At 71.6% G+C, this 57,671-nt stretch carries 32 protein-coding genes and 1 pseudogene (2 of these 33 cut by a window edge); 17 read left to right on the top strand and 16 right to left on the bottom strand.

Features of this window, described 5'->3' with window-relative positions; translation table 11 throughout:
* Window positions 1–500: the final stretch of a pyridoxal phosphate-dependent aminotransferase gene (locus ABZ318_RS00395; RefSeq protein ID WP_356900250.1), read on the top strand. Its footprint begins 646 nt before the window's first position; only the last 500 of its 1,146 coding nucleotides appear in the window; its start codon lies off the left edge, out of view; the stop codon is at window positions 498–500.
* 34 nt (window positions 501–534) lie between these two features.
* Here the strand turns inward: ABZ318_RS00395 and ABZ318_RS00390 are convergent, their stop codons facing one another.
* The 8 genes from ABZ318_RS00390 to ABZ318_RS00355 all read right to left on the bottom strand — a co-directional run bounded on the left by ABZ318_RS00390 (window position 535) and on the right by ABZ318_RS00355 (window position 8,677).
* Complete coding sequence (locus ABZ318_RS00390) at window positions 535–1,281, bottom strand: ABC transporter ATP-binding protein (protein ID WP_356900282.1); 747 nt, start codon at window positions 1,279–1,281, stop codon at window positions 535–537.
* Between the two features lie 64 nt (window positions 1,282–1,345).
* Window positions 1,346–2,464, bottom strand: coding sequence for a glycosyltransferase family 4 protein (locus ABZ318_RS00385; RefSeq protein WP_356900249.1), 1,119 nt, complete (start codon window positions 2,462–2,464; stop codon window positions 1,346–1,348).
* A gap of 26 nt (window positions 2,465–2,490) precedes the next feature.
* Complete coding sequence (locus ABZ318_RS00380) at window positions 2,491–3,261, bottom strand: FkbM family methyltransferase (RefSeq protein ID WP_356900248.1); 771 nt, start codon at window positions 3,259–3,261, stop codon at window positions 2,491–2,493.
* A complete protein-coding gene (locus ABZ318_RS00375; RefSeq protein WP_356900247.1) occupies window positions 3,258–4,508 on the bottom strand; it encodes a glycosyltransferase 87 family protein in 1,251 nt (416 codons plus the stop codon). Before ABZ318_RS00375 ends, ABZ318_RS00380 begins: the two co-directional genes overlap by 4 nt.
* 114 nt (window positions 4,509–4,622) lie before the next feature.
* Window positions 4,623–5,639, bottom strand: coding sequence for a TauD/TfdA family dioxygenase (locus tag ABZ318_RS00370; protein ID WP_356900246.1), 1,017 nt, complete (start codon window positions 5,637–5,639; stop codon window positions 4,623–4,625).
* On the bottom strand, window positions 5,636–6,649 hold the full coding sequence (locus tag ABZ318_RS00365) for a TauD/TfdA family dioxygenase (protein ID WP_356900245.1): 1,014 nt from the start codon (window positions 6,647–6,649) through the stop codon (window positions 5,636–5,638). The genes ABZ318_RS00370 and ABZ318_RS00365 overlap by 4 nt, the downstream gene beginning before the upstream one ends.
* A gap of 130 nt (window positions 6,650–6,779) precedes the next feature.
* Window positions 6,780–7,451: a response regulator transcription factor gene (locus ABZ318_RS00360; protein ID WP_356900244.1), complete on the bottom strand. Its 672-nt coding sequence runs from the start codon at window positions 7,449–7,451 to the stop codon at window positions 6,780–6,782.
* Complete coding sequence (locus ABZ318_RS00355; RefSeq protein ID WP_356900281.1) at window positions 7,439–8,677, bottom strand: sensor domain-containing protein; 1,239 nt, start codon at window positions 8,675–8,677, stop codon at window positions 7,439–7,441. The genes ABZ318_RS00360 and ABZ318_RS00355 overlap by 13 nt, the downstream gene beginning before the upstream one ends.
* Window positions 8,678–8,955: 278 nt before the next feature.
* On the opposite strand from ABZ318_RS00355, the gene ABZ318_RS00350 reads away from it, so the two are divergent.
* From ABZ318_RS00350 to ABZ318_RS00320, 7 genes are all read left to right on the top strand, one after another.
* Window positions 8,956–10,932: an ABC transporter permease gene (locus tag ABZ318_RS00350; protein WP_356900243.1), complete on the top strand. Its 1,977-nt coding sequence runs from the start codon at window positions 8,956–8,958 to the stop codon at window positions 10,930–10,932.
* A complete protein-coding gene (locus ABZ318_RS00345) occupies window positions 10,920–11,585 on the top strand; it encodes a response regulator transcription factor (protein ID WP_356900242.1) in 666 nt (221 codons plus the stop codon). Before ABZ318_RS00350 ends, ABZ318_RS00345 begins: the two co-directional genes overlap by 13 nt.
* A 242-nt stretch (window positions 11,586–11,827) precedes the next feature.
* A complete protein-coding gene (locus ABZ318_RS00340; protein ID WP_356900241.1) occupies window positions 11,828–13,168 on the top strand; it encodes a serine hydrolase domain-containing protein in 1,341 nt (446 codons plus the stop codon).
* Between the two features lie 89 nt (window positions 13,169–13,257).
* On the top strand, window positions 13,258–23,520 hold the full coding sequence (locus ABZ318_RS00335; RefSeq protein WP_356900240.1) for an amino acid adenylation domain-containing protein: 10,263 nt from the start codon (window positions 13,258–13,260) through the stop codon (window positions 23,518–23,520).
* A gap of 134 nt (window positions 23,521–23,654) precedes the next feature.
* Window positions 23,655–36,008 carry an amino acid adenylation domain-containing protein gene (locus ABZ318_RS00330; RefSeq protein WP_356900239.1) on the top strand — a complete coding sequence of 4,118 codons (12,354 nt, stop codon included), beginning with the start codon at window positions 23,655–23,657 and terminating at the stop codon, window positions 36,006–36,008.
* A gap of 16 nt (window positions 36,009–36,024) precedes the next feature.
* Window positions 36,025–37,005 carry a TauD/TfdA family dioxygenase gene (locus ABZ318_RS00325; protein WP_356900238.1) on the top strand — a complete coding sequence of 327 codons (981 nt, stop codon included), beginning with the start codon at window positions 36,025–36,027 and terminating at the stop codon, window positions 37,003–37,005.
* A 97-nt stretch (window positions 37,006–37,102) separates the two neighbouring features.
* Complete coding sequence (locus ABZ318_RS00320; protein WP_356900237.1) at window positions 37,103–38,317, top strand: MFS transporter; 1,215 nt, start codon at window positions 37,103–37,105, stop codon at window positions 38,315–38,317.
* Window positions 38,318–38,355: 38 nt separating this feature from the next.
* On the opposite strand, the gene ABZ318_RS00315 is transcribed toward ABZ318_RS00320, so the two are convergent.
* The 3 genes from ABZ318_RS00315 to ABZ318_RS00305 form a co-directional block, all read right to left on the bottom strand.
* On the bottom strand, window positions 38,356–39,528 hold the full coding sequence (locus tag ABZ318_RS00315; protein ID WP_356900236.1) for an MAB_1171c family putative transporter: 1,173 nt from the start codon (window positions 39,526–39,528) through the stop codon (window positions 38,356–38,358).
* Window positions 39,529–40,020, bottom strand: coding sequence for a toxin (locus ABZ318_RS00310; protein WP_356900235.1), 492 nt, complete (start codon window positions 40,018–40,020; stop codon window positions 39,529–39,531).
* A 164-nt stretch (window positions 40,021–40,184) separates the two neighbouring features.
* A complete protein-coding gene (locus ABZ318_RS00305) occupies window positions 40,185–40,646 on the bottom strand; it encodes an XRE family transcriptional regulator (RefSeq protein ID WP_356900234.1) in 462 nt (153 codons plus the stop codon).
* Between the two features lie 284 nt (window positions 40,647–40,930).
* Between ABZ318_RS00305 and ABZ318_RS00300 the strand changes: the two genes are divergently transcribed.
* The 3 genes and pseudogenes from ABZ318_RS00300 to ABZ318_RS00290 all read left to right on the top strand — a co-directional run.
* Window positions 40,931–41,731, top strand: coding sequence for a winged helix-turn-helix domain-containing protein (locus tag ABZ318_RS00300; RefSeq protein ID WP_356900233.1), 801 nt, complete (start codon window positions 40,931–40,933; stop codon window positions 41,729–41,731).
* Window positions 41,732–41,750: 19 nt separating this feature from the next.
* Entirely contained in the window at window positions 41,751–42,527 is a 777-nt protein-coding gene (locus ABZ318_RS00295; RefSeq protein ID WP_356900232.1) for an alpha/beta fold hydrolase, read from the top strand.
* A 174-nt stretch (window positions 42,528–42,701) separates the two neighbouring features.
* Window positions 42,702–43,225 (top strand): annotated as a pseudogene (locus ABZ318_RS00290) (short-chain fatty acyl-CoA regulator family protein); the annotation flags it as partial.
* Between the two features lie 94 nt (window positions 43,226–43,319).
* Here the strand turns inward: ABZ318_RS00290 and ABZ318_RS00285 are convergent.
* From ABZ318_RS00285 to ABZ318_RS00275, 3 genes are all read right to left on the bottom strand, one after another.
* Window positions 43,320–43,616: an antibiotic biosynthesis monooxygenase family protein gene (locus ABZ318_RS00285; protein WP_356900231.1), complete on the bottom strand. Its 297-nt coding sequence runs from the start codon at window positions 43,614–43,616 to the stop codon at window positions 43,320–43,322.
* A 104-nt stretch (window positions 43,617–43,720) separates the two neighbouring features.
* Window positions 43,721–46,279 carry a GH32 C-terminal domain-containing protein gene (locus tag ABZ318_RS00280; protein WP_356900230.1) on the bottom strand — a complete coding sequence of 853 codons (2,559 nt, stop codon included), beginning with the start codon at window positions 46,277–46,279 and terminating at the stop codon, window positions 43,721–43,723.
* A 213-nt stretch (window positions 46,280–46,492) separates the two neighbouring features.
* On the bottom strand, window positions 46,493–47,464 hold the full coding sequence (locus ABZ318_RS00275; protein WP_356900229.1) for a carbohydrate kinase: 972 nt from the start codon (window positions 47,462–47,464) through the stop codon (window positions 46,493–46,495).
* Window positions 47,465–47,758: 294 nt separating this feature from the next.
* On the opposite strand from ABZ318_RS00275, the gene ABZ318_RS00270 reads away from it, so the two are divergent.
* The 5 genes from ABZ318_RS00270 to ABZ318_RS00250 all read left to right on the top strand — a co-directional run bounded on the left by ABZ318_RS00270 (window position 47,759) and on the right by ABZ318_RS00250 (window position 54,620).
* Complete coding sequence (locus ABZ318_RS00270; RefSeq protein ID WP_356900228.1) at window positions 47,759–48,772, top strand: sugar ABC transporter substrate-binding protein; 1,014 nt, start codon at window positions 47,759–47,761, stop codon at window positions 48,770–48,772.
* A gap of 253 nt (window positions 48,773–49,025) precedes the next feature.
* Entirely contained in the window at window positions 49,026–50,021 is a 996-nt protein-coding gene (locus ABZ318_RS00265) for an ABC transporter permease (protein WP_356900227.1), read from the top strand.
* Entirely contained in the window at window positions 50,018–50,851 is an 834-nt protein-coding gene (locus tag ABZ318_RS00260) for an ATP-binding cassette domain-containing protein (protein ID WP_356900226.1), read from the top strand. The genes ABZ318_RS00265 and ABZ318_RS00260 overlap by 4 nt, the downstream gene beginning before the upstream one ends.
* A gap of 110 nt (window positions 50,852–50,961) precedes the next feature.
* Window positions 50,962–52,002: a LacI family DNA-binding transcriptional regulator gene (locus ABZ318_RS00255; RefSeq protein WP_356900225.1), complete on the top strand. Its 1,041-nt coding sequence runs from the start codon at window positions 50,962–50,964 to the stop codon at window positions 52,000–52,002.
* A gap of 479 nt (window positions 52,003–52,481) precedes the next feature.
* The gene (locus ABZ318_RS00250; protein ID WP_356900224.1) at window positions 52,482–54,620 is read left to right on the top strand and encodes an ATP-binding protein; all 2,139 of its coding nucleotides are present in this window, start codon (window positions 52,482–52,484) and stop codon (window positions 54,618–54,620) included.
* A gap of 1 nt (window position 54,621) precedes the next feature.
* Here ABZ318_RS00250 and ABZ318_RS00245 read toward each other — a convergent pair whose 3' ends face one another.
* The gene (locus ABZ318_RS00245) at window positions 54,622–55,899 is read right to left on the bottom strand and encodes a hypothetical protein (RefSeq protein WP_356900223.1); all 1,278 of its coding nucleotides are present in this window, start codon (window positions 55,897–55,899) and stop codon (window positions 54,622–54,624) included.
* Window positions 55,900–56,553: 654 nt separating this feature from the next.
* Here ABZ318_RS00245 and ABZ318_RS00240 point away from each other — a divergent pair.
* Window positions 56,554–57,213 carry a phosphatase PAP2 family protein gene (locus tag ABZ318_RS00240; RefSeq protein WP_356900222.1) on the top strand — a complete coding sequence of 220 codons (660 nt, stop codon included), beginning with the start codon at window positions 56,554–56,556 and terminating at the stop codon, window positions 57,211–57,213.
* A gap of 7 nt (window positions 57,214–57,220) precedes the next feature.
* Here the strand turns inward: ABZ318_RS00240 and ABZ318_RS00235 are convergent, their stop codons facing one another.
* Window positions 57,221–57,671, bottom strand: the final stretch of a protein-coding gene (locus ABZ318_RS00235) for a glutamate-1-semialdehyde 2,1-aminomutase (protein ID WP_356900221.1). 869 nt of this gene lie beyond the right edge of the window; the window shows 451 of its 1,320 coding nt (coding positions 870–1,320); the start codon falls outside the window, past its right edge — the gene reads right to left on this strand; its stop codon occupies window positions 57,221–57,223.

The raw sequence follows: 57,671 nt of genomic DNA, 5'->3' as shown, positions 1-57,671 counted from the left end.
AGCTCGCCGAGCGGACCGTGGTGATCCGCAGCCTCTCCAAGAGCCATGCCGTCAGCGGATGGCGCCTGGGGTACCTGAAGGCCCCCGCGCGGCTGACCTCCGCCCTGCGGGAGATGCACGTGGCCGTCGCGGGAATGGCGGCCACGCCCCTCCAGCAGGCCGTGGCGACCGCGGCTGCCGCGCCGGGGTTCTGGGCACCGCGCGACGACCTCTCCGTCCAGCGCCGCCTCGCCGTGTCCGCCCTCCAGGAGATGGGGGCCCACTGCCAGGCCCCCGAGGGCGGTTGTTACGTCCTGGCCGACATCGGCCCGCTGACCCCGGAGGACGGTGAGCGGTTCGCCTTCCGGACGGCCCGGGAGGCGGGCGTCCTCCTCACTCCCGGGCAGTACTTCTTCTCCGGGGCGGGGGAGAAGGGCGATCACCTCGTCCGCCTGGCCTTCAACCGGCCCGTGTCGACCATGGAAGAAGCCCGCAGGCGCCTCGCCGCGTACACACCATGACGGGCGGCGAGGGGCCCGACGGAGGACGCCCGCCTCATGCCTCCCAGGTGCTGAGGCGGGCGGCGACCTTCTCGGGGGTGGGCTCCTCGACCATGCCGCGGATGCCCCCGTCGACGAGGAAGACGACCCGGTCCGCGACCGCGGCCGCCACCGGATCGTGAGTGACGACGACGACGGTCCGGCCCTCCACGTCCACGAGATCCCGCAACAGCCGCATCACCTGCCGGCCGCTCGCACGGTCGAGGGAACCGGTGGGCTCGTCCGCGTAGACGATCTCGGGCTCCCCCATGAGCGTCCTGGCGATGGCGACGCGCTGCTGCTGCCCGCCGGAGAGCTGCGCGGGCAGATGGTCGGCGCGGTCCTCCAGGCCGACGCGGCGCAGCGCCTCCCGGACGGCGGATCCGCCGACCCGGAGGCCCCGCAGCCGCAGCGGCAGCGCGACGTTCTCGTACGCGGTGAGCATGGGGAGCAGGTTGAACTGCTGGAAGACGAATCCGATCCGGCCGCGTCGGAGCTGCGTCATCGCGTCCTCGTCGCATTCCGTCAGATCGGTGTCTCCCAGGTACACCCGCCCGCTGTCGGGCCGGTCGAGGCCGGCGGCGCAGTGCAGCAGGGTCGTCTTGCCGGACCCGGAGGGGCCCATCACCGCGGTCATGGCGCGCTCGGGAAAGCCCAGGGTCACGTCGTTCAGGACCGGGGCGTCGGCGGGTGCTCCGGGGTAGCCCTTCGTGACGGAGACGAGCTGGACCGCGGGCAGGTGGATGTCGGTGAGCAGGGACATGTCGGTCACTGGGTCCTTCCTGGGGGAGAGGGGGGGCGGGAACCTCGCGCGCGGGAGTCGCGGTTCAGGCGGAGTCGAGCAGACTCACCAGATGGGCGGCCGAGGCGTCCCAGGTCCATTGCTTCTCGGCCCACCGGCGGCCGGCCGTGCCCATCGTGGAGCGGTCGGGGGACCGCAGGAGCGTCGTTATGGTCCGCGCCACCTCCCGGAGGCTCCGGCCGTCGACCACGTGCCCGGTCTCGCCGTCGAGGACGGTGTCCGGGGCGCCGCCCGAGTCCCCCACCACGACCGGCAGGCCGCTCGCCGCGGCTTCCAGGAAGACGATCCCGAGTCCTTCGGCCTCCAGGCCCGCCTTCCGCGTGCGGCACGGCATGGCGAAGACGTCGGCGGCCGCGTAATAGGGAACGGTCTGGGCGTGCTCCTTGCCGCCGGCGAAGACCACCGAGCCGTCCGGGCAGCTCCGCGCGAGCCGGCGCAGCCGCTGTTCGTCCGGGCCGGCACCGACCAGGAGGAGGGCCGCCTCGGGCACGGCCTGCTGGATGAGGGGCAGTGCCCGGATGAGCGTGTCCTGTCCCTTGCGGGCCACCAGACGGGACACGCACAGAATGACCTTGCGGCCGCTGAGGCCGTACCGGGCGCGTGCCGCCTCAGGGTCGGTGGACGGCCGGAACACGTCCGTGTCGACACCGGGAACGAGGCGGCTCAGCCGGGCCCGGGGACCCAGCGCGGGGGCTATCCGCGAGCGCGTGTACGCACCGAGATAGGTCACCACGTCGACGTTGTCGCCGATGCGCCGCATGACCTGTCGGGCGCCGGGACTACGGGCCCACCAGATCTCGTGCCCGTGGGTGGTGGCCACGAGTCGGCGGATGCCCCCGCGGCGCAGCGTCGGCGCCATCGCGGCGAGGGGGGCGGCCGCGCCGAACCACACGCGGTCGCAGCCGTGCTCGCGGGCGATCTGCAGGGCTCGCGCCGTGACGCGCCGGGTCGGCAGCAGCATGTGGCTGGTGTCACGGATGACGGGGAACGGCAGGGTGGCGTCGTACTCCGCGGCTCCCGGTTCGGAGGAGGTGTACACGACCACGTCATGGTCCGGGACGCGCACGGCCATGGCGTGGACGAAGGTCTCGATGCCGCCCTGCCGGGGCGGGAAGTCGTTGGTGATGATCAGCGTGGTGCCCATGGGACGTGTCGCTGCTTTCGTCGGGGTCAGTCGGTCACGGTGAACAGGTAGTTCCGGCAGTCGGGGGTGACCTCCGCGGCGGCGGCCCAGTGGTCCCGCCGCCAGCGCCGCATGCGGTAGCCGCGCTCCCGGAGGTGGCGGACGACATCGGAGGGGTCGGCTCCGTACTTGGCGAGGTGCCGGTCCTCGATCTCCAGCAGCAACGTCGGACGGAAGCGGTCCAGGGTCTCCCCGGCTCCGTGGAGGAGCGCCAGCTCGGCCCCTTCGACGTCGGCCTTCACGAAGGAGACGCGGCGCATGCCCGCGGTGCGCACGAGCTGGTCCAGGGTGTGGACGCGGGTCCGCACCGGCCTCGACGTGCGGAACTCGGAGTTCGGGCCCGCCCCGCGGGCGCCCACGTCCAGATAGGCGCGTCCGTGCACGGGCAGTCCGTGGCGTCGCGGCAGGCTGAGGTGCCCGCGACCCGGCCGGGCGCCCAGGGCCGTGCGGTGCACGGAGACGTTGCCGCAGCCCAGTGCGCCGGCGGCGAAGGCGAGCCAGCGGGCAGGACCGGGAAGGGGCTCCACGCTGTGCACCCGCCCCGTACGGCCCACCAGGGGCGCCAGGGCCCATGTGTAAAGCCCGTACTCGGCCCCGACGTCGACGCAGACGTCCCCCGGCCGGACGAAGGCGCGCAGCCCCGCGATCTCGTCCTCGACGAACGGCATCCGGGCCGCGGCCCAGCCCAGGGCCGCGGCCAGGCCGGCCGCGCGCCGACCGGCGGGTGTCCGCAGGACCGCACGGTGGTGGAGGGTCACCGGCGGCCTCCCGCCGTCGCCGAGGCGGCCGCGGTGACGCGCTCCGGGGAACGGGCGGCGAGCACGGTCCGTGCGGGCCGGGAGGCGCCGAACGCTACGGTGAGCCGGGGCCACACGAACAGCACGACCGGCAGGGCGAGGTAGCCGAAGCGGCCCGCCGGAGCGAAGAGGAAGGCCACGCACAGGCCGAGCGCCAGACGGTCGGCGGCGGACACCAGACCGGTGGGCGGTCGCAGCAGGAGCGACGCCGCGACAGCGGCCCCTCCGCAGAGCAACAGGCCGACCGCGGCGTACCAGCCGAGCGGCCCCAGCTCGGCGAGGAGGTGGCCCGGCAGCGGGCTCTCGGCCGGGGTCGCCACGGCGCCCGCCCCGGTGGGGAAGGCCAGGACCTGCTGGACCATGGGACCGGGGGACAGCAGCGCGCTCGGGAGGACCACGGCGAGGGTGCCGAGGACCGCGACCCCGGCACAGGTGCGGGCGGCTCGCCGGCCCGCCACGGAGACCAGCAGCGCCACGACGACCGCGACGGCCGGCCAGGCGGTCCACTTGAGGGAGCACGCGGCGGCGAGCACCAGGCCGGCCGCGGCGGGCCGGCGGCGCGCGGCCAGAGCGACGGCGAGGACGCACAGGCCGGTGAGCGGCAGGTCCACACCGCTGGTACAGAGGGGGAGCGCCATCACCGGCGAGGCGATCAGCGCGGCGACGGCGGTCCGGTACCGGGCATGGTGAACGCGTCCGGCGTCGGCCCGGCGGAGCACCGTCCGGGCCGCCCACAGGCAGACCAGCAGCGCCACCGCGCACCACAGGCGGGCGTCACCGAACAGGCGGGGAACCCACCCGTCGTCGCCCAGGAGAGCCCGCGGGAAGCCGAGGACGGCCATTCCCGGCAGGTAGGGGGTGTACTCGGTGACCGACCGCGGGTCTGCCAGGTACGGGGTGCCGTGCTGGAGCCACAGCGTGCCGGAACGCTCGATGACGCCCACTTCGCTCTGCGCGGCGCCCGACAGGACCAGATACAGGAAGGGAACCACGACGGCGCCCGTCAGAGCGAGGGCGAGGGAGACCACGCGTCCGCGCGGGCGGGACGTCAGGCCGGCCGCGAGCGCCGCCGTCGCGTATCCGGCGGCGGCGCTGGTCCCCCAGACGCGGTGTGTCTCCAGCGAGGAGAAGAAGGGGAAGGTCGCGGCCCAGGCGGCGGCGGCCGTCCAGCCGCCGGCCCACACCACGCGGCGATCGAGTCGGTGCATCCCGTCGGACGGGAAGCTCTTCAGGGATAACCTCGGTTTGATCGGCACGTCATCCATTGCAGCTCAGCGACGCAGTCGAATCACTGGACGCAGGTGGACACTTGACGGTCGGGTTTACCCCACCCCCCGGGGCAGGTCCGGGCTCACGTACAGGTCGGACATGGCGACGAGGATGCGACGGTCACCGTGGAAGGGCTCGCGGGCGTGGGTGGCGAGGAAGTTGTCGACGATCAGGACGTCGCCGCGCTGCCAAGGCAGTGACACGGCCGCCTCCTGGTAGAGGTTTCCGATCAGCTCGACGGCCTCGTCCTCGATCGGAGTGCCGTCGCCGTAGAAGGCGTTGCGAGGCACCCCCTCGGGGCCGTACGCGGCCAGCAGGTACTCCGCCACCTCCGCGGGGAGTGTGGAGATGTGCCACATGTGGGCGTGGTTGAACCACACCGTCTCGCCGGTGCGTGGATGACGGCTGAGGGCCTGGCGGACGGACCGGGTACGCAGCCCGTCCCGGCCCACCCAGCTGAACTCGGTGTGCGAGTCCCGGCAGTACGCCTCCACCGCCGCCCGGTCGGTCGTCTGGAAGACGGTCTGCCAGGGGATGTCGAGGTCGGGGCTGTAGTTGCGGACGTAGCTCACGCCGTGCCGCTGGAACCTCTCCCTCAGCTCGGCGGGGATCCTCGGCAGGACCGCCCGCTCACTGGCCACGGGGGTGGCGCCGCCCGTGCGTGACGGTCGGTCACCGTAGAAGTAGAGCCTGCTGGGCCAGTTGTGGGAGTACGACATCTCGTGGTGGAAGGCGATCCACCGGTCTTCGCTGAGTTCGGTCGAGGTGAAGACCTTGTCCGCGATCTCGGTGCGGGGCGCGGCCCGCTCCAGGTAGTCGAGCAGTCGGGGCGAGAAGGAGCGGGCCGCGGCACCGAACTCCTCAGGGCTGTCGACGGCGAAGCCGCGGAGCAACACGGCGCCGTGCCGCAGCAGTTCCTCGTCGAGCGCGGCCCGGTTGGCCTGGATCCAGCGGTCCAGGCGGATCCCCCGTTCGGTGGCCTCGACGCGCAGGAGGAAGGGCTCCGGGTGCACGGCCTCGGTCACCACCCGGCCGGCGGTGAAGGCGGACCCGGTCGTCTGCGCGGTCACGCGGCCACCTCCGCCCGGCCGGAACCGACGGGGTCGCACATGGCGGCGAGGATGCGGCGAGGGCCCTCGAAGGGCTCCCGCGCATGGGCGGTGATCATGTTCTCGACCACCATGACGTCACCCTTCTCCCAGTCGAACCCGGTGGTCTCGGCGGCATAGGCGGCGCGGAGCTCGGCGAGGGTCTCGTCCTCGATGGGGGTGCCGTCGCCGTAGTAGGTGTTGTAGGGGACGTTCTCGTCGCCGAAGGCCGCCCGGAGTCCGGCGCTCACCTCCTCGGGCAGGGAGGTGACGTGGAAGAACAGCGCGTGGTTGAACCAGGTGCGCTCACCGGTGACCGGGTGGTGGCGCAGGGCGGGGCGGCTCTGGCGGGTCCGCAGCTGGTCGCCGTCGACCCACTCGACCGTGATGCCGTTGGCCTCGCAGTACGCGGCGACCTCGTCCCGGCTGTCGGTCTGGAAGGTCTCCTGCCAGGACAGGCTGATGCCGGGTATGTAGTTGCGCACGTACTGCACGCCGAGCCGCTCGAACTTCGCGACGGTCTCGGGACGGAGCCGGGCCAGGACGGCCCGGGAGTCGGCGAGCGGGGTCCGGCCGCCGCTGTCGGCGGGGCGCTCGCAGCAGAAGACGATGCGCAGGGGCCAGTTGTCCGTGTAGGACTGCTCGTTGTGCAGCAGGATGTGCTGGTCGGCGGGGTGCTCGGTGGAGGTGTAGATGCCCTCCTCCACCTCCGTGCGGGGGGAGGAACGCTCGCCGTATTCCAGGACCCGGTCGGAGAGGGCGTCCATCACGGAGCGGAAGGTGTCGGAGCCGGTGACGGCGAAGTCCCGGAAGAGGACGGCGCCGGCCCGACGGGCGAGGTCGTCGATCAGCGGCCCGTTCCCGCGGATCCAGGCGGCCAGGTCCGTCCCGGGCGCATCAGCACGGACCAGCGCGGGCAGGGAGTGCCCGCCCCACCGCGGTGTCACGGTCGCGGAGGCAGTCCCGGTCGGTGCCTCGTTCAACTGGGTCATGAAGAAGTCTCCGGATCAACAGGAAGCGTGAGGGCAGCCGGACTCCCTCATCGTTGATCGAATGCCTATTCGGAGACAAGAAATTTCCCTCCATGGAAAGACCGCAGATCAGAGACCTGCCGAAGGGCTGTCAGGTCGATTCGCCCCGCAGATAGGCGAGCACGGCCAGGACGCGTCGATTGCCCTCGACAGGGTCGAGGTCCAACTTCATGAAGATGTTGCTGGCGTGCTTCACGACGGCGGCCTCGGTCACCGACAACCGCTGGGCCATCGACTGGTTGTTGAGCCCCTCCGCCATCAGGGCGAGCACCTCCCGCTCCCGCGGGGTGAGCTTGGCCAGGGGCCGGTCCGCCGTCTGCTGGACGAGGAGCGTGCGGACCACTTCGGGATCGATCACCGTGCCGCCGCCCGCGACCCGCCGGACGGCGTCGAGGAACTCCGAGACCTCTCCCACCCGGTCCTTGAGGAGATAACCGAGCCCCACCGTGCCGGCGCCGTTCTGCCCGCTGCCGCTCAGCAACTGGGTCGCGTAGGCGGTGGCCACGTACTGGGACAGGACCAGGACCGGCAGGCCCGCGTGGCGGGTGCGCAGTTCCAGCGCGGCCTTGAGCCCTTCGTCCCGGAATCCGGGAGGCATCCGGACGTCGGTGATCACGACGTCCGGACGGGCGTCGTCCACGGCGGCCACCAGCGCCGCAGGGTCGCCCACGGCGGCCACCACCTCGTGGCCGCTGCGGGTGAGCAGTTCGACGAGACCCGCTCGGAGCAGGACGGCGTCGTCGGCGAGGACTACCCGGAGCACGGAACCTCCATACGGACCTGCGTCGGTCCACCCAGGGGACTGGAGACGATGAGCCTTCCCTTGAGGAGCGAGACCCGGTCGGCGAGGCCGGACAGGCCGGTTCCCCGCCGGGGGTCGGCCCCTCCCCGGCCGTCGTCGGTGATCAGCAGGATCAGGCGGTCGCCCTCGCGTCGGCCCACGACGGCGAGCTTGGTCGCACCGCTGTGCTTCGTCGCGTTGGTCAGGGCCTCGGTGGTCGTGAAGTAGGCCGTGCTCTCCACCAGGGCCGGGAGCCTGCCCTCGACGTCGATGTCGACCGTGACCGGGATCGGGCTGCGCAGAGCCACCTCGGAGACCGCCGCGGCCAGCCCGTGATCGGTCAGCACCTGCGGATGGATGCCCCGTACCAAGGCCCGTAGCTGGTCGAGGGCCTGTCTGGCCTCTCCCCGGCTGCGCGCCAGGAGTTCCGCGGCCTCCGGATTGTCGGTGCCGAGCTCCATCTCGGCCAGCCCCAGCGTCATGGTGAGGGCCACCAGCTGCTGCTGGGCCCCGTCGTGCAGATCCCGCTCGATCCGGTGGCGCTCGGCCTCGAAGGCGTCCGCCAGCCGGACCCGCGAGCGGGTGAGCTCGATGATGCGCTCCTTGTACTCCTCGTCACGCGGGGACAGCAGCAGTCGGGCGGTCCTCACCTGGGCGCCGGCCACGAGCGCCGCCGCGTACGCCGACAGCGCGAAGCCGACGACGCCCGCGGCGCAGTACGGAAGGGCCGCCAGGGTGTGGGGGACGGGCCGCCCGGGGATGAGGTTCACGGTGCCCGGCTCGTTCAGCCAGACGATGAGGGGGGAGAGCAGCAGGATCACGGACGAGGCGAGGAGCACGGCGACGCCCAGGCCCGCCCCGGAGAAGACGATCGCGAGGAGGGCGGTGTAGGCGAGTTCCCGCCAGGTGGCCCGCTCCGTCAGCCGGCTGCGGAGCCAGATTCCGGTGCCCACTCCCGACAGCGAACCGTGCGGGTCGGCCAGCCGTACCGGATCGACCATGCGCAGTCGACGGCGTTCCGCCCGGGCGACCGGCATTCCCAGGAGCGCGGCCCCGGCCAGGAGGAGAAGGCCCACGCCGATGACGGTGAGCAGCACGCCCACGGAGACCAGGACGATCAGGGCGACCAGGACGCCCAGCCCGAACAGCGCCCCGCTGAGCAGGAAACCCCAACTGCGGAGCGGCCAGCTGGAGAACAGGAACCGCATCGGGCGTCGCCGCACCGCCTCCCAGACGGCGACGGGCTGTTCGTCCGGTAAGGAGGGTTCCGCACGCCGTATGGCGTCGTCCTCCTGCGGATTCCCTGTCATCCGCATGTCCTCCTCGCACGGGCCGTACGCATTCGATCTCCACCACCCTAGTCGGCGCCCCGCACGCCGACGGTAGGGAAAACCCGCCTTTCACGACTCCTTCCAGGTGCACTGCGCGACGCCCGCCCGGGTGGTGGGGTGAGAGAGCCCGCTTTCGCCCCGCCCCTGGAGGCCTGATGTGGCGTCTGTCGCTCAGTTCCGTACGCCATCACGCGCTGCTCTTCGCCGGGACCTTCGTGTCACTGGTGTGCGGAGTGACGCTGATCGCCCTGTCGGCCATCGCGCTGACGGCCACGTGGAACGTGGAACCACCGCCGGGCCCCGGGCTGCCCTCGATCACCGTCGAGGACGGCCGGGGCACCGCGCACGTCTTCACTCCGGGTGAGCTGGACATGGGAGGAGTGCAGACCGTGCTCATCCTGACGGGAGTGATCGCGGTCTTCCTCACCTGCTTCGTCGTGGCCGGGACCTGCGCGCTCAGCACCGCGCTCCGCCGTCAGGAGCTGGGGATGCTGCGGCTGGCCGGCATGGGCCGGCGCCAGATGCGTCGCATGGTGACCCGGGAGTGCCTCGTGGTGGCGGTGCCCGCGACGCTTGCGGGGTGCCTCCTGGCCGTGATCGCCGCTCCATGGGCCATGCGTGCCCTCGGTGCCACCGGCCTGTCCCCGGTCGACCTGCGGGCCGGTCCTGTCGCCGGCCCGTTGACGGTGGCGGCGATCAGTGGATTCGTCCTGGCCGTGCTCGGCTCCCGCGCCTCCTCCCGGCGCGCCGCGCGCGTGCGGCCGGCCGAGGCGCTGAGGGAGGCCCGGCTCGACACACGGGTGATGACGGTCGGACGGTCGGTGACGGGTGCGGTGGCGGCGCTCGCGGGCTGCGCCGCGCTCGCGTCGACCCCCGGGGCCGACCTGGAGGCCGCCATGCCGCTGACCCTGTGCGGGGCACTCGCCCTGACCCTGGCGGCGTCGTCGTTCGCGCCCCTCGTGCTGCCCGCCGTCGTGCGGCTTGCCTCCGTGCCGCTGCGGGGCGCGGCCTCGGCGCCCGCGCGGATCGCCGTGGCGGCCACGGGGACCTCGCGGCTGCGGACGGGGGCCCTCGCGGTGCCCGTCCTCGTCGTGCTCGCGGTCGTCACCGTCTTCAGTTCGGTCCTCGTCGCCACGTCCGCCACGGGCAGGGCTGACGACCGGCAGAGGAGCGCGGGACAGCTGGTCGTCGAACCGGTCGCGGACGGAGGGCTCGACGACGGCGTCCTGGCCGCGCTGCGCGCGGATCCCCGCGTGTCCGTGGTCTCGGCCACGTCCGCTGTCGAGCTCGCCGTGGCGGACGAGACCACCGCGCGGCAGGACAAGGGCGTCGTGGTCGACCTGCCCGCGCTGGCAAGGACCCATCGGATCGACGTGAGGGAGGGGATCGTCACGGCCCTCGCCCCCGGCACCGTCGCGATCTCCCGGGAGTTCTCCGACTGGTACGGATACCGCGTCGGGACCCGGCTGACGTACGGACTTCCGAACGGCGAGCCCGTCACGGCACGGGTCGGCGCGGTCCTCGAGGGCGGCTCGGCCGTGCCGCACCTGCTCCTGCCCGTCGGCACGCCCGGTGCCCCGCCGCCCCAGCGGGCCACGGTGCTGCTGGCCGATCCGGGGAGGGACGCCCCCGGCGACGTGGCACGGGACCTGACCGCCCTCCTCGGCCCCGATCGCCTGCGGGTCCTCACCACCCCCCAATGGTTCGCGGAGTCGTCGGACGAGCAGGACCGGGCGAACCTCGTCCTGCTCGTGGTGCTCGCCGTGCCCTCCGCGGCGTACGCGCTCATCGCCGTCGTGTGCGGGCGTCTGATGGCGTACAGCCGACGCGGTCCCGAGATCGCGGCGATGCGCCTGCTGGGTGCCAGCCGCCGACAGGTGCGGATGACGGCACTCTGGGAAGCCGTCGCCACGACCCTGGTCGCCGTCGCGGTGGCGGCCGTCCCCGCCGTGGCCTCGCTCCTCGTCTACCGGTCGGCGCTGCGAGCCGCCTACGGCACGCCCGTGCTCGACGTGCCGTGGGGAGTGCTCACGGGACTGGCGACCGCCTGTCTGGTGGCCGCCTCGGCAGCCGGGCTGTTCGCCGTACAACGATTCCTCGACAGGGAGCAGGGCCTCACATGCGCGTCCTGATCGCCGACGGATCCGCCCTGATGCGGATGGGGCTGGTCAGGCTCCTGGCGGATGCCGGGGCCGAGGTCGTGGCCTCGCTGGACAGCACGTCGAACGTCGTGGAGGAGGTGCGCAGGACGGAACCCCAGGTGGCGATCGTCGACCTCGGAATGCGTTCTGGTGCGGACGAGTGGATCCGGGGAGTGCGACGAATTCAGAGGTCCTGTCCCGAGACCGGGGTCCTGGCCCTCACCGATTACCTCGACGTCGACCAGGTGAAGGAATTGGTCCAGAACGCCACCGGAGGCATCGGCTATTTATTGAAGCAGCGGGTCGAGGGAATTCAGGAGATTCTCACGGCGCTGGAAAAGGTTTCCCGGGGTCAGGTCTTCCTGGACACCGAGCTGTGCGAAGCGTTCATCAGCGGCCCCTATGGAATCAGTGGCGGTTCCAGGCTGACCGAGAGGGAGCGTGAAATCATCGAGCTCGTTTCGGCAGGTATGACGAACCATGCCATCGGATGCCGGCTCGGCATCTCGGACCGCGCCGTCGAGAAGCACGTGACCTCGGTCCTGACCAAGCTGGGAGTCCCCCAGAGCAGCACAGGGCACCGGAGGGTGCTGGCGGTGCTGACCCATTTACGGAACACCGGACGGATGCCGCCGACGCGGTGACACGCTTCTCACCCGCTCCGCGGCGAACATGTCCCGAGACCCGCCGACCACCTCCGTCGCGCTTCTGACCTGGCAACTTTCCTGCCAGGGAAACTTCTTGCCTGCGACCGTCCCCTCCATCAACGATGAGGGGGTACGGCTGCCCGCACCCCGGTGGTGCAGGAAGCCGTACGGGCAGAGTCGGCCGCACTGTTCACCTCGCATGTGCGGCTCGGCGGAATCGGTCGACGGATGGGTTGGAAATGGACGCGCAGCAGATTGCGGATCAGCTGCGAAAGTTGACGAAGAAAAACGCCGTTCCCGGCGCGCAGCTCGCGTACTCGGGTTCTCGGGGTGACATGTCCGTGGCCGTCGGCGTCCTCCGTCACGGACGCCGCGAACCGGTGGACGAGCGGACCGCGTTTCCGTTCGGTTCGGTGACCAAGGCGTTCACCGCGACTCTGGTGGCCCAGCTCGCCTCGGACGACGAGGTGGACCTGGACCGACCGCTCGAAGAGATCCTGCCCGAATGGCGAGGACCGAAGGACGGGGCGAAGTCCCTCACCGCCAGGCACCTGCTGACCCACACAGGGGGTCTGATAGGCGAGCACCACCCCGCCGACTCCTCCTCCCCGTCCCTGTTCCGGTACGCGACGAGCCTGTCGTCCGTGCCCCCGCTGCACGCCCCGGGGACCCGATTCTCCTACTCCAACGCCGGCTACTGCGTTCTGGGCCGACTCGTCGAGGAGGTCGCGGGCGGGACGTGGCAGGAGGTGCTCCAGGGCTTCCTCCTGAGGCCCCTGGGCATCAGCCCGCACTTCCTCCACGGCGCCGGTCCCGACGACCGGCCCCGTGCCCACGGCCACGCGGTGCGTCCAGGCCGGGGCGTACCCCTGCCGGTGGAGCAGACACTGCCCCCGGCCTGGGCGCCGGCGGGAGGACTCGGCGGAAGCGCCGAGGACCTGATCGCCTTCTGCCGGCTGCACCTGGGACGTCACCCCACGGCCTCGCGCCTCCTGGCCGACGAGGACCGCGCCGCCATGCACGCCCCGTACCCGGCCGCCGAGCCCTTCGGCATGGCCGACGGCTGGGCGCACGGCCTCGCCCTGTACGGCTCTCCGGACGGCGGATGGCTGGGCCACGACGGCACGGTGGACGGCACCGCCTGTCACGTCCGGTTCAACCCCCGGAGCGGAGAGGCCGTCGCGCTGACGGCCAACGCCACCAGCGGCACAGGGCTGTGGTTCGACGTCGTCGCGGAACTCCGCGCATGCGGCGTCGACGTCGGCGACTACCGGCTGCCCGTCCCCTCGGGGGAGTCGACGACGGCCGACCCGGGCCTCCTCGCCTCGCTGGTGGGCGACTACGCCAACGGCGACACCCTCTTCACCGTCCGTCCGCACGGCGACGGCCTGCGCCTCGGCGACCGTACGGGACTGGTGGCGGATGTCGTCCTCCACGACGACCTCGTGTTCACCGCAGAGCGCGTCGACACCGTCGCGCCTCCCTACCCGGGACGTTTCCTTCCCGATCACGACACCGGCGACATCGGTCTCATGCAGCTGACGGGGCGCACCGCGAAGCGCGTGTCCACCGCGGGCTGACCCGCGGCGCCTCTTCTCCGTCCACTTCTCTTCCCGGCGGTCCGACAGCGGACCCGCCGAGGCACATCAGCCCATCTTGGAGGCACAGCTTGACTCGCGCCGCAGCATCGGCTGACCGACCGCTCTCCCCGCACGTGGAGTTCTGGCGGGAGCGACTCGCCGGCATCGGCCCGCTGGACCTGCCGACCGACCGCCGTCGCCCCGTCGTGCGCTCCGCGCAGACCGCCACGTACGCGCTCGCCCTGCCGCGCGATCTCGCCGAGGCGGCCCGCGCGCTCGCCGCAGCGGAGGGCACCGGCCTGTTCGGCGTCTTCACCGCCGCCGCGCTCGCCCTGCTCACCCGCTACTCGGGGCAGGACGACATCGCCGTCGGTACGCTCTCCCCCCGCACCGGGCACACCGTGGTGCTGCGCGGCGACGTCCACGGCGAAACGGCCTTCACACGTCTGGTCAGGCAGGTGAAGGAGCGGACGGACGAGGCGCTGCGCCATGACACGGTGGCACTCGCCGAGCTCGTCGAAGCACTCGCCCCGGAGCAGGACACGAGCATGACGCCGTTCGTGCAGGCGATGATCGTGGTGCGGAACGCGGAGGTCGCCGAGGCGGTGCCGTTCGACCCCCTGGACCTCGCGTTCGAGTTCCAGGTCGAGGGGGACCACGTCACCGTGGTCGTCCACTACTCCACGGCGCTCTTCGACGAAAGCACCGTCGAACGCCTCGGCCGCCACTACCTGGTGCTCCTGGCCGGCGGTCTGGAGGACCCCGCCAGCCCGATCAGCGCGCTGCCCGTCCTGGGGGAGAGCGAGTACCACCAGGTGGTACGGGAGTGGAACGACACCGGCCTGGCCGTTCCCCGGAGCAGTTTTCCCGCGCTGTTCCGCACGTGGGCCGAAGCACGCCCGGACGCCGTCGCGGTCATCGACGAGCACGGGCCGCTCACCTACCGCGAACTGGACCTGCGCTCCAACCGTCTCGCCCACCTGCTGCGCGGGAAGGGCGCGGGCCGGGACGTGCTCGTCGGACTCTGCGTGGAACGCGGAGCGTCCGTGATCGTGGGGATGCTCGGCATCATGAAGGCCGGTGCCGCCTATGTCCCGCTGGACCCCCACTATCCGGCGGACCGGCTGGCGTACATGCTCAAGGACTCCGGCGCCCCGCTCATCGTCACCCAGAAGAGCCTGGAAAACCTGCTGCCCGCGACCGACTCGGTCGTGGTGCACCTGGAGCGGAACCCGGCCTCGCCCGGAACCGAGCCCGACACCCCGCCGGAGAACGGCCCCGTCCCCGAGGACCTGGCCTATGTCATCTACACGTCGGGCTCCACCGGTACCCCCAAGGGTGTGCTCGTCTCGCACGCCGGCATCAGCAGTCTGGTGACCGCGCAGACCGCGCACTTCGACGTCACCCCCGACAGCCGCGTCCTCCAGTTCGCCTCCATCAGCTTCGACGCGGCGTTCTGGGAGATCTGCATGGGCGTCCTCACGGGCGCCACGCTGGTCATGGGATCCGAGACCACGCTGCAGCCCGGTGAGCCGCTGGCGGCCTATGCCGCCGAGCACGGAGTCACCCACGCCACGCTCACCCCGACGACGGTCTCCGTACTGCCCGAGGGACGCGGACTGCCCGCCGGGGCGACCCTGGTCGTGGCCGGCGAGGCGAGTACCGGCGACCTCGTCGCTCGCTGGTCCGCGGGACGGCGGATGATCAACGCGTACGGGCCGACCGAGACCACCGTGTGCGCGACGATGAGCGCCCCGCTGAGCGGCGCCACGGTGCCGCCGATCGGCGCTCCCATCACCAACTCCCAGGTGCACGTGCTCGACGACAGGCTGCGTCCGGTTCCGGTCGGCGTGCGCGGGGAGCTCTACATCGCCGGCGCCGGCCTGGCCCGCGGCTACCACGGCCGCGCCGGACTGACCTCCGAGCGGTTCGTCGCCAACCCCTTCGGCGGCAGGGGCGGCCGGATGTACCGCACCGGCGACATCGTCCGCCGCCTGCCCGACGGCTCGCTCGAGTACCTGGGCCGCGCCGACGACCAAGTCAAGCTCCGGGGCTTCCGCGTCGAACTCGGCGAGATCGAGGAGGCGTTGACCCGCCATCCCGATGTGCGGCAAGCCGTGGCGGTGACGCACAACACCAACCTGGTCGCGTACGTGACGCCGAGCGGCGCGGTCCGCCCGTCGCCGGAGGACCTGCGGGCACGGGTCCGGGACCAGCTTCCCGACTACATGGTCCCCTCGGCCGTGGTGGTTCTCTCCACCCTGCCGCAGACCCCGAACGGCAAGATCGACCGGAAGGCGCTGCCCGTACCGGGAGCGGCCCCGGAAGCGGAGGACGGCTACGTCGCCCCGCGCGACGCCGTCGAGGAGACCATCGCCGCCGTCTGGTCCGAAGTGCTGGACGTCGAACGGGTGGGCGTGCACGACGACTTCTTCGCCCTGGGCGGCAACTCGATCCTCTCGGCCCGGGCCGTCTCCCGGCTCCAAGCGGTCCTGGGGGTCAAGTTCTCGCTCCGTGTCCTCTTCGACACCCCGACCGTGGCCGCGCTCGCCGCTTCGGTGCCCTCCGAGCAGGGCGGGGAGGCCCCGATCCCGTCAGCCGCCCGCGACGCGGCGCTGCCGATGTCCCACGGCCAGCAGCGCCTGTGGTTCCTGGAGGAGTTCGACCCGGGCAGCGCCGAGTACCACACCTCGGTGGCGCTGCGCCTCTCCGGCCCCCTGGACCTCCCCGCGCTGCGAGGAGCCCTCACCGACCTGACGGAGCGGCACGAGTCCCTGCGGACGACCTTCGGCGTGGTGGGCGGTCAGGGCGTCCAGGTCATCCACCCGGCCCTCGAACCGGAGTGGAACAGCACCGACCTCTCCTCCGTCCCCGGGGACCTCCGAGAGGACCGGCTGCGCGAACTGGTGCGAGCGGAGGCCGCACGCCCCTACGACCTCCAGCACGGCCCGCTCGTCCGCGTCCTGCTGGTGAAGACCTCCACCGACCAGCACGTCTGCGTGCTGGGGATTCACCACATCGTGACCGACGGCTGGTCGACCGGGGTGATCACCCGGGAACTCGGCGAGTTCTACGCGGCCCGGCTGGACCGCCGGCCGGCCGAACTGCCCGCTCCCCGTATCCAGTACGCGGACTTCGCCGTGTGGCAGCGCACGCGTCTCACCGACAACGCCCTCGTCAACCGACAGGCGGAGTGGTGGCAGGAGAAGCTGAGCGATCTGGCCCCGCTGGAGCTGCCCACCGACCGTCCCCGACCGTCCGTGCGCTCGTCCGAAGGGGCCGAGGTCCGGTTCGAGATCCCGGTGGGCATCGCCGAGTCGGTGCGGAAACTGGCCGGTGACCGGGGAGCGACGCTGTTCATGGTGCTCACCGCCGCGGTCAAGACCGTCCTCGCCCGGTACTCCGGGCAGGAGGACGTCACCGTCGGCACCGCCTCCTCCGGACGCGCCCACCGGGACCTGGACCAGCTCGTCGGATTCCTCGTCAACACGGTCGTCCTGCGCTCGCGCATCGACCGGGACCTGTCCTTCGCCCAGATCCTGGACCAGGTCAGGGAGACGGTCCTCGAGGCCTTCACCCGCGAGGACCTGCCGTTCGAGCGACTGGTCGAAGCGGTGCAGCCGGAGCGGGACATCAGCCGCACGCCGCTCTTCCAGACCATGGTCGTCCTGCAGAACGCCCCCGCCGGGGACCTCCGGATGCCCCGGATCGAGGCGCGTCCCTACGACGTGGAGCAGGTGGCCGCACCGTTCGACCTGTCCTTCGAGTTCGTCGAGCGCGGTGACGCCGTGGCGGGCCGGATCGTGTACAGCACGGCCCTCTTCGACGGAGCGACGGTGGAACGGCTCGCCCAGCACCTGACGGTGCTGCTCGACGCCGCGGCCCAGGACCCCGACGTCAGGGTCGGCGCGCTTCCGATGCTCACCGACCGCGAGCTGCACCAGGTCGTCCACGCCTGGAACGACACGACCCGACCGCTGCCCGGGCTGACGCTGCCGGAGCTGTTCGCCGAGCAGGCGGCACTGCACCCGGACGCCTGCGCCCTCTCCTACCTCGGTGAGCGGCTGACCTACCGCGAACTCGACGAGCGCGCGAACCAGCTCGCCCACGAACTGGTCGCCGCGGGCGCGGGCCCGGACCGGCTCGTCGGTCTGTGCATGGAACGCGGCACGCAGATCATCGTGGCCATGCTCGCGGTGCTCAAGGCCGGCGCCGCCTACGTGCCCCTGGATCCGGCCTATCCCGCCGAGCGGCTGACGTACATGCGCGAGGACGCCGGCCTGGGCCTCCTGGTCACCCAGGGGCACCTGCGGGACCGGATCGAGGCCCTGGGAGAGGGCCTGCGCGTCGTGGACGTGGACGGTGACGCGGCGTCCGTGGCGGCCCGTCCGACGACGTGCCCCGAGCCCGCCCTCGCCGCCGACCACCTCGCGTACGTCATCTACACCTCGGGGTCCACGGGTGCCCCCAAGGGGGTGATGACCTCGCACCGGGCGGTGGTCCGCCTGGTCCACGAATCCGGGCTCATGGACGTCCGGCACACCGACGTCGTCCCGCAGTTCGCCTCCGTCTCGTTCGACGCCAACACGGTCGAGGTCTGGGGCACGCTGCTGAAGGGCGCGCAGCTGGCCATCCATCCGCCGACGCCGCCGACCGGAGCCGAACTCGGTGCCTTCCTCGAGCGCGAGGGGGTCACCGTGGCCGGTCTGACCACCGGGCTCTTCCACCAGGTCGTCGAGGACGACCTGGCGGCCCTGGGCCGGCTGCGACTGGTGGCGGTCGGCGGCGACAAGATGTCCCCCGAGCACTCCGCCCGTCTGCTGGCCGCCCACCCCCGACTGCGTCTGAGCAACGCCTACGGCCCCACCGAGGCGACCTCCGTCACGACGGCGCACGTGATCGACCCGCAGGCGGAGCTGCACGGCGCGGTCCCCCTCGGCAGGCCGATCGGCAACACCCGGGTGTACGTGCTCACCGAGCACCTGCTGCCCGCACCGATCGGCGTACCGGGCGAGCTGCACATCGCCGGTCCCGGCCTGGCCCGCGGTTACCTGGGACGGCCGGGCCTGACGGCCGGCTCCTTCGTGGCCGATCCCTACGGGAAGCCGGGCGAGCGCATGTACCGCTCCGGTGACCTCGCCCGCTGGCGGGCCGACGGCACCCTGGAGTTCCTCGGCCGGGCCGACGGCCAGGTCAAGATCCGCGGCTTCCGCATCGAGGTGGGCGAGGTGGAGAGCGCCCTGAAGCAGCACCCGGCCGTGGAGAACGCCGTCGTCGTCCCGCACCGGGCCGCCTCCGGCCACCGCCGGCTCGTCGCCTACACGGCGTCCTCCCGCCGGGTGACCGCCGCCGAACTCCGCTCCCACCTGTCGGGGCTGCTGCCGGACCACATGATGCCCTCGGTCTTCGTCGTTCTGGACAAGCTGCCCCTGACCGCCCAGGACAAGGTGGACCTGCGCGCCCTCCCGGAGCCGGAGTTCCACGCCGACCGGTCCACTGTCGAGTACGTGGCTCCGCGCAACAGCGCGGAGGCGACGCTGGCCTCGGTGTGGGCCGATGTCCTCGGCCTGGAACGCGTCGGCGTCCAGGACAACTTCTTCGACCTGGGCGGCGACTCGATCCTGTCCCTCCAGGTCGTGTCCCGCGCACGCCAGGCAGGACTCGAACTCTCCTCGAAGCTGCTCTTCGTCCACCAGACCATCGCGGACCTCGCCCCCTCGGTCGGCGTCCTCGCCGCCGACGGCGGGCGCGGCTCCGACGAGGCCGCGACGGGGAGGGCCGAACTGACGCCCATCCAGCGCATGTTCTTCGAGCAGCACCCGGAGGGGCCCGCGCACTACGCCATGTCGATCCACGTCGAGCTGGCGCACGGCACCGACACCGCCGTGCTGAAGCGCGCGCTACAGGCGGTGGCGACCCACCACGACGCCCTGCGCATGAGGTTCCGGCCGGAAGACGAGGGGTGGATCCAGGAATACGCGGACCCGTCCGAGGCGACCGTGACCCTGACCGAAGTGGATCTCTCCGCGCTCTCCGAGGACGCCGCGGAGGAGGCCCTCCACCACGCCGCGCTGACGGCCCAGAGCACGTTCGACCTCGCGTCCGGCCTGCTTCTCGCGGGGGTCCACGCCCACCTCGGAGGCGGACGGAAGCCGAGCCTGTTCCTGACGGCGCACCACCTCGTCATGGACGGTGTCTCCTGGCGCGTGGTCCTCGACGACCTGGCGAGGGCGTACGCGCTGATCGCCCGCGGCGAGGACGTCGACCTGGGCGCGCGTACGAGCAGCTACCAGGACTGGGCGCGGCGTCTGTCGGAGCACGTCCGGGCCGGCGGCTTCGACAGCGAGGTGCCCTATTGGACGGCCGTCGAGACGGGCGTGGCGCTGCCCCGCGACGGCCGGGCGGCCAACAGCTTCGGCTCTGCCGAGGTGGCCTCGGTCTCCTTGGACCGTGACGAGACCAGGGCGCTGCTCCAGCAACTGCCGCCGGTGTACCGCACCCAGATCAACGACGTGCTGCTCACCGCGCTCGCCAGGGTCCTGAAGCGGTGGGCCTCGTCCCCGGTCACCATCGCCCTGGAGGGGCACGGCCGCGAGGACCTCTTCGAGGACGTCGACCTGGCCCGCACGGTGGGCTGGTTCACCACCGCCTTCCCGGTCTCGCTCGACGTCCCGGACCAGGACTGGGGCACCGCCCTCAAGTCGGTCAAGGAGCTCCTGCGGGCCATCCCCGACCGGGGCATCGGCTACGGCGCGCTGCGTCACCTCTCCGCCGGGGACGGCCCGGGCCGGGTCCTGTCGGAACGGCCCTCCCCGGAGATCAGCTTCAACTACCTCGGCCAGTGGGACGGCTTCACCGAGGCGGACGGGCTGATCCGCGGGCGGCGGCCGGGCCTCGGCCGGGAGCAGGCGGCCGGGCTGCCCCGACCGCACCTGATCGACATCGTGGCCGCCGTCACCGACGGCACGCTGAGGATCGACTGGATCTATTCCCCCGGCAACCACGCTCCCGCGACCGTCGAGCGCCTCGCGGACGAGTTCCGATCGGCCCTGCGGGAGCTGATCGACCACTGCCTGCGGCAGGGGAGCGGCGGCGCCACACCCTCCGACTTCCCGCTCTCCGGTCTCGACCAGGAGGGTGTCGACCGGATCGTGGGGGACGGACGCGAGGTGGAGGACGTCTACCGGCTGACCCCCCTGCAGGCCGGCATGGTGTTCCACTCCCTGGCGGACCCCTCGGCCCCGACGTACTTCGAGCAGATGACCTACGTGTTGGACGGGGTGTCCGACCCGGACCTGCTGGCCCGCGCCTGGCAGCTCGTGGCGGATCGCCTGGAGATCCTGCGCGCCTCCGTCGTCTGGGAGGACGTCGCCCGGCCCCTCATGGTCGTGCACCGCAGGACGGTCCTGCCGGTCGAGCGGCTGGACTGGCGGGACCTGGACGCCGCGGAGCAGGACGAGGCGCTGAGGCTGCATCTGGCCGAGGCCCGGGCCCGGGGTCTGGACCTGGCCCGTGCCCCGCTCGTCCGGATCGCGCTGATCCGGACGTCCGACACGTCCGTGCGGGTCGTCACCGGCTTCCACCACCTCCTGCTGGACGGCTGGAGCGCCTTCAGCGTGCTGACCGAGGTCCACGACGCCTATAGGTCGCTGCGCGCGGGCAGCACGCCCGCACTTCCCGCCCGTGTGCCCTTCCGCGCCTACGTCGAGTGGCTGGAGCGGCAGGACGTGCCTCGGGCGGAGTCGTACTGGCGCGACCTCCTGGACGGCGTCGGCGCATCCACACCCCTGCCCTACGACCGGCACCCCCAGGCGGGGCACGAGTCCCTGTCGACCGCGCGGGTCTCGGCAGCACTCTCCCCGGACTCCTCGGAGCGACTGTTCGCCTTCGCGCGGCGCCACCGGCTGACGGTCAACGCGGTCGTGCAGGGCGCCTGGGCGATGCTCCTCTCCCGGTACTCCGGCGAGCGCGACGTGGTCTTCGGCGCGACGGTCTCCAGCCGGCCGACGGATCTGGCCGGTGTCGACACGATCGCGGGCCTGCTCGTCAACACGCTGCCGGTGCGCGTCGACGTCGACGACACGGCGCCGGCGGCCGAGTGGCTCGGTCGCGTGCAGCGCTCCCAGGTGGAGTCCCGGACGTACGAGTACGCGTCGCTGGCACACATCCAGAACTCCACCGGCGTCGGTCCGGGGACCGATCTCTTCGCCAGCCTCGTCGTCTTCGAGAACTACCCCAGGGACGACCAGCCGGCGGGGGAGGACGGCCTGTGGCTGCGGGAGCTGGAAGGCATGGACATCACCAGTTTCCCGCTCAACCTGTTCGCCTACACCGACGACGGATTCCACTGCTCCCTGGTCTACGACCCGGCCCTGTTCGACCCGGCGACCATCGAGCGGATGGCCGGTCACTTCACGGCGCTGCTGGAGGGGATGGCCGAGGACGGCGACCGCCCCCTGGGCTCGGTCCCCATGTTCAGGGACGGCGAGTTCGAGCGGGTCCTGAACGAATGGAGCGACACGCCGGGCGTCCCGACGCCGGAGGGCTGTGTCCACCAGGCGGTGGCGGCCCAGGCCGCCGTGACCCCGGACGCCACGGCGGTCCATTCCGCCGGGGAGTCGCTGACCTATCGGGAGCTGGACGAGCAGGCCAACGCCCTCGCCCATCATCTGATCGAACTGGGTGCGGGCCCCGGCCGGCCGGTCGGCCTCTCGGTCGAGCGCGGCGCGCGGATGGTGGTCGGGCTGCTCGGCATCATGAAGTCCGGTGCGGCTTACGTCCCCCTGGACCCCGCCTACCCGGCCGACCGCCGTGCGTACATGCTGCGCGACTCGGGGGCCCGGATCATGGTCACCCTGCGGCAGCCGGACGGCCTGTCCGTCGACGGGATGACGGTGGTCGACCTGGACCGGGACCGGTCCGCGATCGAGAAGCGGCCGACGACCGCACCCGACACGGAGGTGTCCGGTGACGATCTCGCCTACATGATCTACACCTCGGGTTCGACCGGCCGCCCCAAGGGCATCGCCACCGAACACCGCTGCGTGCTCAACCAGTTGGTGAACGTCCGTCACGCCTACGGATGCGGCGGGGACGACGTGTGGACGATGTTCCATTCGTACGCCTTCGACGTCTCCGTCTCCGAGATGTGGGGGTGCCTGACCTCGGGAGGGCGCCTGGAGATCGTGGGGCGTGACTGGGTGCAGGACCCCGTCGCGACGTGGGACCTGCTCCGACGCACGGGGACCACGGTGTTGAGCCAGACACCCGCGATGTTCCGGGCCCTGGTGGAGTCCGCGAGCGCCGCCGGCCGGCCGGCACTGCCCGCGCTGCGGCGGGTGTTCCTGTGCGGTGAGGTCCTGGAACCGAAGCACCTGACCACCTGGTTCGACCGGTTCGGTTCCGAGCGGACCGAACTGGTGAACATGTACGGGCCGACCGAGGCCACGGTCTACGTGACCCACCACAGGGTCACCGAGCGGGAGGTGAGGGCGGGCGGGGCCATGCCGATCGGACGGCCGCTGCCCAGCTACCGGGTATTCGTGCTCGACGCCACCGGTGCACCGGTTCCGGTCGGAGTGACCGGCGAGGTGTACATCGCCGGTGCCGGTCTGGCCCGGGGCTACCTCAACCAGCCCGAGCTGACCGCAGAGGCGTTTCTGCCGAACCCGTTCGGCGGGCCCGGAGAACGGCTGTACCGGTCGGGCGACCTCGCCCGGTGGCGGGCGGACGGCACACTCATGTGCCTCGGCCGGGCCGACGGCCAGGTCAAGATCCGAGGCTTCCGCATCGAGACCGGTGAGGTGGAGGCGGCGCTCACCTCACACCCCGAGGTCTCCGACGCCGCGGTCGTGCCGCACACGCAGGACGACCGGACGTTCCTGGTCGGGCACGTCGTCGCCCCCGGCTGGGAGGAGGCCGACCTCGACCGGCTGCGCGCCCACCTGGCCGCGACCCTGCCGGAGTTCATGGTGCCGGCGGCCTTCCTGCTGCGGGACTCCCTGCCCGTCACCCCGAGCGGCAAGATCGACCGGAGAGCGCTGCCGGCCCCCGACCCCCAGCAGTGGGAGAGCCGGACGGGCTATCAGGCACCGGAGTCCGTCACCGAGGAGGCCCTGGTGGCGATCTGGCAGGAGCTGCTGGGCTCCGACCGCGTCGGCATCCGCGACAACTTCTTCACGGTGGGGGGCGATTCCCTCCTCGCGGTGCGCATGGCCTCGCGGATCAACGCGTCCTTCGGGACCAGCCTCTCTCCCAGGGCGCTCTTCGACCGTCCGACCATCGAGGAGACGGCCAGGGAGATCGAGGAACAGATCCTGGCCGAGTTCGAGGCGAGCGCCGGTACGCCCTGACGGCCCCCGCCCCCACCCTCCACACGTCAGCAGCCCCCCGCCGGCCCAGCCTCGCCCGGCGGGGGCCGCCCTTCCCCACGCATCTGCGGGTGCGCCACGGCGCAGCGCCCGCGACATGTCCTCAAGGAGTTCGCATGAACAGGCCCTCTCGGCCGGAGAGCCGGATCGCCGCGCTGCCCGCTTCGATGCGCGAGGCGCTCGCCCAGCGCCTCGCGGGCCGACAGGACGCATCGGACCGCGGGGTGATTCCCGCCCGTCCCCGTGACGAGACGCTGCCCATGTCCTACGGGCAGCGCAGGCTCTGGTTCATGGAGGACTTCGCCCCGGGCGGCGCCGACTTCCACATGGCGCTGCCGCTCAGGCTCTCGGGCGTCGTGGACGCCGAGGCGCTGCGCACGGCCGCCGGGAAGCTGATGGCGCGCCACGAGGCACTGCACACGACGTTCGACATGGTGGACGGTCGGGGCGTCCAGGTGCTGCGTCCGGACCTGACGCCGCAGTGGTCGGCCGTCGACGTGTCGGACCTGCCGTCGGCGGAGCGCGAGGAGCGGGTCCGCGACCTGGTCCGGAGCGAGATGAACCGTCCGTACGACCTCCGGAACGGACCGCTGGTCCGCGTCCTCCTCGTGACCCTGTCGCCCACGGACCACGTGTGCGTCCTCGGGATGCACCACATGGTCTCCGACGGCTGGTCGATGGGCATCGTGGCCCGCGAATGGGGGGAGCTGTACGCCGCCCAGACGGAGGACCGCGAGGCCCGTCTCCCCGACCTCGCCCTGGGGTACCCGGACTTCGCGGCCTGGCAACGGGAACAGGTCGAGCACGACGGACGGCTGGACGGACAGGTCGAGTGGTGGCGTGAGCGCCTGGACGGCCTGGCCTCGCTGGAGCTGCCCACCGACCGGCCGCGCGGCACGGTCCGGTCCTCGGCCGGCGCCGCCCACTTCTTCGAGATCCCCCAGGCCGTCCACGCCGGAATCCAGGAGCTGGGGCGCGCACGCGGCGCCTCCCTGTTCATGGTCCTGACGGCGGCGGTCAAGGCGGTCCTGGCCCGCTGGTCGGGCCAGGAGGACATCGCGCTCGGCACCTCCTCGTCGGGACGGGCACGGAAGGAGCTGGAGCAGCTCGTCGGGTTCTTCGTCAACACGGTCGTCCTCCGGACGCACGTCGACGCGGACATGTCGTTCGACGCGCTCCTCCAGCGGGTCAAGGAGAACGCGCTCGACGCGTTCGCCCACGCGGACGTGCCGTTCGACCGGCTCGTCGAGGCACTGCGCCCGGACCGGGACACCAGCCGTACACCCCTCGTGCAGGCGGGCATCGTGCTGCACAACACCCCGGCCGACGCCGCCGTCCTTCCCGGTGTCGAGATCACGGAGTACCCGCTCGACCGGGAGACGGCGCAGTGGGACATCACCCTGGACTTCGCCGAACGCGACGGTGCCCTGCTCGGCATGGCCGAGTACAGCACCGCCCTCTTCGACGCGGCGACCGTCGCGCGTCTGTGCGGCCACGTCGTCGCCCTCCTGACGGCGGCCGTCGCGGACCCCGCGCGGTCGGTGGCCGAGCTGCCGATGCTCACGGACGGGGAGTACCGGCAGATCGTCGAGGAGTGGAACGCGGCGGGCTCCGCCCCCGGCCCGGCGACGCCGGTGCACGAGCGCGTCGCCGAGCAGGCCGCGCGGACGCCCGACGCGACGGCGGTGGTCCATGAGAACGGGACGCTGACCTACCGCGAGCTCGACGAGCAGGCCAACCGGCTCGCGCACCTCCTGAGGGCCCGGGGCGCCGCACCCGGCACCCTCGTCGGGCTCTGCGTGGAGCGAGGCGTGGGGATGGCCGTCGGACTGCTCGGCATCCTGAAGGCAGGGGCGGCGTACGTCCCCCTCGACCCGGGGTTCCCTTCCGACCGCCTCACCCACATGCTCCAGGACTCCGGCGCGGAGCTCGTCGTCACGCAGGAGAGCGTCCGGTCCCTCCTCCCGGAGGCCGGCATCACGAGCGTCGCGCTGGACACGGACCGGGACCTCCTGGCGCGGCAGCCCGCCACTGCCCCCGGGGTCGCCACCGCCCCGTCGGACCTGGCCTACGTCATCTACACCTCGGGCTCGCTCGGCGTCCCGAAGGGTGTGGCGGTCGAGCACCGCAACGTGCGGCACATCTGCAACGCCTGGGACGCGCGATACGGCCTCTCCGAGCTGAGGCTGCGCTTCCTGTCGGTCTCCAGCCTCTCCGTGGACCTCTTCTTCGCGGACCTCATCCGGTCCCTCCCCTTCGGCGGCACCCTGATCATCGCCTCCCGGGAGGTGACCACGGAGCCGGCGGCCCTGCTGGACCTCATCGAGCGTACGGGTGCCACCGGCATCGAGATCGTGCCGTCTTTGATGACCGCCGTCGTACGGGAAGTGGAGCTGCGCGGGCGGGAGTTCCCGCCGCTGCGGCTGATATCGGTGGGGTCCGAGGGGTGGCGGGTCGAGGACTGCCACGATCTGCTCCGCGTGGCCGGGGACGGCACCACGATCGTCAACGCCTACGGGGGCACCGAGGCGACGGTGGACTCCACCGTCTTCGTCCCCACGCCCGACACGCTGCGCGACGGAGTGTTCGTTCCCGTCGGGCGCCCTCTGCCGGGCACCCGCGTGTACGTGCTCGACAGCGCGCTGCGGCCCGTCCCGGTGGGCGTTCCCGGCGAGATCTACATCGGCGGCGAAGGCGTCGGCCGGGGCTACCACGGTCGTGACGACCTCACTGCCGAGCGGTTCGTCACCAGCCCCTTCGACCCCGCGGACCGCCTCTACCGGACGGGTGACCGGGCCAGGCTCCTGGCCGGCGGCGACCTGGTCTTCCTCGGCCGGGCCGACGACCAGGTCAAGATCCGCGGATTCCGCGTCGAGCTCGGCGAGGTCGAGAAGGCGCTGCTGACGCACCCGGCCGTCGCCGACGCGGTCGTCACCGCCCGGCACGACCACGCCGATCGGCAGCGTCTCGTGGCCCACCTCGTCGCCGACCGTGAGGTGACGGTCGCGGAGCTGCGCCGCCACCTCCAGGGCCTGCTGCCCGACTACATGGTGCCGGCGCTCTTCATGACGCTCGACGCGCTCCCCCTGACGCCCAGCGGAAAGGTCGACAGGCGGGCACTGCCGGAGCCCGAGACCGACGGGGCCCGGCCTGACGGGGAGTACACCGGGCCACGGAACCGGACCGAGCGGATCCTCGCCGAGCTGTGGGAGGAGGTCCTGGGGATCGAACAGGTCGGGATCCACGACAACTTCTTCGACCACGGCGGCGACTCGATCCTCTCCATCCAGGTCGTCTCGAAGGCGCGTCAGGCAGGCATCGACCTCACGTCGAAGATGCTCTTCCTGCACCAGACCGTCGCCGAACTCGCCGCGGCTGCGCAGCCGGTCGCCGACGCCCCGCGGGCGGTCGCCGAAGGCCCGGCCGAGGGGGCCGTCGGACTCACCCCGATCCAGTGGTGGTTCTTCGACGCGCACCCCGAGGAGCCGGATCACTACGCGATGTCGATCCAGCTGGAGCTGGCCCCGGACGCGGACGCGGACGTGTTGGAGGACGCCCTCCGGGCCGTGGTCTCCCACCACGACGCCCTGCGCATGCGGTTCCGGCGGACGGACGACGGATGGACCCAGGAGTACGGCACCACCGTTCCCGCCGGGTTGCTCGACACGCGTGACCTGTCGGCCCTGGACCCCGCCGCACAAGAGCGGGCCCTGCACGAAGCGGCCCTGGACGCGCAGCGCTCGCACGACCTGGAGAGCGGGGCGCTGGTGAAGGGCGTCCTCCTGCGGCTGGGTGCGGACCGGCCGTCGCGTCTCTTCCTCGCGGTGCACCACCTGGTCATGGACGGCGTCTCGTGGCGCATCGCGCTCACCGACCTGGCCACCGTGTACGAGCAGATCGCCGCGGGACGGAACCCCGACCTGGGGACGAGAAGCAGCAGTTTCCAGCTGTGGTCCCGGCGTCTCACCGATCTCGTCCGGTCCGGTGGGCTCGACCACGAGATCGACCACTGGGCAGCCGTACGACCGGGCGACGCGCCGGCCCTGCCCCGGGACCGCGACGGGGAGAACCTGACGGCGCACGAGCGGACCGTGGAGGTGTGGCTGGGCGCGCAGGAGACCGAGGCGCTGCTCCACCGGATCCCGCCCGTCTACCGGACCCGGATCAACGACCTGCTGGTGAGCGCGCTGGGCCGTGTTCTGGCGCAGTGGACCGGCCGGGACCGCATCGTGATCGGGCTGGAGGGCCACGGTCGTGAGGAGCTCTTCGACGACGTCGACCTGACCCGCACAGTCGGCTGGTTCACCTCCCACTTCCCCGTGGCGCTCACCCTGCCGGAGCGCGGCGGCTGGGACGGCACGATCAAGGCGGTCAAGGAACAGCTGCGCGCCGTGCCCCATCGCGGACTCGGCTACGACGCGCTGCGCTTCCTGTCCCTTCCCGGTACCCCGGGTCACGCGTTGCGCTCCGACAGGCTGCCGGAGATCAGCTTCAACTACATGGGCCAGTGGCAGGGCACCACCCGGGCCGACGGCCTGCTGCGCGACCTCCTGCCGGGACTCGGACGCGACCACGCCTCCGCCCAGGCGCGTCCCTACCTGCTGGACGTCGTCAGCCTGGTCGACGACGGCCGGCTGGGCGTCCACTGGACCTTCTCCGACGGGATCTTCGACCCCGCCACCGTCGAGCGGGTGGCCGCGGAGTTCATCACCGCGCTGCGCGAACTGATCGACCACTGCGCGCGGGACGGGGCCGGCGGGGCCACTCCCTCGGACTTCCCGCTCGCGGGACTCGTCCAGGCGGATGTGGACCGGATCGTCGGCTCCGGGCGGACGGTCGAGGACGTCTACCCGATGACGCCGTCCCAGGCCGGGATGCTCTTCCACTCCCTGGCGAACCCCGAGCACCCCGCGTACTTCGAGCAGATGCTGTTCGACTTCGAGGGCGTGCGCGACCCGGAGCTGCTGGCCCGCGCCTGGCAGGTGGTCAACGACCACCTGGAGATCCTGCGCGGCTCGCTCCTCTGGGACCGGGTGCCCCGGCCGCTCATGGTGATCCACCGGGAGGCCCCGCTGCCCGTGTGCCACCTGGACTGGCGGGACATGGAGGAGGAGGAACGGGAGCACGCGCTCCGGCGGTTCCTGGCCGAGGACCGTGCGGAGGGGCTGGACCTCTCGGCGGCACCGCTGACGCGACTGGCGCTGATACGCACGTCCGACAGCGCGGTCCGCGTCGTGCGCACCTCCCATCACGTGCTGCTGGACGGCTGGAGCGCCTCCCAGCTCCTTGCCGCGCTGTTCACGGCCTATGAGTCGCTGGCGGCGGGCGAGGCCCCTGACCTGCCCTCACGACGCCCGTTCCGCGACTACGTCGCATGGCTGGAGGCCCAGGACCTCGCGCAGGCCGAGACGTACTGGAAGGCGCTGCTGGAGGGGTTCTCCGAGCCGACGCCGCTGCCGTACGACCGGCGGCCCTCCTCGTCGCACCGGGCACGCTCCTCCGCCCGCCTGGTCAAGGGCCTGTCCCCGGCGGCCTCGCAGCAGCTGTTCGCCTATGCGCGGCAGCACCGGGTCACGGTGAACTCGGTGGTGCAGGGAGCCTGGGCGCTGCTCCTCTCGCGGTACTCGGGCGATCGCGACGTGGTGTTCGGCGCGACGGTCTCGGGCCGGCCGGCCGATCTGCCGGGCGTGGACTCCATGGTGGGCATGATGCTCAACACCCAGCCCGTGCGGATCAGGATCGACAGCGGGGGCCCGGTCCCGGCGTGGCTGGAACAGGTGCAGCGGGCCCAGGCCGAGGCACGGCAGTACGAGTACGTCCCCCTGTCGGCGATCCGCAACTGGACCGGTGTCGAAGGCAGCCGCGACCTCTTCGACTCCCTGCTCACATTCGAGAACTTCCCGATGGACAAGGGACGGGAGAGCACGGGGGAGCTCCGGCTCGAGGCCCTGGAGGGCCTGGAGGTGACGAACTTCCCGCTGGTCCTCCGGGCTTTCGCGGACGACACCCTCGACTACTCGCTCGCCTACGACCCGGAGCTGTTCGACGAGTCCACCATCGACCGCCTGGCGGTTCACTTCGAGGCACTGATCGCGGGCATCGTCGCGGATCCGCACACCACGGTCGACCGGATCCCGATGCTGACGGACGCCGAGATCGAGCAGGAGGTCCACGGCTGGAACACGGCGGGCCGCGTGCCGGGGGCGGGGGAGTTCGCCCACGTCCGGTTCGCCCGGTGGGCGGAGCGGACCCCGGACGCCGTCGCCGTCGAGTTCGAAGGGCGGTCCCTGACGTACCGGGAGGTGAACGAGCGGGCGAACCAGCTGGCCCATCACCTCGTCTCCCTCGGAGCGGGGCCGGGCCGCCTCGTGGGCCTCGCCGTCGAGCGCGGCTTCGACATGATCATCGGAACGCTGGGCATCCTCAAGTCCGGTGCCGCCTACGTGCCGCTCGACCCCGCCTACCCGACGGAGCGGCTCGCCTACATGCTGAGCCACTCCGAGGCGCAGGTACTGGTCACCCAGCGTGCCCTGCGGGACCGGCTGCCGGTTTCCGCGGCGCGGGAAGTGGAACTGGACGGTGACTGGCCGACGATCGCCGGCCGGCCGACCTGGCAACCCGATGTCGCCCCCGACGGCGACGACCTGGCCTACGTGATCTACACCTCCGGCTCCACCGGGCTGCCCAAGGGCGTCGCGGTGACCCATGCCTGCGTGGCCAACCTGATGCCGTGGCTGGAACAGACCTACCCCGTGGAGCCCAGCGACAAAATCCTTCTGCGGACCTCCATCAGTTTCGACGTGTCCGTGTGGGAACTGATGCTGTCGGTCCTCTCGGGGGCGACGGCCCACGTCGTCTCCTCGGACGCGTCGAAGGACCCGGCCCACCTGGTGGACGTCATGGACCGGCACGGCATCACGATCGCGCAGTTCGTCCCGTCCCTCCTGGGCGCGGTGCCGCTGGAGCGGAGGCCCCACGCGCTCAGGCGGATCTTCGTCGGCGGCGAACCGCTGCCGAAGTCGCTGGCGGACGAGGTCCGGTCGGCGTGGAACGTGCCCCTGGTGAACAAGTACGGTCCGACCGAGGCGACGATCCAGATCACCGTGGCGGACCACGAGGTGGACGCCGGCGGGGACGAGACCGTTCCCATCGGCGGCCCGATCGCCAACGCCTCGCTGTTCGTCCTGGACCCCGAACTGAGGCCGGTGCCCGTGGGCGTGGCCGGCGAGCTGTACGCGGCAGGGCCCGTCCTGGCCCAGGGGTACCTCCGCCGCCCCGGACTGACCGCGGAACGCTTCGTCGCCTGTCCCTTCGGGGCGCCGGGGGAGCGGATGTACCGCACGGGCGATCTGGTGCGGCGGCGGCCGGACGGCCGGCTCGACTTCATCGGCCGTACGGACCGGCAGGTGAAGATCCGCGGTTTCCGGATCGAGCTCGGCGACATCGAGTCCGCTCTGGACCGGTTGCCGGAAGTGCGGCAGGTCGCGGTGGTGGCCCGCGAGGACGTTCCCGGCGAGCGCCGACTGGTCGCGTACTACACCTCCGAGCGCGTTCTGACCAGTGGGGAACTGCGCTCCGCGCTGGCCAGGTCCCTGCCGGAGTACATGCTGCCGGAGGCGTTCGTCCCTCTGGAGCGCATGCCCCTGTCACCGAACAGCAAGATCGACACGAAGGCGCTGCCGCGGCCCGAAGCCGTGGAGGAGCAGCTGAGCTCCTCCTACGTCGCCCCGCGCAGCGAGACCGAGAGGACCCTCGCCGCGATCTGGGCCGAAGCGCTGCGGGTGGAGCGCGTCGGCATCCACGACGACTTCTTCGAACTGGGCGGCAACTCCATCCTGTCCATCCTGGTCGTGTCCCGCACCCACAAGGCGCTGGGTGTTCAGGTGTCGCCCCGGCTGCTCTTCGACGCGCCGACCATTGCGGAGCTGGCCGGACTCCTGGTTCCCGAGACGACGGAGCTCACGATCCCCAAGGCGTCGCGGGACCGTGAACTGCCGATGTCCTTCGGGCAGCAGCGGTTGTGGTTCCTCCAGGACTTCAACGCGGACAGCACGGAGTACCACTCCTCGGCCGCCATCAGGCTGTCGGGTCGGCTCGACCCCGTCGCCCTGCGCGGCGCCGTGGGCGACCTCGTCGCACGGCACGAGTCGTTCCGCACGACCTTCGACGTCGTCGACGGCAGGGGAGTGCAGATCGTCCACCCGCTCCTGGAGCCGCACTGGAAGGACGCCGACCTGTCCGAGGCGCCCGCCGACGAGCGGGAGGAGCGGCTCCGGGAGCTGATCAGGGCGGAGGCCGGTCGACCGTTCGACCTCGAGAACGGGCCGCTGCTCCGGGTGCTGCTCGCGCGGTGTGCCCCCGAGGAGCACGTCCTGGCCCTCGCCACCCACCACATCGTGACGGACGGCTGGTCGACCGGGATCATCACCGAGGAGCTCGGCGCACTGTACGCCGGCCGCGTCCGGGGCACAGCCGCGGAGCTGCCCGAGGTCCCCGTCCAGTACGCGGACTTCGCCGTCTGGCAGCGTGACCGCTTCGAGGACGGCGGCCTCCTGGCCGAACAGCTCGACTGGTGGCGGGAGCAGCTGCGGGACGTCGCTCCGCTGGAACTGCCCCTGGACCGCCCGCGCCCGCCGGTACGGTCCACCGACGGGGCGGCGTACCGCTTCGAGCTGCCCGGATCACTGGTCGCGCGGATCAAGGAGGTGGCCCGCGCGCAGGAGGCGACGCTGTTCATGGCCCTGACCGCGGCGGTCAAGACGGTCTTCGCCGCCTACTCAGGGCAGCAGGACATCGCCGTGGGAACGGCCACCGCGGGTCGCGGCCACGCCGGCCTGGAACGTCTGGTGGGCTTCCTGGTGAACACGGTGGTACTGCGTTCGCACATCGATCCCGACGTGTCGTTCAACGAGCTCCTCGGCCGGATGCGGACGACGGTCCTCGACGCCTTCGCCCATGAGGAGGTGCCGTTCGAGCAGGTGGTGGAGGCGGTCCGGCGCGAGCGTGACACCAGCCGCACCCCGCTGTTCCAGGTCATGGTCGTCATGCAGGACCTGCTCGGCTCCGAACCGGAGCTTCCCGGCCTGCGCGCGTCGGTCGTGGACCTGCCGCGCGAGGCGGCCCTGTACGACCTCACCCTCGAGTTCGAGGAGCACGAGGGCGGAGTACGGGCCCTCGTGGAGTACAGCACCGGTCTGTTCGACGCGGAGACGATCGCCCGGTTCGCCGAGCACCTGCGGACGCTGCTGGAAGTCGCCGTGGTGGATCCGGAACGGGCCGTCTCCAGGCTTCCGCTGCTCCCGGACGACGAGTTCGAGAAGGTCGTCCACCTGTGGAACCGGACGGGCGATGTCCCCGCTCCCGACGGGACCCTCCACGACCTGATCGCCGCTCGGGCCGCCGCGACGCCGGACTCCGTCGCGGTCGTGCACGGCGACGTCACGCTGACATACCGGGAACTGGACGAGCGGGCCAACCAGCTCGCCCACCACCTGATCGCCCTGGGCGCAGGACCCGGCGTCCTCGTCGGGCTCTCCGCCGAGCGGGGGGCGCAGCTCGTGGTCGGTCTCCTCGGCATCCTCAAGTCCGGCTCCGCCTACGTGCCGCTGGACCCGGCCTATCCCGCGGACCGGCTGCGGCACATGGTGCGCGACTCCGGGGTGAAGGTGCTGGTCACCCACCGGGGTGACGAGGGGCGGCTCCCCTCGGCCGAAGCCGTGGTGGTGGACCTGGAGCACGACCGGGCCGCTCTCGCCGGCCTTCCCACCCACGCGCCGGAGGTGACGGTCGACAGCACGGACCTCGCCTACGTGATCTACACCTCCGGGTCCACCGGTCGTCCCAAGGGCGTGGCCGTGGAACACCGCTCCGTGCTCAACCTGCTGGCGAACTGCTCGGATCTGTACCGGTTCGACGAGCGGGACGCGTGGACGGTCTTCCACTCGTACGCGTTCGACTTCTCGGTCTGGGAACTGTGGGGAGCCCTGCTCACCGGGGGCCGTGCGGTCATCGTCCCGCAGGACGTGGCACGCGATCCCGAGGCGATGTGGGCCCTGCTGCGCGACGAGGGCGTCACGATCCTCAGCCAGACCCCCACGGCGTTCCGCGAGCTGGTGTCGTCGGCCGGCGAAGCGCTTCCCGCACTGCGCTGGGTGGTCTTCGGCGGCGAGGCGCTGGAGGCCAAGCACCTCGCTCCCTGGTTCGACCGCTTCGGGTCCACCGGCACCCGGCTGATGAACATGTACGGCATCACCGAGACCACCGTCCACGTGACCTACCAGGAGATCCTTCCCGGGCATCTGGCCGCAGGGCGACGGATCCCGATGGGCCGGCCCCTGCCGAGCTACCGGGTGCTGCTGCTCGACGCGGCGGGCAGGCCGGTGCCCATCGGTGTGCCCGGCGAGATCCACGTGGCGGGTGCCGGGCTCGCCCGCGGCTATCTGAACGAGCCGGAGCTGACCGCCGCACGCTATCCGTCCAACCCCTTCGGCGCGGCGGGCGAGCGCATGTACCGCTCCGGCGACATCGCCCGGTGGCGAGCGGACGGCACCCTGGAATACCTGGGCAGGGTGGACGACCAGGTCAAGATCCGCGGCTTCCGCATTGAGCTGGGCGAGATCGAGGCGGCGCTGTTGCGTCACGTCGACATCCGTGAGGCGGTCGTGGTCGCCCACCAGGAGGACGACGGCCACCGCCGGCTGGTCGCCCACCTCGTGACCGATCGGGAACTGCAGACGGCGGTGGTACGAGAGCACCTCTCCGCCTGGCTGCCGGAGCACATGATCCCCGCGGTCTTCGTCACGCTGGACCGGCTTCCGCTCTCGCCGACCGGCAAGGTCGACCGGCGCGCCCTGCCCTCCCCGCGGACGGTGGAGGCGACGGGCACCGACCACGTCGCCCCCCGGACAGGGACGGAGAAGCTCCTGGCGGAGATCTGGACCGAGGTCCTGGGCGTCGGGGACGTGGGCGTCCACGACAACTTCTTCGACCTCGGCGGAGACTCGATCCTCTCGATCCAGCTCACTTCGCGCGTCCGGCAGGCCGGACTCCCCATGACGTCCAAGCCCCTGTTCCTGCACCAGACGATCGCGGGTCTGGCCGAGACGCTGGAGAAGGCTCCGGCGGAGGACCCCATGACCGGACGGCCGGCAGAGGAGGTGCGAGGAGCGGTCGAACTCACCCCGATCCAGAAGTGGTTCTTCGCCGAGCACCCGATCGCCCCCGATCACCACGCCATGTCCCTACGGCTCGAACTGGCCCCCGGAACCGACAGCGGGATCCTCGCCAGGGCCCTCGCCGAGGTGGTCGCCCGGCACGACGCCCTGCGGATGCGCTACACCTTCACCCCGGACGGGTGGAGCCAGGAGTACGGGGACAGCCCGGAAGACCTGCTCACGGTGCGCGACCTCACCGGCGTGGATCCCGCGCGACAGGACGCCGCGCTCTCCGAGGCGGCACTGGAGGCGCAGCAGGCACTCGACCTGGCCGCGGGCACGATGGTCAAGGGCGTCCTCTTCCACTGGGGCGGGGGTCGGCCGCCGCAGCTGTTCCTGGCCGTCCACCACCTGGTGACGGACGGAGTGTCGTGGCGCATCCTCCTGGAGGACCTGAGCGCCGTGTACGAGCAGCTCGCCCAGGGCGGACCCGTCGACGCGGGCCTCCGCACCAGCAGCTACCAGGACTGGGCCCAGCGCCTGGCCGACCACGTCCGCTCCGGTGGTCTCGACGACGAAGTGGACTACTGGAAGGGCGTCTCCGGACATCGCGCCATCCCCCGGGACGGCACGGCACCGCACACGGCCGGCAGCGCGGAGACGGTCTCGGTCCGCCTGGGGAGCGAGGAGACCGAAGCCCTGCTCAAGCGGGTCCCCGGGGTGTTCCGGACCCAGATCAACGACGTTCTGCTCGCGGCCCTGGGGCGGACGCTCGGCTCCTGGGCGGGTGGTCCGGTGGCGGTGGCCCTCGAAGGGCACGGCAGGGAGGAGCTCTTCGAGGGCATCGACCTGACCCGCACCGTCGGCTGGTTCACCACGATCCACCCCGTCATCCTCGACGTGCCCGACGGGGACTGGGCCACCGCCCTCCGCGGGACCAGGCGGCAGTTGCGGTCGATCCCGGGCCGCGGCCTCGGGTACGGCGCGCTGCGCTACCTGTCCCCGGCGGAGGGACCGGGGCGCGTTCTGGCGGACCAGGAGCTTCCGCGGATCAGCTTCAACTACCTCGGCCAGTGGGACCCCTCGGGTTCCGAGAGCGGTCTCGTCCGCCGCGAGCTGGACGGCCTGGGCCGTGACCGGCACCCGGACCAGCCCCGGCCCCACCTGATCGACATCGTGGCGGCCGTCACCGACGGCGAGCTGCGCGTCGACTGGATCCACTCCGCTGCGAACCACCACACCTCCACCGTCGAGCGTTTGGCGCAGGAATTCCTCCTGGGCCTGCGACAGGTCATCGCGCAGGCCCTCCGTGACTGAAAGGACGAATGTTCCAGTGGCTCGCTACACCCTGACCCCGGCGGAGTCGGCCGATGTCGGCGATCTCGCCGACCGGTTCCTCGCCACCCGCCAGACCTGGGACCCCCTGCGGGACGTCGACGAGGTCCGCACCTGGGCCGAGGAGCTTCCGCCCGGCCTGAGGAAGGCTCTGGTCGCCGGCCGCTCGGCCGAGGCCCCCGTCATCTCGGTGGCGAACCTGCCGCTCAGCGATGACCTCGTCGCCACCCCACCCGGCTGGGAGATCGCCGAGAAGGAGGGAGCGGCGATCCGGGAGGAGGTGGTCCTCCTGCTGCTCGCCTCGGTCCTCGGCGACCCCTTCGGCTGGGCGAACCAGCAGAACGGCCGGCTCGTCCACGACGTGTGCCCGGCCAAGGGGAAGGAGAACTCTCTCACCAGTGCCAGCAGCAAGACCCAGCTCGCCCTGCACACGGAGGACGTGTTCCACGCCTGCCGCGGTGACTACGTGGCACTGCTGTGCCTGCGCAACCCGGACCAGGTGGGAACCACGGTGGCCGGCCTCGACGCGTCGGCCCTCCCGGACGCGGTGCGGGAGGTGCTCCAGCAGGACCGGTTCCGCTTCTTCCCCGACGACTCGCACGAGACGGCACCGCGGTACGCGGACGGGCGCCCGGTGGCGAGGGAGGAGCGTGAGCACGAGACCGCCTCGGTGCTCTTCGGTCCCCTGGACACCCCCTACCTCCGCATGGACGAGGACTTCACCAGCCCCGTCCCCGGGGACCGGGAGGCCGGCGCGGCGATGCGGCAATGCGCGGAGAAGCTGGCGGAATCCGCCGAGCGCGTCGTGCTCAGCCCGGGCGAGGCGGTCTTCCTGGACAACTACCAGGTGGTGCACGGCCGGGACCTGTTCACGCCCCGCTACGACGGCACGGACAGGTGGCTGAAGCGCACCAGCATGGTGCGGGACCTGCGGCGCACCTATGTGCACACGCGTTCGCGGTCGAGGATCCTCGGCTGATCAGGGCGAACCGCCCCCACCTGTCACCCACTGCCGAAGGAGAAGAGCCGCTGTGACCCGCCCGCTCGCCGGAAAGCGAGACTTCACCCTCTTGTGGGTGGGCCAGACGTTCAGCGAGTTCGCCTACAGCACGTCGCTGCTCGCTCTGCCGCTGATCGTCCTGACGGTGACGGGATCGCCGTCGCAGGCCGGTTTCATCGGGTTCGTGGACGCCGTGACGATGGTGCTGGCCGGGCTGCCGGCCGGCGCCGTCGCGGACCGGTACGACCGGCGCGCCGTGATGCTGTGGAGCCAGGCCGGCCTGGTGCTCGTCTTCGCCGGGGCGTCAGCGGCTCTGTGGGCGGGAGCGGCCTCCTTCGGCGTCCTGGTGGCTTTCGCCGTGGCGAACGGCGCCCTCACGGCGCTGCTCTTCACCACGGCGTCGGCGGTGGTCCCCTCCCTGGTGCCGAAGGAGGAGCTGTCGGGCGCGGTGGCCGCGAACGCGGCACGCACCTACGCCGGACAGCTCCTGGGCACCTCGGCCGGCGGCTTCCTGCAGTCCCTGCGGAACGCCCTTCCCTTCGCGCTGGGAGCCGTGATGCACGCCGTCGGCCTGGTGACGCTCCTGTTCCTCAGGCCGCGGCCGCCCGTTTCCCGGGAGCGGCCTCGGGGGAAGGCGGGACAGGAGCTGTGGGAAGGGGTCCGCTGGATCGCCGGGCAACCGTTTCTCCGCCTCGGCCTCATGTACGCGACCATCGCCAACTTCGCCTATGGAACGGTCTACTTCATCGTCATCGCGTCGGCGAAGCAGAGCGGCATGGACTCGGGTCTCATCGGCCTGATGGCCGCCCTCCTCGGTGTGGGCGGACTGCTCGGCGCGCTCGTGTCGCCGAAGCTCCTGCGCCTCCTGACCGGCTCGCGCCCCGTCTTCGTCGTGCTGTGGCTGTTCGGCGTCCTCACGTGCGGAATCGCCCTGCTGCCGGGTCGGTTCACTCCCGGGGTGCTTCTCGGGGTGGCCGCGTTCGCCGCTCCCACGGCCAGCGCGTACTTCACCACGCACCAGTTGCTCCTGACGCCGGACAGCCACCGGGGCCGGGTGATGAGCGTGTCCCAGGTGGCCGGGAGCAGCGCCGCGGCCGCGCCCCTGGTGGGCGGGGTCGCCTACGACCTGGCCGGACGAGCGCCGAGCCTCCTCGCGTGCGCGGCGGTTCTCGTCGTCACCGCGCTCTCCGCCGTACTCAGCCCCGTCATGCGGAAACCTCCGCACGGCGCCGTCGGGGCCGACGGAGAGGGGGAGAAGGACCCCGAATCGTCCGGCCTGGTGCAGACGTAGGAACGTTCCGGTGCCCCGCCCCCGCGACGCACCGGTATTCAGGGAATACGGCGCACCCGGGCGAACGCCGTCGACACCTGGACCAGCCAGGCCACTTCCTCCGCGAAGGCGGCCTCCCGGTTGACCGTCAGGAGGGGCGAGCCGTCGTCGCGGGGGAGTCTGATCGGCGCCCCCGTGGCTCTCTCGTGGAGGGCGCGGTGGAGGTGGAGCGCCTCGTCCACGGGCGAGTCCTCGGTGACGGCGGGTCCCCGGGGCCCGCAGAAACGATCCGTCAGGTAGGGGCGGAGCTCGACGCAGCCGTCGAGTATCTCTATGACGCGTCGGTAGAGCTTGTACTCGAGTCTCACCGGCGGCATCCACCGCAGCCCCGTCGGGGGAGGCGGTTCCAGGGCGACCGTGGGGATCTCCAGGTAGATCGCGCGCCACAACGGATAAAGGCGCAGGTACGAACGGTAGTTGGCCCACCACAACCTGGTCGCCGGCCCCCAGGAGGGGACCGTCAGGCCGAACAGCTCCAGGAGGGACCCGACGCACGCGAAGGTCCAGTAGAAGGGCTCCAACGGGCTCATGTCCCAGCCGAGTTGGGTGCCGACGACCTGGAAGCCCCGGATCGCGCAGTAGCTCAGGAGGGACGCGGCGCCCACCCCGACGGCCACCAGCCCCATGCGCAGGGCGCGGGAGTGGGCGATGCCCGCGTAGCGGCGGCACGTGCGCAGGACGTCCACCTGCCCGCCGGCGCACACGGCGAGGTAGAGGAGCATGTAGGCGGCGTTCTCGACTTCTCGCATGCCATGGAGGAGCGTCCCGTCGGCCGAGACGCGCAGCTGGTGGAGGTCTACCAGGAAGTACATGCACACCAGGACGAGGAGGACGGACTGGAAGGCGAGGATGCGTCGTCTCGCGCTCGGCCCCGCCTCCTCCGGCGGCCGGGACCAGTGGATGAGGACCACTTGCTGGGCCGCCGAGAAGACCACCACCGCGGCGTGCGTCATGACCGTCGTGATCTCGGGGTAGCCCAGGAGGTCGGCGATGGCCGAACGCATCCAGGCGACGTTCACCAGGAAGCAGAGTCCCGTGGCCAGGAAGTAGACCCCGAGCGCACGGAGGGTGGGGTCGACCCACCTGCGTACGAGCTCGGGCAGGCGGTAGAGGAACGCCGCCAGCCCCGCTCCGGCGCACAGATGGACCAGGAAGGTGTTGACCGCGCCCACTCAGGCGACCGTACGGGGGTGTCCGACGGTGTTCTCCACCCGGGCCAGGACGGCCGCTGCTTCGGGAGCGAGGGGCGGATGACTGCCCCGTGCCCGCCTGCGAGCTCGGGTCAGCAGGAGCGAGGCCATGAGTTCCGCCTCCTGTTCGTCCCGCTCGCAGTAGCCGGAGCGCTGGAGGACCCCTTGGACGAGGTCGGGGGAGAGGTCGGGGAAGAGCTCCAGCGGTATGCCGTACTTCTGTCCCGCGGCCCGACCGTGTTCGCACAGGATGTGGGACAGCTCGTGCGCGATGATGTGTTCCTGGTGTGCCCTGCTGGTGTTCGCCTGGTAGACGATCAGGTCCGCCGCCGAGGTGGCGATCCACAGGCCGTGCAGGGAGGAGCTCTCCAGTTCCACGGGTGCCAGGCGGATGGGGCGTCCTGTGCGACGGCTCACCTCGGCGCACAGCTCCTCGATCCCCGAGCCTCGGGGGATGCCGAGATCGTTGATCACTTTGCGGCAGCGTTGTCGTAAGCGCCGGAACTCCGCTCTCGGATCGGTGATGGACGCCTGGTGTTCCCCTCCGTCCCGACAGCGCGCCGCCAGTACGCCCATCCCCCACATGAACACGTACTTCCTCCGAGTTCCTTCCGGGCCGACGGGTTCACGCCGTCGCGTCACACCTGCGGCGATCCGTCGTCGCCGGCCCCCAAGCCCTCCACATCACGCAACTGGTTGATCAGGTTGGCGATGCTCTGCCGGCTCGACTGCGAAAGACCGCTGGCGCGCAGAGCCAGGCTCCGCACATCCGCCTCCTTGAGCGCATCGAGGAGGGCCAGCTGCTCGTCGACGCGCTCCGCGTGGACGTCGTCGAGGAAATAGGCGGGCTGCACACCGAAGTAGCGCGCCAGCGCCTCCAGGTGCTTCTTGGTGGGATTGATCTTCCGTCCGGTGCGCAACTGCCAGATGTAGGTCGCGCTGATGGTCTTCTCGCCGGCTGTGATGTTGATCGATGTCGCGACCTCGTCGTGGGAGGGCGAGCGGCCGTTCGGGCGGGCGCGGAACAGGTGGTCCAGCTTCTCGGCGAGGGTGCGCACCTGGCCGACAGCGTGGTGATCAGCAGCGGTCTCGTCGCTCATCCGGCTGTGCTCCTTCCGAACCGCCGAAGTCCTTGCGTCGGGAACTCTACCCAACGGGTTAACGGCGAGTGATCAGTTGGCCGAAAGGTGCCCTCCCGCATGCCCATCGGCAGGATAGATTCAGGTCAGTCATCAACTCATGTGAATGGGCCGGCTGTCAGGCATCCCGGCCAACTACCGTATCCGCAGGCCGGGCGTCTTGCCGAAGCTTTTTTCGGATCACCGACCAGGGCCTCGGCTCGACGACCGGCGGGCAACCGCCCCGATCGCGAGGAGGCCCTTCGTTGGTTGCCTTACGCCTTTCCGTCGAAGATCTGTCCCGTGTCCGTTTCACGCACACGCTGGGCGCCGCGTTCGAGGCCCACCTGGCCGAGGCCAGGTACGCGGGCACCCGACAGGACGGATTCTCCGAGTGGCGGCGCAAGGTGAGACGGCGACTCCGTCACCGTGTCCCGACTCCCGCGCTTCAGGGCCTGTCCGGGCCGCCGCCCTCCGCGGAGGGACGCCTGTTCCAGAACGCGGCGGTGGAGCCCTTCTGGCAGCGCATCCGCGGCCATCTGGAGCAGGAGAACAACGCGAGGCTCCGTTCGGTTCTGTCCGAAGGGGTCGAGGGTGTGCTCAACCAGCTCCACCCCGACATCGGATGGCAGGCGCCCTACCTCCGGGTGGACACCGCCACCGGTCCGGAGGAGATCGAGCTCGCCGGCGAGGGGCTGCTGATCACGCCCTCCCTCTTCGCGGAGCACCCCTTCGTCCTGGAGGCCGACAGGATGCCCCAGGGGGTACCCGCCCTGGTCTACAACATCTTCCTCGACGCCGATACCGCCATGGACATCTGGAGGGAAGAGGAGGAGGACAGGGACGCCTCGCTCCGCGAACTCCTCGGCCACACCCGGGCCAACGTCCTCGCGTGCGTACGCAACCCCAAGACCACCAGCGAGATCTCCCGCTGTCTTCACATCTCGAACCCCTCCGCGAGCAAGCACGTCGGTGTGCTGCGCCGGTCGGGACTCGTGTCCACGGCCCGCCAGAAGGGCTACGTCGTGCACAGCCTCACGCAGTTGGGCGAAGCAGTCCTCGGATGACGAAGGGTTTGGACCCACCATGACCACGAAGACCCCCTGGCTCGCGACCCATCGGGCCCGTACGCCGGCGGCACGCCGCCTCATAGCCTTTCCGCACGCCGGTGGAAGCGCGAGCTTCTTCCGTTCGTGGGTGCCCCACCTCGACGACGACGTGGAACTGGGCGTGGTCCAGTATCCGGGCAGGGAAGGACGGATGGCGGAGCCTCTGGTGCCTTCCATGACGGAGCTGGCGACAGCCGTGGCGGAGGCCGTCGCCGCGGACAGGGCCGGACGGGAGACCGTCTTCTTCGGCCACAGCATGGGTGCCGCGGTGGCGTACGAGACTCTTCGTCTGCTGACGGCCGCCGGTTCGTCCACCGTCACCCGCCTCTGCGTCTCCGGACGGCAGCCCGACGGCGCGGAAGTGGTCACCGCTCCCCGCCACCGAACCGATGGCGAGTTGCTCGCCTCCATGGGGGCACTCGGTGGCACCCGGTCGGACGTGCTGGAAGACCCCGATCTCCGGCGGATGGTCCTCGACATCGCCCGCAACGACTACTACCTGATCGACAGTTACCGACGGGACCCCGATGCCGCGCGGCTCGACGTGGAAGTGGTGGCCCTGATGGGTGAAGAGGACGCGCAGACCGCCTCTCCCCGCATGGAGGAGTGGTCGTCCGTCACGACGGGGCCGTTCTCGCTCCACGTCTTCACCGGCGGACACTTCTATCTGGCGGAGCACGCGGAGAGTGTGGTGCGACTCGCCACCGCCACATCCGTCGGTTCGCCCGGCTCCCGGCCCGTTCGAGGTGAGTGACGCCGCGCTCGGTCCGGATCCGCCGGAAGGAATCACGTCGTTGCGCTGAGCGGTGGCGGAGAGGGGAGGGGACGGCCGGGGAACGCCGGCCGTCCCCGGGCGGGACTCGCGGCCCCGGGCAGCTACTCCGGCCGCTTCTGGACCACTCCCATGACCTCCAACATCTCCCACTGCCGCATGGCCATCCAGCTCGCCCTCCTGGAGCACGACGACCTGCTGCGCGCGTACGCGTCGGAGGACTACGAGGAGAGCTCGACGACCTGGTCGCCGGCGCGCATCGGCGTCGCCCACCACTTCGCCGCCGCCCTGGTCCTGCCGTACCGGGCCTTCCACGCCGCCGCGGAGGAGACCCGCTACGACATCGAGCGCCTCGCCGACCGCTTCGGCGTCGGCTACGAGACGGTCTGCCACCGCCTCAGCACCCTCCAGCGCCCCCGCCTGCGCGGGGTCCCGTTCTCCTTCGTCCGGGTGGACCGGGCCGGCAATATGTCCAAGCGGCAGTCCGCCACCGGCTTCCGCTTCTCCCGCGCGGGTGGCACCTGTCCCCCTCCGGAACGTGTACGAGGCGTTCGCCGCGCCCGGCCGGATCCACGTCCAGGTGGCCGCCATGCCCGACGGGCAAGCGCTACCCGTGGACCGCCCGCACCGTCACCCGGCACCGCGGAGGCTGGGGTGAACCCGGCAAGACCTTCGCCATCAGAGGTCGCACGTAGTGCCCGTAGCGTCGTGTGGAGGAGTTGCGGAAGCCGTCGGAGGGGAACGCGGAGGGCGCACGCGAGGTGGGCCGTCGGGTCATCGGGCGAGCGGGCTCAGGAAGGTGAGCGCGGACTCCCTCTCCTCGATCAGCGGCTGGAGCGCGGCGTTGAACGGTGGGCCGTAGGGGGCCGCCAAGTGGGTCCGGAAGGCGGCTTCGTCCGTGTAGACCTCGAAGATCCAGTAGGACCGGGGAGCGGCTTCCTTGGTGTACACCTCGAACGCCAGGTTCCCCGGCTCTTCACGGACACGGACGGCGTAGTCCTCGACCAGTTCGGCGACGCGTTCCTCGTTTCCGGGGAGCACGGTGAACTCGGCCAGCAGCGTTTTCCTCATGTCTGTCTCCTGTCTCCCGCCGGCGGCACCGGCAGGGTGGAACGGTGTGGAGGCGATGCCGGAGCGGTACGCCTCCACACCGTCAACGGATCCGGGCAGGTGGTTCAGTCGCGGTACGACCGCACCTGACGGACCTTGGCGCCGTCCAGGCGGGCGGAGCCGCCTTCGGCGAAGAGCCGGATGCCGTCGCTGTCCGGGCTCGGGAAGATCTGGTCCGTGATCACGGCCTCTCCGTCGCCGCCGAACACCTCGACCGAGGACCAGTCGACCAGGACGCGGAGCTCGATCTTGCCGTTCCGGGCCGTCAGCGGCGCGCGTTGGACGCCGGGGAAGTCGCCGTGGAAGTCGACCGCACCCGACCGGGTCCGGTCGACGTACAGCTCCTGGGTCTCGGTGTCGTAGCCGATGACCGTCTCCTGCCCCTCGCCCGTGCGGACCGTGAACCCGAACCGCTCGGCGTCGCCCGGGGAGAACGTCGCCCGGACGTCGAGCGCCTTGCCGTCGGCGCGGCCCCCTGCCAGTGGCACGGAGCCTTCCGCGATCTTCGTGTCGCGCACGTCGACAGCGGGTCCGGCGTACAGCGACTCCACCGTGGACACCGGCTGTTGAGTGAGCCGGAGCCGGCCGTTCACGGTGCGCAGCGCCATCTCGCGCGGAATGCTCTGCGCGCTGCGCCAGGGAGAGGTCGGAATGTCGTTGCCGTACTGCCAGTTGTTCATCCAGCCGATCATGCGGCGCTTGCCGTCCGGGGCGTCCTCCCAGGAGACGGCCGCGTAGTAGTCCTTGCCGTGGTCGACCCACGAGGCCCGCCGGACGCTCGGGACCGCCGGCCGGTCGGCGGCGACGAAGTGATCGGCCAGGACGTGGCCCCAGCCGGCCTTGTTCATGTCGACGATCTGGATGACGGCCTGCTTGCCCTGGTGGGCGCGGAGGTCGAAGGACGCCCAGTCCAGGCTGCCGCCGTTCCCGCCGGTCTCGCTCTGGACGACCTTGCCGTCGATGAGGAGATTGACCGCCGTCTCGGTCGAACGGGGGCGCGCCGGGGTGTCGGACTGCATCACCTGGTCGAGCAGGATGTGACCCCAGCCGCCGGTGTTCCGGTCGACGACCTCGATGTGCGCGGTCCGGCCGGCGAGGTCGCCGACGTCCCAGGAGGTCCAGTTGAGCTCTTCCGAGTCGGTGCCGGTGGCGCTGCGCACGGTCTTGCCGTCGACGACGAGCCGGACGGCGGTGGGCGTGTCGGATCCGGAGGGGTGGTTTCCGCCGCCGATGAGGAAGTTGATGTGCTTCGCGGTGAGGGTGAACCCGGGCGAGGTGAGGGTGCCCGTGGTCGCGTCGCCGTCGAGGAAGCTGTTGACCAGGCCGTCGCCGTCATGGCCGGCCACCGGGTTCTGCCCGGGGAGCGTGCCGCGTGCGGGGCCGTTGCCGAAGGCGGTGCCCGTGGTGGTCCAGGAGCCGTAGCCGTCCTGCTCGAAGTCGGCGAGCACCTCTCCCGCGGGCGCGGGGGAGTCGCCCATCACGGAGCCGGGGACGTGCGGGTGACGGCCACCGGCCACCTTGAAGTTGAGGTACGGGCTGTTGACGGTGAAGGGTGGTGAGGTGAGGGTGCCGGTCTCGGCGTCACCGCTGTGGAAACTGTCGACGAGTCCCCGGCCCTCGTAACCGCTCGTGCCCGACGTGCCGGGCGCGGGCGCGGGGACCGGTCCGTCGCCGAAGGCGGTGCCGGCCGTCTGCCAGGTGCCGTAGTCGGCCCCTTCGAAGTCCTGCACCACCACTCCGGGCGGAGGCGTGTAGGAGCCGTCGTCGTCGGCGGTGAACCGCTTGCCGTCGAAGTCGCCCACGAAGTACTGGGCGGCCGAACCCCCGGCGATGCCACCGGGGTTGATGTTGACGACGAGCACCCACTTGATGCGCTTGGGGTCGCCGTCGACGGGCAGCGGAAACAGGTCCGGGCACTCCCAGACGCCACCCACCGCGTTCTGCGGGCCGAAGTCGCTCAGATGCGTCCAGCTCTTGAGGTCCTTGGAGGAGTAGAACCGGACTTTGTGCTCGGCGGACAGCGACACCGTCATCAGCCAACTCTTGGTGGGGGCGTACCACTGGACCTTGGGATCGCGGAACTCCTTCGACCCGATGTCGAGCACGGGGTTCCCGGCGTACTTGGTCCAGGTGCGGCCGCGGTCGGTGCTGTACGCCAGGGACTGGGCCTGCTTGCCGCCGTCCTTGAAGTGGCTGGTGTAGACGGCCACCATCGCGGGGTTCTCCTTGGTCCCGAACCCCGTGGTGTTGTCGTGGTCGACGACGGCGCTGCCGGAGAAGACCATCTCCTCGTCGTCGTGCGGGATGGCGAGGGGGAGTTCCCGCCAGTGCACCAGGTCCTTGCTGACGGCGTGGCCCCAGGACATGTTCCCCCAGGTGTCGCCGCTCGGGTTGTACTGGTAGAAGAGGTGGTACTCGCCCTTGAACCAGACCAGTCCGTTGGGGTCGTTCATCCAGTTCTCCGCGGGGCTGAAGTGGAACTGGGGGCGGTACGTCTCCGTGTACGGCCGGCTGACCTCCGCCGCCGCCTGCGGGGCGACGGCGGTGACGGTCAGCGCGCAGGTCGCGGCCGCGGCGGTGACGAGGCGCAGCGGGACACGACGGCGTGCGGGGGCTCGGCTCATGGTTTCTCCTGCACTGTGGGCGGCGGCGTCGTACCCGCGTCCGCTGCGGTGGTAAGACGCCGGGGGGATTCGCAGTGCCGGGCGGTGGGGGCGACCCGGAAACGGGATGTCATCGATGACATGTGACAGCGATGACATCCGCTGGGGAGTGATGATGTGCGGGCTCCGGGCGGCACGTCAATGCCCTGGGCCGGGTTCGTTCGGTCCGCCCGGTCAGCCGGCGAGGCGCCCGGCCGCAGGTGCAGGCAGCCGCAACTGGCCGGCCCACGGCGGGTTCGGCCCGACGACGCCGCAGGTCAGCGCCGCCACCCGGGAGGCGAAGGCGCAGGCGTCGAAGACGTCGTCGACCCGCAGGTCCGTCAGACGCCCGCCGAGGAGTCCCTTGGCGCCGAGATGGTGCAGGAGTCCGGCGGTGAAGGAGTCGCCGGCGCCGACGGTGTCGACCACGTCGGTCAGGGGCGCCGGCACGACGACCCGCTCGCCGTCCAGCGAGGCGACCGCGCCGCGCTCCCCGCGGGTGATCACGACGAGCGGGACGCCCGCCGCGTGCCAGGCGTCGCAGGCCCGCTCGATCGTGTACTCGGGCAGCAGCAGCTCCAGGTCGTCCTCGCTCAGCCGGAGGACGTCCGTGAGCGCGCACCAGCGCGGCAGGCGTTCGCGGTAGACCTCCGGCGCCACGAGCAGCGGCCGGACGTTCGGGTCGATGGAGATCGTGGCCGTGGCGGAGGCGCGGGCGAGGAACTCCTCCACGACCGTGCCGCCGGGCTCGCACACCAGGGCCAGGGAGCCCGAGTGCAGGCAGGCCGTGGAGGCGAGGTCCGTCGCGGCGAGTTCGTCCGCCGTCCACTGCCAGTCCGCGGTGCCCTGAGCGTGGAAGGAGTACGCCGCCCGGCCCTGGGCGTCGAGTTCGGCGACGGCCAGCGTGCTGGGCTCGGGTGCGTGTACGGCGGCCGTGAGGTCGACGCCCGAGGCCTCCAGGTGACCGCGGAAAAGACGGCCGAAGGCATCGTCGGACAGCCGTGCCAGGAAGCGGGCGGGCGTGCCCAGGCGGGCGAGCGCCACGGCTGTGTTCGCCGGACCGCCGCCCGGCAGGACCCGCAGGGCGAGCTCGCCCGGCGTGGGCGCGGGGACGGTGAAGGCGTCCGCGACGCATTCTCCGAGGACGGTGACCAGAGGCAGGCGCATGGCTCATCTCTCCAGGTGGGCAGCGCGAGGAGGCTGCGTTTGCAAGGGGCCTTGAGGAACCTCGTGGAGAGCGCTGCTCTCCGTGTGAGGCGGTGCGGGCGGCGTTGCCGATTTGTGACGGCGCCAAGGCATTGACGTTTCCGGGTGACGGAGTTCATCATCCTCCGCAAGCGGTGTCAACGATGACATCGGTCAACGATGACACCGCTCGTGCGCTCGACAGCAGCAGTCCCTTCGCGCCGCGGCCCTTCGACCCGCGCGGCCGTTCCGCCCCCGTCCAGCAGGAGATCAGTCATGCTTCGCAGAAACCGCACCCTCCGCGTCTCCACCGGATTCACCGCTCTCGCCGCCGTCTCGGCGCTGACCCTGACGGCCTGCGGCTCCGGTGCGCAGGGAGGGTCCGGCGGCGGTGGAACCAAGGTCGGGCTGATCACCAAGACGGACACGAACCCGTTCTTCGTGAAGATGAAGGAGGGCGCCGAGCGGGCCGCGAAGGACAGCGGCGTCGAACTCGTCAGCGCGGCCGGGAAGTTCGACGGAGACAACGCGGGACAGGTCACCGCCATCGAGAACATGGTCAACTCCGGTGTGAAGGGCATCCTCATCACGCCCAACGACTCCAAGGCGATCGTCCCCGCCCTCGAGAAGGCACGCGCCAAGGGCGTCCTGGTCATCGCGCTCGACAGCCCGACCGAGCCGCAGGACGCCACCGACGCCCTGTTCGCCACCGACAACGTCAAGGCGGGCGAGCTCATCGGCCGGTACGCCAAGGCCGCCATGGCCGGCAAGGAGGCGAAGATCGCCACCCTGGACCTCGCGCCCGGCGTCGCGGTGGGTGTGCAGCGCCACCAGGGCTTCCTCAAGGGCTTCGGCGTCGCGGAGGGCGACCCGTCGGTCGTGTGCATGCAGGACACCGGCGGCGACCAGGCCAAGGGCCAGATGGCGATGGAGAACTGCCTCCAGAAGCACCCGGACATCAACGTCGTCTACACGATCAACGAGCCGGCCGCACTGGGCGCCCACACCGCGCTCAAGGCGAAGGGCCTGGAGAAGAAGGTGCTGGTCGTCTCCGTCGACGGCGGCTGCACCGGCACGAAGGCCGTCAAGGAGGGCAAGATCGCGGCGACCTCGCAGCAGTACCCGCTCGAGATGGCGTCCCGGGGCGTCAAGGCGGTCGCCGACTTCGCCAAGGGCGGCAAGAAGGCCTCCGGCTACACGGACACCGGCGTCACGCTCATCACCGACGCGGCCGAGCCGGGTGTCGACGCCAAGGACACCGCGTACGGCCTGGAGAAGTGCTGGGGCTGAGTCCCGCCTCAGGGCGCGCTGCGGAAGTCCGCTCCCGGCCGACCTTCGCACGGCCGACCTTCGCACGGCCGACCCTCGCACGGCCGAGCAGTCCGCACCCGACCTCCCTGTCCCCGAGGCCGGAACGCGCGCCCCTCCGGGGATCACCCCTGCGGCATCCCCCGGCGAACGCCTCCCGCGGCGGGCGGCCCTCCGGCACGTCACGCCTGACGAACCCCGCTCCGCCGACCATCGACCACCGGCAAGGACCACCATGACTGCCACACCCCTGCCCTACGACCAGCTGAAAGGGCCGACCACGGTCCGCCGGCTGCTCGCCACACCGACCACGGGCCCCCTCGTCGCCCTGCTGCTGGCCTGTGTCTTCTTCTCCCTGACGACCGAGCAGTTCCTCTCCGGCGGCAACTTCTCGCTGATCGTCCAGCAGGTCATGGTCGTGGGCACGCTGGCCATCGGTCAGACCCTGATCATCCTCACCGCCGGCATCGACCTCTCCTGCGGCGCCGTCATGGCGTTCGGCAGCATCGTCATCGCCAAGACGGCTGCCGAGGGCGGCCTGCCGCCGCTCGCCGCGATCGCTCTCGGTCTGCTCGTCAGCGCGGGCTTCGGCCTGGCGAACGGCCTGCTGGTGCAGCTGATCCCGCTCCCGCCGTTCATCGTCACCCTCGGCATGCTGAACGTGGCGTTCGCCCTGACCCACATCTACTCGGCCGAGCAGACGATCACCGACCTCCCGACGCCGTTGACCGCCCTCGGCGAGACGTTCCCGCTCGGCAACACCGACATCACCTACGGCTCGCTCGTGACGATCGCCCTGTTCCTGCTCTTCGCCTACGCGCTGAGCGGCACGTCCTGGGGCCGGCACGTGTACGCGCTCGGCAACAGCCCCGAGGCCGCCCGCCTCAACGGCATCCGCACCTCCCGGCTGACGATCGGCCTCTACACCCTGGCCGGAGCCGTCTACGGAATCGCCGCACTGCTCCTGATCTCCCGCACGGGCGTCGGCGACCCGCAGGCCGGCCAGACCGACAACCTGGACAGCATCACCGCCGTCGTCCTCGGCGGCACCAGCCTCTTCGGCGGGCGCGGCTCCGTCCTCGGCACCTTCATCGGCGTCCTCATCGTCGGTGTGTTCCGCAACGGCCTCCAGCTGATGGGCGTCGCCTCCATCTACCAGACCCTGATCACCGGCGTGCTGGTGATCCTGGCCGTCACCGTCGACCAGATCTCCCGGAAGAAGGCACGATGAGCACCGCCGACGTCACGCCCGTGCTCCAGGCCCGCGGCCTGGTCAAGCGGTACGGCCATGTCACCGCCATCGACGGCGCCGACTTCGATCTGCTGCCCGGTGAGGTCCTCGCCGTCATCGGCGACAACGGCGCCGGAAAGACGAGCCTGATCAAAGCCCTCACCGGTGCGCTCGCCCCCGACGAGGGCGAGATCCGGCTGAACGGCGAGCCCATCCGGTTCACCGGGCCGCAGAGCGCCCGGCAGCACGGCATCGAGACCGTCTACCAGGACCTGGCCGTCGCCGCGTCCATGGACATCGCCTCCAACATGTTCCTCGGACGGGAACTGCGCCGACCGGGCTTTCTCGGCAGCGCGCTGCGCATGCTCGACAAGAAGCGCATGCGCCAGGAGGCAGCGGCCCACATGGCCGACCTCAAGATCGGACTGCGGTCACTGACGCAGCCGGTGGAGACGCTCTCCGGCGGTCAGCGCCAGGCCGTGGCGGTCGCGCGGTCCGTCGCCTGGGCCAAGAGCGTCGTCGTGATGGACGAGCCCACCGCCGCGCTGGGCGTCAAGGAGTCGGGGCAGGTCCTCGACCTGATCCGCCGAGTCCGCGACAAGGGCATGCCCGTGGTCCTGATCAGCCACAACATGCCGCACGTCTTCGAGATCGCCGACCGCATCCACATCCACCGGCTCGGCCGTCGCGAGGCGCTGATCAAGCCGTCCGACCATTCCATGGCGGAGGTCGTCGCCATCATGACGGGGGCGCTCAGGGTGAGCGACGATGGAGGTACCGTCGTTGCCGACGCGGATGCCGCCGAGGCGGCAGGCGTGTCCGCCCACTGAGTCGCCACAGGGGCGACGCCGCGCGGACCACAGGGACGCCGCACAGGCAGGACAGCGGGACCGGCCCCGGGCAGGGGCCGGTCCCGACGAACGCACAGGAACGGTGGTACATGGCCGCGAACCGCCGCCCCACACTGGCCGATGTCGCCAGGGAAGTGGGCGTCAGCGCCAAGACGGTGTCCCGGGTGCTCAACGAGGACGGGCCGAGCTCCCCGGAGACCCGCGAGCGCGTGCTCGCCGCGGTCGCGAAGCTCGGCTTCCAGCCGAACCTGATGGCCCGCAACATCCGTGTCGGAGGGCCCGACACCACCGTCGGCCTGGTCGTGCCCGACCTCGGCAACCCCTTCTTCGGCACCGTCGCCGGTGGCATCGAGGACGTCGTGCGCAGCCGCGGCCTCACCCTCCTCATGGGCTCGTCGGCCGAAGACCCGGACCGGGAAAGGGCGTTGATCCAGACCTTCCTCGCCCGGCGCGTCAGCATGCTGATGGTCGTCCCCGCCTTCGGAGCCGATCACAGCCATCTCAAGGCACCGCGCGCGGCCGGTCTGCCGGTGGTGTTCCTCGACCGGCCGGGAGTCGGACTGTCCGCAGACTGCGTGGTCAGCTCCAACCGGACCGGCGTCCACGAGGGCGTCTCCCACCTCATCGCCCGCGGCCACCGCCGGATCGGTTTCATCGGAGACCTTCCCGCCAAGCTCTACACCCGGCGCGAGCGGCTCGCCGGCTACCGCTCGGCGCTCGACGAGGCCGGTCTGCCCTACGACCGGACCCTGGTGACCGGCGCCCACAGCCAGGAGACGGCCGCCGCCGAGACCACCGCCCTCCTTGACCTGCCCCATCCCCCCACCGCCCTGTTCGCGGCGAACAACATCACAGCCCTCGGGGTCATCGCCCAGCTCACCCGCGCGGGGCGCAAGGACGTCGCCCTGGTCACCTTCGACGACCTCCCGCTCGCCGATGTCCTCGAACCGGCCCTGACCGTCGTGGCCCAGGACCCGGCGGCCGTCGGCGAGGCGGCGGCCAGGACCGCCCTCGCCCGCCTGGACGGCGACCGCACCCGCGCCCGGACCGTCATGGTCCCCACCCGTCTGGTGGTTCGCGGCTCCAGCGAACTGCTTCCGCACCCCGCCGAGCAGGCACCGGCCAGGTGACGCGGTGCGCGGTGGACCGGGCGGGGGTCCGGGTGACGGGCCCCGACCCCGCAGCCGGGGCAGCGTCCACTTCAGTGCGGCGTCGTTGGTCCTGGGGTGGATCACCTCGGCGAGCACCGCGGCCGGGGTGATCACCGGGAGGTCGGCGTCGAGCGACTCCACGTACGCGCATGCATCGATGAAGTCCTGCCCGGGAAGGCCGGTCTGCTCGGGGGCCGCATACGCCTCGGCCGGAATGCGGCGGGCTCCTGGGAGGGGCGATCGGTCTTGTTCGCTTCCATGCCGTACGGCGTCCCAGCGGTGCCGCGAGGTGACAGAGTCGCCCCGCTCGATGGCGTACCGCTCGCCTTCCGACACCTGGGCTTCACATGTATCGCGCCAGGCAGGGGAGTTACTGAGGCGTGGGCGTTTCCGCGATCCGGAGGCGCGGCGATACAGTCCGGCGGTGACAGGGCCGGCGACCAGGGGGAGGGGCCGACGTGTTGGAGGTCGTGGCGCTCAGTGCGCTGACCACGTTCCTGCTGGGGGTGGGGAACGGGGCCGCCGGGGAGATCGGCAAGAACCTGGCCCTGTCGACGGGGGCTCTGGTGAGACGGACCCTGGGGCGGGAGGCTCCGTTGCCCGCCGGCGCGGAGGACCGTCGGGTGCTGGCGGAGCGGGTGCATGCGCGGTTGGGCCGTGACCCGCAGCGGGCCGGAGAGTGGGCGCTGATGCTGGAGAGCGTCACGGACGGGGCCGTGGAACCGTCTCGGGGCGCGATGCCCCCGGCGCCGTGGGCGTTCACGAACCAGGAGAAGGTCCTCAAGCAGCTGTTGCGGGAGGCCGACCGCCCTTGGGAGGGCCGGCCCCGGGTCGTCCTGCTGTCGGGCCCCGCGGGCAGTGGCTCCACCTCGGTGGCCCTTCGACTGGGGGCGGAGGGGCGCGACCGGTTCCCCGACGGGCAGTACTACGTCGATCTGCGCGACGCGTCCGGGGAGACCGGGCCGGAGCCGGCGGGCGTCCTGCTGCGGCTGCTGCGCGAGATGGACGTGGACCCCGACCGGACACCGGCCACCGAGTCGGGCCGTGAGCGGCTCTACCGGCAGCTCACCGCGGGTCGGAGAGCGCTCGTGGTGATCGACCACACGACCTCGCTCGCGCAGGTCCGCGGCCTCGTGCCGTCGACGCCCGACGTCCTGCTGGTGGTGGTCGTCTCCGGGCCGCCGCTCCTGCTGGAAGCCGAGCGCGTCGCCGTACCGCCGCTGACCGACCGGCACGCGAAGCAGCTCGTCCGGAAGGTCGCCGGGCCGGAGCACGCCGCCCGGGTCAAGGCCCAGCTGCCGGGGGTCCTCGAACGCTGCCGCGGCAACGCGCTCGCCCTCCACACGGAGGCGCGGCTGCTGACCCGGGACGAGCCGCCGTCCGCAGCCGTGTCCCGGACCGGGGCGGGGCCGGACCATCCGGTCCGTGCGGCCGCGCACCTCGCGTCGCTCGGGCTGGGTGCGGAGGCGGTGCGCCTGTGCCGGCTCACCGCGCTCGGCGCCTGGCCGTCCATCAGTGCCACGATCGCGGCGGCCGCCGCCGACATGCACGAGGTGACAGCCGCCCGCCTGCTCGACGAGGCGGCGGACGCCGGACTGCTCGAACCCCTCACCGACCGGCGGTACCGCTTCCGGCCCGAGATCCGGAGGCAGCTGGCCGAGACCGCCGCCGCCGAGTACGGGATCGGGAAGTGCGCGGACGCCGTGGACCGGGTCCTCGGAACGCTGCTCGCACGGGTGCTGTCCGCGTCCCGCGCGGCCCTGCCGGAAAGCTGGAGGACCGAGCCGCCGCCGGAGCACCGGGCCGGAACCGGTGCCGTGCCGGACGGCATCGCGGTCCTGACGGCCGAGGTGGCGAACGTGGCCCGGGCGGTCGCCGTGGCCGAGGAACACCAGCACGTGGACACCGCCCTCTGGTTGGCCCGTTCCCTGTGGCCGCTGCAGCTGAAGGCGGGGTACTGGGACGAGATCCTTCCGGCGCTCCGGGACGCGGCGAGGTATGCGGAGGAGAGCCGCGCGGACGAGCGGATGACGGCGGCCCTCCACTTCCAGCTGGCGCACTGCCTGGGGGAGACGGGACGGTGGGAGCAGGCCGGCCGGGCGGCCCGGGCGGCCGTCACCTACGAGCGGGCGGCCGGCCACCGGCGGGGCGAGGCGTCCGCCGTGGAGCTGCTGGGCCTGTTGAGCCTGAACCGCTGGTCGTTCGAGGAGGCGTACGAGCGGTTCACCGAGGCCGAGTCCGTCTACCGGAGGATCGGGCCCGGCGAGGAAGGCGCGGCCGACCTCCCGAGGGCCCTCGCGCTGATCGAGCGCCATCAGGGCAGGGCCCTGCGCGGCCTGGGCAGGCTGGACGAGTCCCGCCGGCGCCTGGAGCGCGCCGTGGACTTCTTCGCGGGACGTACCGGAGCGCCCCCGGAGGCGTACAACCGGGCCCGCGCCCTCACGGACCTGGCGGAGACCCTGCACGACGCCGGCGACGACGCGGCGGCGCTGGCCAGGATCGCCGAGGCCGAGGTGCTGCTGCCTTCCTCTGCCGTCCCGCATCGCGCCTACCTCGCCGGACTGCGGCGGCGGTGCGAGGCGGGCGCGGCCCGGTAGCTCAGCCGATCGCCTCCGCGCGGAACGGATGCACGCCGCCGGCGGTGTGCATCCGGAGCACCACCCCCTGCGCGGGGACCGCGCCGCCGTACGCCAGCCAGACGTGGAAGGCGGAGGCGTACGCGGCCGGATCCGCGTCCGCCCCGGCGTCGTCGTCGGCGGACAGGCGGAACGTGCCGTGCCGCCCTCGGCTGCGTACGACGCAGGTGTGCGGCCCTGTGACGTACACGGCCGTCGAGCAGTGGGGGTGGAGGCGCAGCACCTCGTCGGTCCACGCGCCGGGACCGCCCAGCCGGGGGTCGTCCGCCTGCCCGTCGCGCGTGATCACGTCGGCCGTGTCGAGGTCGCTGGGGTGCCGCGTCTCCTCGTGCACGGCGAGGTGCGCGTCGCCGGCCGCCCCGGCGGGATGTCCGGTGGACCGTTCGACGGCGATGTCCGTCCCCTCCGCACGGGTCCGCACGTGCAGCGGGGCCGTCACCTTCCCCGGACGGTACGGAGGGAGCGGGAGCGGCTCCAGGGACGCGGGCCCGGGCGGCTCGGGAAGGTCCATCGACGCGTAGAAGTGCCGGCGCAGCAGCTCGGCCGACCGCCCCGGATCCGAGGTGACGAACCCGGCGGGGGAGGGATCCGGACGGTGCGCCCCGAGCAGCCGTTCCACCTGGGGAAGCAGCGGAGCACGGTGATCGAGCCGGGGCGCACGACGGACGAACTCCGCGAGCGGCGTCTCGGCATCGAGTACGCCCGTCCCGTCGGCGGCCAGCAGTACGGGGGTGCCCAGGGCTGCGGCGTAGTAGGACACGGCGCCGAAGTCCCCGAGGACGAGATCGGCGGCGAGGAGGGCCTGTCGCCACGCGTGGACGGGGTCGATGAGCGTCAGCCCGCTGCGTCGGGCCCGGTCCAGCCACGCCCTGATCTGGCCGGGCCCGTGGCCGTACCAGATGTTCGGGTGGAGAACAGCGGCCAGACGGTAGTCGTCGGCCGGCAGCTCGGCGGCGAGCCGGGGCAGAAGCCCGGGGAGGACGTCCTGTCCGCCACCGCTGCCGAAGAAACCCTCGGGGTTCCACGTCGAGTTCAGGACGACGAGTCGCTGACCGCGACGGACCCCCAGCGCACGCCGGAACCTGTCCCGGTACGGACGCGCGGCGAGCATCCGGTCGAAGCAGGGGTCCCCGGCGAGGACGGCCGAGGGGACCGCCTGCGCGCAGACCCGGGCCAGACGTTCCAGTTGCTCGGGGTGGGAGAGAACGAGCCCATCGACGAAGGGACGCCCACCGGACAACAGCCACTCCGGCGACAGCCCGAACGTCGGCGTCCCGGCTCCCGGCTCCCGGCTCCCGGCTCCCGGCTCCCGGCTCCCGGCTCCCGGCTCCCGGCTCCCGGCTTGTCTAGTTTTTTAGTGTATCCGACCCCATGTGAGATGACCGTCAAATTGCCCTGGATCAGGTCGAGTTCACCGCCGAAGCTCGCTGAGATCGCCAGGTCCACGGGAGTCGAGAGCGCCTGCTTCCATGGCAGTTCGGGTAGCTGCAGGTCGTGGAAGAGCTCACGGATGCCGCCCTGGAACGCGGAGGAGCCCGTCGACGTGACGAGTACCTGGACGCGGAAGTCGTCGTGGAACAGGGGCAGGAGATCCATCAGGCGGCCGGCGGACGTGACGTTGTGCACCACCAGCAGGACTCGCCGCGGGACGGTTCGACTCGTCCACTGACCGGACCCTTCCCCGACCGGTACGCGGATCGCCGGGGGTTCTGGCCCCACTCGTAACCTCCTGAACGAGCACGGTGTCGTCGCGCGAACACCCTATCCGTGCCCGAGGCGTTGCCGTGATGCCGGAGGAGCGGCTCCCGGCACCCTGGCCTTCGGGTCGGGATCGATGAATAGGGTGGCAAATACCCGGTCGGGAACCGGTGTCGGCCTCGGAGGGCGGGGGAGAATGCGGCGTGGGTGGGTGAAGGGGACTTCGACCGCTGTGGTGTTGCCTTCGGCGGTACGGGTGGGACTCGGGGGGATCGCGGGTCTTGCCGCGGTGGTGGTCGCCGTGCTCGGGGTTCTGTACGCCGACGACGGCCGGCCCGGTGTGGTGGACGTGCGGGTCCAGGCGGCGGTGGGCGGTGCGGCGGGGCCGTGGCGGTACGGCGCTGAGGTCACGGACTTCCTGGGGGAGCCCGTGGGGGCCGCCGCGCTGGTCGTGGCCGCCGTGACCGGGTGCCTGCTGCTGCGGTGGCCCCGGGCGGCCGTGCTCCTCGGTGTCGGGGTCGGTGTGGCCGTCGGGGTGGCCAGGCTGCTCAAGGCCCTGGTGGGGCGCACCATTCACGGTGACAACCTGTCTTTCCCGAGCGGGCACACCGCCTTTCTCACCGCCTTCGCCCTTGTGGTGGCGCTGCTCGTGACCGGGCGGCTCGGCCTCGGCAGGACGGCCGGCACGGTGGTCGTGTTCACCGCGGCGCTCGTCGCCGGCGCCGCCATGGGCTGGGCGCAGGTCGTCCTGGGCGCGCACTACCCGACCGACGCCCTCGGCGGCTGGTGCACCGCTCTGGCGGTGGTACCGGCGACGGCGTGGGTCGTCGATCGGGTCGTCGGCTCCGGTCGGTGAGGTCGCGTCACGCCTGGCGGCGGAAGACCGGCTTCACCGGCCGGCCCGCCAGCCACGGTGTGGGGTCCCCGGTGTCCAGTGCCTTTCGGTAGACCGCGCAGGCCTGGGCCACCACGTCGACGGTGTGGTCGATGTCGGTGTCGTCGAGCGCGCTGCTCACCACGAACGACGGGGCCAGGACCCCGCCCGCGAGGAGTCGGCGCAGGAACAGGGTGCGGTACTCCTGCGACGGCTGCCCGTTCTCGTCGAGGGTGGCGAAGACCAGGTTGCTGGCCCGGCCCCGTACGACCACGTGGTCACCGACGCCCATGGCGGTCGCCGCTTCGCGGACGCCGGCGGCCAAGCGCTCGCCCAGGGCGTGCAGCCGGGCGGTGATGCCCTCTTCCGTGTAGGTGGTCTGTACGGCCATCGCGGCTGCCAGGGAGTGGGTCTCCGCGCCGTGCGTGGTGGAGAGGAGG

It is taken from the genome of Streptomyces sp. NPDC006197, from assembly GCF_040613865.1.
Taxonomy (GTDB): domain Bacteria; phylum Actinomycetota; class Actinomycetes; order Streptomycetales; family Streptomycetaceae; genus Streptomyces.
The sequence above is the reverse complement of the archived record's forward strand: the minus strand, read 5'-3'. Positions and strand labels throughout refer to the sequence as shown.

Excerpts from the sequence above, each read along its gene's own strand:
- ABZ318_RS00365 (WP_356900245.1), bottom strand. The coding sequence starts at position 6,649 with ATGACCCAGTTGAACGAGGCACCGACCGGGACTGCCTCCGCGACCGTG.
- ABZ318_RS00280 (WP_356900230.1), bottom strand. The coding sequence starts at position 46,279 with ATGAGCCGAGCCCCCGCACGCCGTCGTGTCCCGCTGCGCCTCGTCACC.
- ABZ318_RS00270 (WP_356900228.1), top strand. The coding sequence starts at position 47,759 with ATGCTTCGCAGAAACCGCACCCTCCGCGTCTCCACCGGATTCACCGCT.
- ABZ318_RS00255 (WP_356900225.1), top strand. The coding sequence starts at position 50,962 with ATGGCCGCGAACCGCCGCCCCACACTGGCCGATGTCGCCAGGGAAGTG.
- ABZ318_RS00350 (WP_356900243.1), top strand. The coding sequence starts at position 8,956 with ATGTGGCGTCTGTCGCTCAGTTCCGTACGCCATCACGCGCTGCTCTTC.
- ABZ318_RS00340 (WP_356900241.1), top strand. The coding sequence starts at position 11,828 with ATGGACGCGCAGCAGATTGCGGATCAGCTGCGAAAGTTGACGAAGAAA.
- ABZ318_RS00265 (WP_356900227.1), top strand. The coding sequence starts at position 49,026 with ATGACTGCCACACCCCTGCCCTACGACCAGCTGAAAGGGCCGACCACG.
- ABZ318_RS00295 (WP_356900232.1), top strand. The coding sequence starts at position 41,751 with ATGACCACGAAGACCCCCTGGCTCGCGACCCATCGGGCCCGTACGCCG.
- ABZ318_RS00240 (WP_356900222.1), top strand. The coding sequence starts at position 56,554 with ATGCGGCGTGGGTGGGTGAAGGGGACTTCGACCGCTGTGGTGTTGCCT.
- ABZ318_RS00260 (WP_356900226.1), top strand. The coding sequence starts at position 50,018 with ATGAGCACCGCCGACGTCACGCCCGTGCTCCAGGCCCGCGGCCTGGTC.
- ABZ318_RS00305 (WP_356900234.1), bottom strand. The coding sequence starts at position 40,646 with ATGAGCGACGAGACCGCTGCTGATCACCACGCTGTCGGCCAGGTGCGC.
- ABZ318_RS00390 (WP_356900282.1), bottom strand. The coding sequence starts at position 1,281 with ATGTCCCTGCTCACCGACATCCACCTGCCCGCGGTCCAGCTCGTCTCC.
- ABZ318_RS00275 (WP_356900229.1), bottom strand. The coding sequence starts at position 47,464 with ATGCGCCTGCCTCTGGTCACCGTCCTCGGAGAATGCGTCGCGGACGCC.
- ABZ318_RS00285 (WP_356900231.1), bottom strand. The coding sequence starts at position 43,616 with ATGAGGAAAACGCTGCTGGCCGAGTTCACCGTGCTCCCCGGAAACGAG.
- ABZ318_RS00330 (WP_356900239.1), top strand. The coding sequence starts at position 23,655 with ATGAACAGGCCCTCTCGGCCGGAGAGCCGGATCGCCGCGCTGCCCGCT.
- ABZ318_RS00385 (WP_356900249.1), bottom strand. The coding sequence starts at position 2,464 with ATGGGCACCACGCTGATCATCACCAACGACTTCCCGCCCCGGCAGGGC.
- ABZ318_RS00355 (WP_356900281.1), bottom strand. The coding sequence starts at position 8,677 with ATGCGGTTCCTGTTCTCCAGCTGGCCGCTCCGCAGTTGGGGTTTCCTG.
- ABZ318_RS00345 (WP_356900242.1), top strand. The coding sequence starts at position 10,920 with ATGCGCGTCCTGATCGCCGACGGATCCGCCCTGATGCGGATGGGGCTG.
- ABZ318_RS00375 (WP_356900247.1), bottom strand. The coding sequence starts at position 4,508 with ATGCACCGACTCGATCGCCGCGTGGTGTGGGCCGGCGGCTGGACGGCC.